The sequence below is a fragment of the Streptomyces sp. SID13666 genome (assembly GCF_010548325.1).
GTDB classification, from domain to species: Bacteria; Actinomycetota; Actinomycetes; order Streptomycetales; family Streptomycetaceae; genus Actinacidiphila; species Actinacidiphila fildesensis.
This window is the reverse complement of the sequence record NZ_JAAGLX010000019.1, coordinates 56886-113855: the sequence shown is the minus strand read 5'-3', so window position 1 is coordinate 113855 and position 56970 is coordinate 56886. Positions and strand designations below refer to the sequence as shown.

Annotated in this window: 53 protein-coding genes (2 of these 53 running past the window's edge); 33 read left to right on the top strand and 20 right to left on the bottom strand. The window is 70.8% G+C overall.

What is annotated here, in order from left to right; genetic code table 11:
* From yvcK to G3I60_RS23850, 7 genes are all read left to right on the top strand, one after another.
* On the top strand, positions 1 to 487 hold the 3' end of the coding sequence (gene yvcK / locus G3I60_RS23880; RefSeq protein ID WP_138356364.1) for a uridine diphosphate-N-acetylglucosamine-binding protein YvcK. The gene continues 500 nt to the left of window position 1, outside the view; the window shows 487 of its 987 coding nt (coding positions 501-987); its start codon lies off the left edge, out of view; its stop codon occupies positions 485 to 487.
* Entirely contained in the window at positions 478 to 1455 is a 978-nt protein-coding gene (gene whiA / locus G3I60_RS23875) for a DNA-binding protein WhiA (protein WP_138356327.1), read from the top strand. The genes yvcK and whiA overlap by 10 nt, the downstream gene beginning before the upstream one ends.
* A gap of 384 nt (positions 1456 to 1839) precedes the next feature.
* Positions 1840 to 2844 (top strand): type I glyceraldehyde-3-phosphate dehydrogenase, encoded by a 1005-nt coding sequence (gene gap, locus G3I60_RS23870; RefSeq protein WP_138356328.1) that lies wholly within the window; start codon positions 1840 to 1842, stop codon positions 2842 to 2844.
* A gap of 101 nt (positions 2845 to 2945) precedes the next feature.
* A complete protein-coding gene (gene pgk, locus G3I60_RS23865; protein WP_138356329.1) occupies positions 2946 to 4160 on the top strand; it encodes a phosphoglycerate kinase in 1215 nt (404 codons plus the stop codon).
* Between the two features lie 6 nt (positions 4161 to 4166).
* Positions 4167 to 4943, top strand: coding sequence for a triose-phosphate isomerase (gene tpiA / locus G3I60_RS23860; RefSeq protein ID WP_138356330.1), 777 nt, complete (start codon positions 4167 to 4169; stop codon positions 4941 to 4943).
* Positions 4944 to 5063: 120 nt separating this feature from the next.
* Complete coding sequence (secG, locus tag G3I60_RS23855; protein ID WP_138356331.1) at positions 5064 to 5300, top strand: preprotein translocase subunit SecG; 237 nt, start codon at positions 5064 to 5066, stop codon at positions 5298 to 5300.
* Positions 5301 to 5471: 171 nt separating this feature from the next.
* Positions 5472 to 5807, top strand: coding sequence for an RNA polymerase-binding protein RbpA (locus tag G3I60_RS23850; protein ID WP_138356332.1), 336 nt, complete (start codon positions 5472 to 5474; stop codon positions 5805 to 5807).
* A 194-nt stretch (positions 5808 to 6001) separates the two neighbouring features.
* On the opposite strand, the gene G3I60_RS23845 is transcribed toward G3I60_RS23850, so the two are convergent.
* Entirely contained in the window at positions 6002 to 6880 is an 879-nt protein-coding gene (locus G3I60_RS23845) for a MurR/RpiR family transcriptional regulator (protein ID WP_138356333.1), read from the bottom strand.
* 61 nt (positions 6881 to 6941) lie between these two features.
* Here G3I60_RS23845 and G3I60_RS23840 point away from each other — a divergent pair, with 61 nt between their 5' ends.
* The 4 genes from G3I60_RS23840 (at position 6942) to pgi (ending at position 11844) form a co-directional block, all read left to right on the top strand.
* A complete protein-coding gene (locus G3I60_RS23840) occupies positions 6942 to 8021 on the top strand; it encodes an N-acetylglucosamine kinase (RefSeq protein WP_164607688.1) in 1080 nt (359 codons plus the stop codon).
* 72 nt (positions 8022 to 8093) lie between these two features.
* Complete coding sequence (locus tag G3I60_RS23835; protein ID WP_164296497.1) at positions 8094 to 8858, top strand: sugar isomerase domain-containing protein; 765 nt, start codon at positions 8094 to 8096, stop codon at positions 8856 to 8858.
* Between the two features lie 88 nt (positions 8859 to 8946).
* Complete coding sequence (locus G3I60_RS23830) at positions 8947 to 10176, top strand: MFS transporter (protein ID WP_239070153.1); 1230 nt, start codon at positions 8947 to 8949, stop codon at positions 10174 to 10176.
* 9 nt (positions 10177 to 10185) lie between these two features.
* The gene (gene pgi / locus G3I60_RS23825) at positions 10186 to 11844 is read left to right on the top strand and encodes a glucose-6-phosphate isomerase (RefSeq protein ID WP_138356336.1); all 1659 of its coding nucleotides are present in this window, start codon (positions 10186 to 10188) and stop codon (positions 11842 to 11844) included.
* Positions 11845 to 11916: 72 nt separating this feature from the next.
* Here the strand turns inward: pgi and pgl are convergent, their stop codons facing one another.
* The 5 genes from pgl to tkt are packed head-to-tail and all read right to left on the bottom strand — an operon-like array spanning position 11917 to position 18553.
* Positions 11917 to 12699: a 6-phosphogluconolactonase gene (gene pgl, locus G3I60_RS23820; RefSeq protein WP_164296495.1), complete on the bottom strand. Its 783-nt coding sequence runs from the start codon at positions 12697 to 12699 to the stop codon at positions 11917 to 11919.
* A complete protein-coding gene (gene opcA, locus G3I60_RS23815) occupies positions 12696 to 13790 on the bottom strand; it encodes a glucose-6-phosphate dehydrogenase assembly protein OpcA (protein ID WP_138356338.1) in 1095 nt (364 codons plus the stop codon). The genes pgl and opcA overlap by 4 nt, the downstream gene beginning before the upstream one ends.
* Positions 13787 to 15310, bottom strand: a complete 1524-nt coding sequence (gene zwf / locus G3I60_RS23810; protein ID WP_138356339.1) for a glucose-6-phosphate dehydrogenase — start codon at positions 15308 to 15310, stop codon at positions 13787 to 13789. The genes opcA and zwf overlap by 4 nt, the downstream gene beginning before the upstream one ends.
* Before the next feature lies 1 nt (position 15311).
* On the bottom strand, positions 15312 to 16430 hold the full coding sequence (gene tal / locus G3I60_RS23805; RefSeq protein WP_164296492.1) for a transaldolase: 1119 nt from the start codon (positions 16428 to 16430) through the stop codon (positions 15312 to 15314).
* Positions 16431 to 16465: 35 nt separating this feature from the next.
* The gene (gene tkt / locus G3I60_RS23800) at positions 16466 to 18553 is read right to left on the bottom strand and encodes a transketolase (protein WP_164296490.1); all 2088 of its coding nucleotides are present in this window, start codon (positions 18551 to 18553) and stop codon (positions 16466 to 16468) included.
* Positions 18554 to 18950: 397 nt separating this feature from the next.
* On the opposite strand from tkt, the gene G3I60_RS23795 reads away from it, so the two are divergent.
* The 3 genes from G3I60_RS23795 to G3I60_RS23785 all read left to right on the top strand — a co-directional run bounded on the left by G3I60_RS23795 (position 18951) and on the right by G3I60_RS23785 (position 21482).
* Positions 18951 to 19895 (top strand): heme o synthase, encoded by a 945-nt coding sequence (locus G3I60_RS23795; RefSeq protein ID WP_138356342.1) that lies wholly within the window; start codon positions 18951 to 18953, stop codon positions 19893 to 19895.
* Between the two features lie 24 nt (positions 19896 to 19919).
* Positions 19920 to 20279, top strand: a complete 360-nt coding sequence (locus tag G3I60_RS23790) for a hypothetical protein (protein ID WP_138356343.1) — start codon at positions 19920 to 19922, stop codon at positions 20277 to 20279.
* Between the two features lie 63 nt (positions 20280 to 20342).
* Positions 20343 to 21482: an amidohydrolase gene (locus G3I60_RS23785; RefSeq protein WP_164296488.1), complete on the top strand. Its 1140-nt coding sequence runs from the start codon at positions 20343 to 20345 to the stop codon at positions 21480 to 21482.
* On the opposite strand, the gene G3I60_RS23780 is transcribed toward G3I60_RS23785, so the two are convergent.
* Positions 21459 to 22448: a COX15/CtaA family protein gene (locus G3I60_RS23780; RefSeq protein WP_164296486.1), complete on the bottom strand. Its 990-nt coding sequence runs from the start codon at positions 22446 to 22448 to the stop codon at positions 21459 to 21461. The two genes, G3I60_RS23785 and G3I60_RS23780, sit on opposite strands and share 24 nt — an antisense overlap.
* A 100-nt stretch (positions 22449 to 22548) precedes the next feature.
* Between G3I60_RS23780 and G3I60_RS23775 the strand changes: the two genes are divergently transcribed.
* Positions 22549 to 23829, top strand: a complete 1281-nt coding sequence (locus tag G3I60_RS23775; RefSeq protein WP_239070152.1) for a glycoside hydrolase family 55 protein — start codon at positions 22549 to 22551, stop codon at positions 23827 to 23829.
* A 21-nt stretch (positions 23830 to 23850) separates the two neighbouring features.
* Here G3I60_RS23775 and G3I60_RS23770 read toward each other — a convergent pair whose 3' ends face one another.
* On the bottom strand, positions 23851 to 24567 hold the full coding sequence (locus G3I60_RS23770; RefSeq protein WP_164296517.1) for an ABC transporter permease: 717 nt from the start codon (positions 24565 to 24567) through the stop codon (positions 23851 to 23853).
* Between the two features lie 86 nt (positions 24568 to 24653).
* On the bottom strand, positions 24654 to 25595 hold the full coding sequence (locus G3I60_RS23765) for an ABC transporter ATP-binding protein (RefSeq protein WP_138356347.1): 942 nt from the start codon (positions 25593 to 25595) through the stop codon (positions 24654 to 24656).
* A gap of 202 nt (positions 25596 to 25797) precedes the next feature.
* On the opposite strand from G3I60_RS23765, the gene G3I60_RS23760 reads away from it, so the two are divergent.
* The 11 genes from G3I60_RS23760 (at position 25798) to G3I60_RS23710 (ending at position 35054) form a co-directional block, all read left to right on the top strand.
* A complete protein-coding gene (locus tag G3I60_RS23760; RefSeq protein ID WP_244809126.1) occupies positions 25798 to 26598 on the top strand; it encodes a metalloregulator ArsR/SmtB family transcription factor in 801 nt (266 codons plus the stop codon).
* Positions 26595 to 28016 (top strand): Fe-S cluster assembly protein SufB, encoded by a 1422-nt coding sequence (sufB, locus tag G3I60_RS23755; protein ID WP_138356348.1) that lies wholly within the window; start codon positions 26595 to 26597, stop codon positions 28014 to 28016. The genes G3I60_RS23760 and sufB overlap by 4 nt, the downstream gene beginning before the upstream one ends.
* A 104-nt stretch (positions 28017 to 28120) precedes the next feature.
* Positions 28121 to 29287, top strand: a complete 1167-nt coding sequence (sufD, locus tag G3I60_RS23750) for a Fe-S cluster assembly protein SufD (RefSeq protein ID WP_138356349.1) — start codon at positions 28121 to 28123, stop codon at positions 29285 to 29287.
* Positions 29287 to 29625 carry a non-heme iron oxygenase ferredoxin subunit gene (locus tag G3I60_RS23745; protein ID WP_138356350.1) on the top strand — a complete coding sequence of 113 codons (339 nt, stop codon included), beginning with the start codon at positions 29287 to 29289 and terminating at the stop codon, positions 29623 to 29625. Before sufD ends, G3I60_RS23745 begins: the two co-directional genes overlap by 1 nt.
* A gap of 7 nt (positions 29626 to 29632) precedes the next feature.
* Complete coding sequence (sufC, locus tag G3I60_RS23740) at positions 29633 to 30400, top strand: Fe-S cluster assembly ATPase SufC (RefSeq protein ID WP_138356351.1); 768 nt, start codon at positions 29633 to 29635, stop codon at positions 30398 to 30400.
* Positions 30397 to 31653 (top strand): cysteine desulfurase, encoded by a 1257-nt coding sequence (locus tag G3I60_RS23735; protein ID WP_138356352.1) that lies wholly within the window; start codon positions 30397 to 30399, stop codon positions 31651 to 31653. The genes sufC and G3I60_RS23735 overlap by 4 nt, the downstream gene beginning before the upstream one ends.
* Before the next feature lie 10 nt (positions 31654 to 31663).
* Positions 31664 to 32119 carry a Fe-S cluster assembly sulfur transfer protein SufU gene (gene sufU / locus G3I60_RS23730; protein WP_138356353.1) on the top strand — a complete coding sequence of 152 codons (456 nt, stop codon included), beginning with the start codon at positions 31664 to 31666 and terminating at the stop codon, positions 32117 to 32119.
* Positions 32116 to 32490, top strand: a complete 375-nt coding sequence (locus G3I60_RS23725; RefSeq protein ID WP_138356354.1) for a metal-sulfur cluster assembly factor — start codon at positions 32116 to 32118, stop codon at positions 32488 to 32490. Before sufU ends, G3I60_RS23725 begins: the two co-directional genes overlap by 4 nt.
* Before the next feature lie 239 nt (positions 32491 to 32729).
* Entirely contained in the window at positions 32730 to 34052 is a 1323-nt protein-coding gene (locus tag G3I60_RS23720) for a hypothetical protein (RefSeq protein WP_164296515.1), read from the top strand.
* A 61-nt stretch (positions 34053 to 34113) separates the two neighbouring features.
* A complete protein-coding gene (locus G3I60_RS23715; RefSeq protein WP_164296484.1) occupies positions 34114 to 34434 on the top strand; it encodes a multidrug efflux SMR transporter in 321 nt (106 codons plus the stop codon).
* Complete coding sequence (locus G3I60_RS23710; RefSeq protein ID WP_164296482.1) at positions 34434 to 35054, top strand: TetR/AcrR family transcriptional regulator; 621 nt, start codon at positions 34434 to 34436, stop codon at positions 35052 to 35054. Before G3I60_RS23715 ends, G3I60_RS23710 begins: the two co-directional genes overlap by 1 nt.
* A 23-nt stretch (positions 35055 to 35077) precedes the next feature.
* Here G3I60_RS23710 and G3I60_RS23705 read toward each other — a convergent pair whose 3' ends face one another.
* The 3 genes from G3I60_RS23705 to G3I60_RS23695 form a co-directional block, all read right to left on the bottom strand.
* A complete protein-coding gene (locus tag G3I60_RS23705; protein ID WP_343241606.1) occupies positions 35078 to 35389 on the bottom strand; it encodes a helix-turn-helix transcriptional regulator in 312 nt (103 codons plus the stop codon).
* Positions 35386 to 35760, bottom strand: coding sequence for a type II toxin-antitoxin system RelE/ParE family toxin (locus G3I60_RS23700; RefSeq protein WP_164296480.1), 375 nt, complete (start codon positions 35758 to 35760; stop codon positions 35386 to 35388). Before G3I60_RS23700 ends, G3I60_RS23705 begins: the two co-directional genes overlap by 4 nt.
* 137 nt (positions 35761 to 35897) lie before the next feature.
* A complete protein-coding gene (locus G3I60_RS23695) occupies positions 35898 to 36788 on the bottom strand; it encodes a winged helix-turn-helix transcriptional regulator (RefSeq protein WP_164296478.1) in 891 nt (296 codons plus the stop codon).
* A 106-nt stretch (positions 36789 to 36894) separates the two neighbouring features.
* On the opposite strand from G3I60_RS23695, the gene G3I60_RS23690 reads away from it, so the two are divergent.
* Both G3I60_RS23690 and dapD read left to right on the top strand, forming a co-directional pair.
* Positions 36895 to 38187 carry an MFS transporter gene (locus G3I60_RS23690; RefSeq protein ID WP_164296476.1) on the top strand — a complete coding sequence of 431 codons (1293 nt, stop codon included), beginning with the start codon at positions 36895 to 36897 and terminating at the stop codon, positions 38185 to 38187.
* A gap of 106 nt (positions 38188 to 38293) precedes the next feature.
* On the top strand, positions 38294 to 39292 hold the full coding sequence (gene dapD, locus G3I60_RS23685) for a 2,3,4,5-tetrahydropyridine-2,6-dicarboxylate N-succinyltransferase (protein WP_138356359.1): 999 nt from the start codon (positions 38294 to 38296) through the stop codon (positions 39290 to 39292).
* Positions 39293 to 39363: 71 nt separating this feature from the next.
* On the opposite strand, the gene G3I60_RS23680 is transcribed toward dapD, so the two are convergent.
* Complete coding sequence (locus G3I60_RS23680) at positions 39364 to 39978, bottom strand: pyridoxamine 5'-phosphate oxidase family protein (RefSeq protein ID WP_164296474.1); 615 nt, start codon at positions 39976 to 39978, stop codon at positions 39364 to 39366.
* 215 nt (positions 39979 to 40193) lie between these two features.
* The gene (locus tag G3I60_RS23675; RefSeq protein ID WP_343241601.1) at positions 40194 to 42026 is read right to left on the bottom strand and encodes an endonuclease/exonuclease/phosphatase family protein; all 1833 of its coding nucleotides are present in this window, start codon (positions 42024 to 42026) and stop codon (positions 40194 to 40196) included.
* 253 nt (positions 42027 to 42279) lie between these two features.
* On the opposite strand from G3I60_RS23675, the gene G3I60_RS23670 reads away from it, so the two are divergent.
* Positions 42280 to 43776 (top strand): hypothetical protein, encoded by a 1497-nt coding sequence (locus G3I60_RS23670; protein ID WP_164296472.1) that lies wholly within the window; start codon positions 42280 to 42282, stop codon positions 43774 to 43776.
* A gap of 353 nt (positions 43777 to 44129) precedes the next feature.
* Positions 44130 to 45590, top strand: coding sequence for an alkaline phosphatase PhoX (locus G3I60_RS23665; RefSeq protein ID WP_164296470.1), 1461 nt, complete (start codon positions 44130 to 44132; stop codon positions 45588 to 45590).
* Between the two features lie 61 nt (positions 45591 to 45651).
* On the opposite strand, the gene G3I60_RS23660 is transcribed toward G3I60_RS23665, so the two are convergent.
* Positions 45652 to 46902: a TerD family protein gene (locus tag G3I60_RS23660; protein ID WP_164296509.1), complete on the bottom strand. Its 1251-nt coding sequence runs from the start codon at positions 46900 to 46902 to the stop codon at positions 45652 to 45654.
* Between the two features lie 97 nt (positions 46903 to 46999).
* Entirely contained in the window at positions 47000 to 47809 is an 810-nt protein-coding gene (locus tag G3I60_RS23655) for an NAD(P)-dependent oxidoreductase (RefSeq protein WP_164607686.1), read from the bottom strand.
* Between the two features lie 186 nt (positions 47810 to 47995).
* Between G3I60_RS23655 and G3I60_RS23650 the strand changes: the two genes are divergently transcribed.
* The 3 genes from G3I60_RS23650 to G3I60_RS23640 all read left to right on the top strand — a co-directional run bounded on the left by G3I60_RS23650 (position 47996) and on the right by G3I60_RS23640 (position 51517).
* Positions 47996 to 48928 (top strand): 5-dehydro-4-deoxyglucarate dehydratase, encoded by a 933-nt coding sequence (locus tag G3I60_RS23650; protein ID WP_138359545.1) that lies wholly within the window; start codon positions 47996 to 47998, stop codon positions 48926 to 48928.
* A gap of 65 nt (positions 48929 to 48993) precedes the next feature.
* Complete coding sequence (locus G3I60_RS23645; RefSeq protein ID WP_164296466.1) at positions 48994 to 50208, top strand: hypothetical protein; 1215 nt, start codon at positions 48994 to 48996, stop codon at positions 50206 to 50208.
* Positions 50209 to 50269: 61 nt separating this feature from the next.
* A complete protein-coding gene (locus G3I60_RS23640; RefSeq protein ID WP_164296464.1) occupies positions 50270 to 51517 on the top strand; it encodes a hypothetical protein in 1248 nt (415 codons plus the stop codon).
* A gap of 16 nt (positions 51518 to 51533) precedes the next feature.
* Here the strand turns inward: G3I60_RS23640 and G3I60_RS23635 are convergent, their stop codons facing one another.
* The 4 genes from G3I60_RS23635 to G3I60_RS23620 all read right to left on the bottom strand — a co-directional run.
* A complete protein-coding gene (locus tag G3I60_RS23635; protein ID WP_164296462.1) occupies positions 51534 to 51977 on the bottom strand; it encodes a hypothetical protein in 444 nt (147 codons plus the stop codon).
* Positions 51978 to 52018: 41 nt separating this feature from the next.
* Complete coding sequence (locus tag G3I60_RS23630; RefSeq protein ID WP_138355032.1) at positions 52019 to 52354, bottom strand: hypothetical protein; 336 nt, start codon at positions 52352 to 52354, stop codon at positions 52019 to 52021.
* 11 nt (positions 52355 to 52365) lie between these two features.
* Complete coding sequence (locus G3I60_RS23625) at positions 52366 to 56835, bottom strand: DUF6531 domain-containing protein (protein ID WP_164296460.1); 4470 nt, start codon at positions 56833 to 56835, stop codon at positions 52366 to 52368.
* Positions 56836 to 56940: 105 nt separating this feature from the next.
* Positions 56941 to 56970, bottom strand: the 3' portion of a protein-coding gene (locus G3I60_RS23620; RefSeq protein ID WP_164296458.1) for an IclR family transcriptional regulator. The gene runs 741 nt beyond the window's last position; only the last 30 of its 771 coding nucleotides appear in the window; the start codon falls outside the window, past its right edge; the stop codon is at positions 56941 to 56943.

Below are 56970 nucleotides of genomic sequence, written 5' to 3'. Positions count from 1 at the left end.
CGCCCTCACCCCCGGTGACGTGCAGGAAGTGTGGTTGCAGCCGGCCGATCCGCCGGCCGTTCCGGAGGCCGTCCAGGCGGTCCTGGACGCCGACTGGGTGGTCCTCGGACCGGGGTCCTGGTTCTCCTCGGTGATCCCGCATCTGCTGGTCCCGGAGCTGGCCGACGCACTGGTGAACACCCGGGCCCGCAAGGTCCTCACACTGAACCTCGCACCCCAGCCGGGGGAAACCGACGGCTTTTCTCCGCAGCGTCACTTGGAGGTTTTGGCCCGACACGCCCCTAAACTCACCATCGACGTGGTGTTGGCCGACGAGGCCGCCGTGCCCGACCGCGACAGCCTGGTCAAGGCTGCCGAAGGGTTGGGCGGCACGGTCGAGCTGGCGCGGATAGCGGCCCCCGACGGGCCGCGGCACGATCCGGAGCTGCTGGCCACCGCGTATGACCGGATTTTTCGTATGCGTGGAAGGATCGGCCCATGGCGATGACGCCAGCGGTGAAGGATGAGATCTCCCGGCTCCCCGTCACCCGGACCTGCTGCCGGAAGGCGGAGGTCTCGTCGATCCTGCGGTTCGCGGGCGGTCTGCACCTGGTGAGCGGCCGCATCGTGATCGAGGCGGAGCTGGACACCGGGATCGCGGCCCGGCGGCTGCGGAAGGACATCCTGGAGATCTTCGGCCACTCCTCGGACCTGGTGGTGATGGCCCCCGGCGGGCTGCGCCGCGGCAGCCGGTACGTGGTCAGGGTGGTCGCCGGCGGTGACCAGCTGGCGCGGCAGACCGGTCTGGTGGATGGCCGCGGCCGTCCCATCCGGGGCCTGCCCCCGCAGGTCGTCTCCGGTGCCACCTGCGACGCCGAGGCGGCCTGGCGCGGCGCCTTCCTGGCCCACGGCTCGCTCACCGAGCCGGGCCGCTCCTCGTCGCTGGAGGTCACCTGCCCCGGCCCCGAGGCGGCGCTGGCCCTGGTCGGCGCGGCCCGCAGGCTGCAGATCCCGGCCAAGGCCCGCGAGGTGCGCAACGTCGACCGGGTCGTCGTACGGGACGGCGACGCGATCGGCGCGCTGCTGACCCGGCTCGGCGCCCATGACTCCGTCCTGGCCTGGGAGGAGCGCCGGATGCGCCGCGAGGTCCGGGCCACCGCGAACCGGCTGGCGAACTTCGACGACGCGAACCTGCGCCGTTCCGCGCGGGCCGCGGTCGCGGCCGGCGCCCGGGTGCAGCGCGCCCTGGAGATCCTCGGCGAGGAGGTCCCCGAGCACCTCGCGGCAGCCGGCCGGCTGCGGATCGAGCACAAGCAGGCGTCGCTGGAGGAGCTGGGCTCGCTCGCCGAGCCGCCGCTGACCAAGGACGCGGTCGCCGGCCGTATCCGCCGGCTGCTGGCCATGGCCGACAAGCGCGCCTCCGACATGGGGATGCCCGGCACCGAGGCGAACCTCACCGAGGAAATGGTCGGCTGACCCCGCCGCTGTTCACCCACCGCACGCCCCGGTGTTCCGCACAGGACACCGGGGCGCGGTGCGTCCGGGTGCGGCCGGCGCCGCGGACCCCACGCGGAGCTCAACCGCCGTGCGGACGTGGCCCGGTGGCGGCGCCGAACGGTTTGTTGAATTGCGGGCCGGGCCGTCTCAGCATCCGGAGCCGCTACGGACGGCTTCCCTGGTGACACTCCGTGACAGGCGGGGTGAACTGGGAAAACGGCCGCTGAGCGGGCGCTCAGAGCCCGTCCGGGCGCTGTCGATGTCACTGGGAACACGTGGGCGAGGTAGGGTCGTGGGTGGTCGGGGACATCCCATATTTCGCAGCCGGAGTGTATTCCGGCACATCAGCGAGGAGATCGGTTCGTGACGATCCGGGTAGGCATCAACGGCTTCGGTCGTATTGGTCGCAACTTCTTCCGTGCCGTGCTTGAGCAGGGCGCGGACATCGAGATCGTCGGTGTCAACGACCTGACCGACAACGCGACCCTGGTGCACCTTCTTAAGTACGACAGCATCCTGGGCCGTCTCAAGGCCGAGGTCACGCACACCGACAACACCATCACCGTCGGCGGCAAGACCTTCAAGACGATGGCGGAGCGGGACCCGGCGAACCTGCCGTGGGCCGAGCTCGGCGCGGACATCGTCATCGAGTCCACGGGCTTCTTCACCAAGCGCGACGACGCCGCCAAGCACCTCGCGGCCGGCGCGAAGAAGGTCCTCATCTCGGCTCCGGCCAAGGACGAGGACATCACCGTGGTCATGGGCGTCAACCACGAGAAGTACGACGCGGCGAAGCACAACATCATCTCCAACGCCTCGTGCACCACGAACTGTGTGGCGCCGATGGCGAAGGTGCTCCTGGAGAACTTCGGCATCGTCAAGGGCATGATGACCACGGTCCACGCCTACACGAACGACCAGAAGATCCTGGACTTCCCGCACAGCGACCTGCGCCGTGCGCGGGCCGCCGCGATCAACATCATCCCGACCTCCACGGGTGCCGCCAAGGCCACCGCGCTGGTCATCCCCGAGCTCAAGGGCAAGCTGGACGGCACCTCGCTGCGCGTCCCGGTCCCGACCGGCTCGATCACCGACCTCGTGGTGACCGTCGAGCGCGACGTCACCAAGGAAGAGGTCAACGCGGCCTTCCAGAAGGCGGCCGAGGGCCAGCTCAAGGGCATCCTCGAGTACACCGAGGACCTCATCGTCTCGACGGACATCGTCAACGAGCCGGCCTCGTGCACGTTCGACTCGCAGATGACCATGGTCCAGGGCGACCAGGTCAAGATCTTCGGCTGGTACGACAACGAGTGGGGCTACTCCAACCGCCTGGTGGACCTGACCACCTTCGTCGGCGGCCAGCTCTGAGTCACGGCCTAGCCACGCAGATGTGAGTGACAGGGCTCGGCCGACGCGATGACGCGTCGGCCGGGCCCTGTCCCTTGTCGACCACGAGGAGCCCACCGGATATGAAGACGATCGACGACCTCCTGAACGAGGGACAGGTCGCGGGCAAGCGGGTGTTCGTCCGCGCCGACCTGAACGTGCCGCTCTCCGGCGCCACCATCACCGACGACGGCCGGATCCGTGCCGCCGTCCCGACCATCACCAAGCTCGTCGCCGCGGGCGCGAAGGTGATCGTCGCCTCACACCTGGGCCGCCCCAAGGGCGAGCCCGACCCGCAGTTCTCGCTCGCACCGGTCGCCGTACGCCTCGGCGAACTGCTCGGCACGGAGGTCGCGTTCGCGGCCGACACCGTCGGGGACAGCGCGCAGGCGGCCGTCGCCGGACTGGCCGACGGCGGCGTGGTGCTGCTGGAGAACCTGCGGTTCAACGCGGGCGAGACCGCGAAGGACGATGCCGAGCGCGGCGCCTTCGCCGACCGCCTGGCATCGCTCGCGGACGTCTACGTCGGTGACGGCTTCGGCGCCGTGCACCGCAAGCACGCCTCCGTGTTCGACCTCCCGGCGCGCCTCCCGCACTTCGCGGGCGGCCTGATCGCCACCGAGGTCGACGTACTGAAGAAGCTCACCTCCGAGGTGAAGCGGCCGTACGCGGTCGTGCTCGGCGGGGCGAAGGTCTCCGACAAGCTCGGTGTCATCGACCACCTGCTGGAGAAGGCCGACCGGATCCTGATCGGCGGCGGCATGGTCTTCACCTTCCTCAAGGCCCAGGGCCACGAGGTGGGCAGGAGCATGCTCCAGGAGGACCAGATCCCGGTCGTCCAGGAGTACCTCAAGCGCGCCGAGGCCAAGGGCGTGGAGTTCGTGCTGCCGGTCGACGTCGTCGCCGCGGGCGCCTTCCCCGACCTCAAGGCGCAGGCGCCGACCAACCCGGTGACCGTCGACGTCGACGCCATCCCGGCCGACGTGATGGGCCTGGACATCGGTCCGAAGTCCGGTGCGCTCTTCGCCTCGAAGCTCGCCGACGCGGCCACCGTGTTCTGGAACGGCCCGATGGGTGTCTTCGAGCACCCGGACTACGCCGAGGGCACCCGCGCGGTCGCCCAGGCCCTGATCGACAGCCCAGCGTTCACCGTGGTCGGCGGCGGTGACTCGGCCGCGGCCGTGCGCATCCTCGGCTTCGACGAGAACGCTTTCGGCCACATCTCGACCGGTGGCGGCGCGAGCCTCGAATACCTCGAGGGCAAGACGCTCCCCGGCCTCGCCGCACTGGAGGACTGACCCAGCATGAGCACCCGTACCCCGCTGATGGCCGGCAACTGGAAGATGAACCTCAACCACCTCGAGGCCATCGCGCACGTCCAGAAGCTCGCCTTCGCGCTCACCGACAAGGACTACGACGCCGTCGAGGTCGCCGTCCTGCCGCCCTACATCGACCTGCGTTCGGTACAGACCCTGGTCGACGGCGACAAGCTGAAGATCAAGTACGGTGCCCAGGACCTCTCCGCGCACGATTCCGGCGCGTACACCGGCGAGATCTCCGGATCGATGCTGGCCAAGCTGAAGTGCACGTTCGTGGCCATCGGTCACAGCGAGCGACGCCAGTACCACGGTGAGGACGAGGAACTCGTCAACGCCAAGATCAAGGCCGCGTACAAGCACGGGCTGACGCCGATCCTGTGCGTCGGTGAGGGACTGGACGTCCGCAAGGCCGGTCAGCAGGTCCCGCACACCCTCGCTCAGCTCGACGGCGCGCTGCAGGACATCCCGGCCGAGCAGGCCGAGACGATCGTCGTCGCGTACGAGCCCGTGTGGGCGATCGGCACCGGCGAGGTCGCCACCCCCGAGGACGCGCAGGAGGTCTGCGGTGCCATCCGCGGCCGCCTCGCCGAGCTGTACAGCCAGGAGCTGGCCGAAAAGGTCCGTATCCAGTACGGCGGCTCGGTCAAGTCCGGAAACGTCGCGGCGATCATGGCGCAGCCGGACGTGGACGGCGCCCTGATCGGTGGCGCGGCGCTCGACGCGGAGGAGTTCGTCAAGATCGTCCGCTTCCGCGACCAGTAGGACCAGCAGGCGGTGGGCCTAGCAGGCCCGCACGAAGTACCCTGTCGGGGCCGGACCGGCGCACTGGCGCCCGGTTCGGCCCTGCGCCGTCCATTTGTAGTCGAGAGAGTTGGTCCAGCCGTGGTAGTCGGGTTCTCCATCGCCCTCATCATCTTCAGCCTGCTGCTTCTGCTGCTGGTGCTGATGCACAAGGGGAAGGGCGGCGGCCTCTCGGACATGTTCGGTGGTGGCATGCAGTCCTCCGTCGGCGGCTCCTCGGTGGCCGAGCGCAACCTCGACCGGATCACCGTGGTGATCGGTCTGTTGTGGTTTACGTGCATTGTCGTACTTGGTCTGGTGCTCAAGTTCCAGAAGTAGCGCCCGCGGCGTACTCCCGTGAGTCCAGGGAGAACTGACGCCTCGTCGCAAACGCGGCTTATCATGGGAGGGCGTCCTACGGGGCCGGGTACACCACCTGCCACTGGACGGCACGTAAGGTCTCCGTAAACTGGGCGACCTCGCAGCACCATCACGCAGGGAGTTACGACCGTGGCAAGTGGCAACGCGATCCGTGGCAGTCGGGTCGGAGCGGGGCCGATGGGAGAGGCCGAGCGCGGCGAGTCCGCGCCACGCCTCCGCATCTCCTTCTGGTGCTCGAACGGGCACGAGACCCAGCCGAGTTTCGCCAGCGACGCGCAGATCCCGGAGTCCTGGGACTGCCCGCGCTGTGGTTTCCCGGCCGGGCAGGACGAGGAGAACCCGCCGGCGCCGCCGCGGACCGAGCCGTACAAGACGCACCTGGCCTATGTGCGGGAGCGGCGCAGCGCGGCCGACGGCGAGGCGATCCTCGCCGAGGCCCTCGCGAAGCTCCGCGGCGAGATCTGAGAGGTCTCCTCGCGTACGGCACGCGGATATCGCCCCTGTTCGCCGGGCGGGCCCGACCGTGGCCTCAGTCGTCGGCCGAGCTGGACCTTTCCAGCTCGGCCGACGACTGAGGCCGGGGGTCACCCGGCGAACGGGGGTATTTTTCTCCCCTCTGCCGGTCCCGGGCGGCCGTCCGTGCCGGTGGACGTGCCGGGTCAGCGGCGGCGGGCGCGGGCGGTGTGGCTGTCGGCGATGTGGGCGGTCAGCGCGACCGCCGCGGTGGCCCGCTCGTAGGTGAGCTGGGCGACCCGGGCCGACAGGCAGTCGATGATCAGCAGGACGGAGTGCCGGGTGCCGTAGCCGCCGCGCCGGAAGCTGGTCTCCGCCGAGGCCGAGGTGAGCCGGATGTCGGCGGCCTGGGCGATCGGCGAGCGCGGATCGCTGGTGACGGCCACCGTCGTCGCGCCGCGCTCCGCGGCCAGCCGCAGCGGGTCCAGGGCCTCGCGCGTCGTGCCGGAGTGCGAGATCGCCACGGCCACGTCGGAGGGCGTCAGCAGTGCCGCGGAGGTCTCCGCCGCGTGCACCTCGGTCCAGCCGCGGGCGGCGCAGCCGATGCCGAACAGCCGGGCCTCGGCCTCCCGCGCGGCGATCCCGGAGCCGCCGACCCCGTACACATCGATCCGGCGGGCCTTGGCGAGCGCCTGGGCGGCCCGTTCCAGGCTCTCCCGGTCCAGCTTGTCGACGGTGTGCCGCAGGGCCCGCAGATCGGCCTGGGCGACCACCGCGACGACATGGTCGAGATCGTCGTCGGGCCCGATGTCCGGGCCCAGCACCGGACTGAGCGGCCCCTCGCCGTCGCCGCCCTGGCTGCGGCCCTGCTCCTGCGCCAGCTCGATCAGCAGATGCTGGTAGGAGTCCAGGCCCAGCGCATGGCAGAAACGCGTGACGGTGGCCTGCGACGTGCCCGTACGGCGGCCCAGTTCGGCCGCGGAGCCACGGGTGGCCGCCACCGGATCCGCCAGCACCAGCTCGCCCACCTTGCGCAAGGAATCGGACATGCGGGGGAGTTCGGAGCGGATCAGGGCGATGACCATGACGACTCGTCTCGGCTGGGGTCTTGTCGGTCAGTGAATCTATCAATCACCATGCGGTGTGATGAATGAAATTCACAACCGAACCCATCGCGGTGACGACGACCGCCGGTCCGCGCCGGCCGGCCGGTCGCTGGTGGTCGGCATCGACGCGGGCGGGACCCGGATCCGCGCCTATCTGGCCGGGGCGACGGCCGGGGCCGGGACGACGGCGGCGGACGAGGCCGGCGTCGTCGGCGGGGTGATCGGCGAGGGCGCCGGCGGTCCCGGCAACGCGATGAGCGTGCCGCGGCCGGAGCTGACCCGGCACCTGGCCGCCGCGCTCGGCGCCGCGGTCCCGGCGGAGCTGCGCGGCTCGGTCGCCGCCGTGCTGGGCGGCTTCGCGGGCGCCGCCCCGGACACCGGTCCCGACACCGGCCACGGCCTCGCGCTGTCCTGCCTCCGGGCGGCGCTCGCCGAGACCGGTATCGACGCCGCGAAGGTGGCGGTCCGCGGCGACATCGAGATCGCCTTCGCCTCCGCGCCGTGCATGCCCGCCGACGGGCTGCTGCTCATCGCGGGGACCGGCGCCGCGTCGGCACGCATCACCGGGCGCCGGCAGGTGCTGACGGTGGACGGTGACGGATGGCTGCTCGGTGACGAGGGCGGCGGCTTCTGGCTGGGCCGGGAGGCCGTCAGGGCGGCGCTGCGGGCGTTGACCGGGCGCGGGCCCTGGACCTCGCTGGTCGGCGCGGTGGCGGCGCACTACCTGGCGTCCGGCGGCGATCCGGCGGGCCTCCCCGGGTCGGTGGAGCAGACGGACCGGCAGCGGCTGGGGGAGCTGCGGGATCTGATCGTGCCCCTGGTGTACGCGCGGCCGCCGGTGCGGCTGGCGGCGCTGAGCCCGCTGGTCGTCGCCGCCGACCGGGCCGGCGACCAGGTCGCCGGGGAACTGCTCGACGCGGCGGCCGCCGAACTCGGCAGGACCGTCGCCGCGTTGCGTCCCGTGGCGGGCGAGCCGCTGGTGGTCACCGGCGGTCTGCTGGCTCCGGCCGGGCCGCTGCTGGGCAGGCTGTCGCGGCGTGCGCTGGCGATGGGGCTGCGGGTCGTCCCGGTGCCGGACGGCGGTGCGGGCGCGGTGGCGCTGGCGAGGCTCTTGACGTGACCACGATAGTCGGTTCATTGTCTCAATCACTCGTCGGAATGATGGTTCATTCAACCAAGGAGGGTGTCGGCCATGGCCGAACCACAGCTCAGCGCCGCCCGGTTCGCCGAGCACGGCCGCGCCGCCGTCGAGCGGGCGATCGGAGCCAACACCGACTCCGTCGCCGCCGCGGCCCGCCTCATCGCCGACAGCGTCGCCGCCAACGGTGTCGTCCACGCCTTCGGCACCGGTCACTCGCAGGCCACCGCGCTGGAGATCGCCGGCCGGGCCGGCGGCCTCGTCCCGACCAGCCGCATCGGCCTTTCCGACCTGGTGCTGCGCGGCGGCGAGGACCGCTCCGTACTCGCCGACCCGCTGCTGGAACGCTCCCCGGGCCTGGCCAAACGGCTCTACGAGCTGGCCACCCCGCAGCCGCAGGACCTCTTCGTGATCATCTCCAACTCCGGCGTCAACAACTCCATCGTCGACATGGCCCTCCAGGTCAAGGAGTCCGGGCACCGGCTGATCGCCCTCACCTCCCTGGAGCACACCCATGCGGTGCCCGCGCTCCACAGCAGCGGAAAGCGGCTCGCCGACCTCGCCGACGCCGTACTCGACAACTGCGCGCCGGCCGGCGACGCCCTGCTGCCGATGCCCGACGGCGGCGCGCTCTGCGGCGTCTCCACCATCACTTCCGCGCTGCTCGTCCAGATGGTCGTCGCCGAGGCGGTCGGCATCCTGACCGCCGAGGGGCACGAACCGCCGGTCTACATCTCGGCCAACCTGCCCGGCGGATTCGAGCGCAACGCCGTCCTGGAGGCCCGCTACGAGGGCCGGCTGCACCGCGGCGGTTTCTGAACCCGGCTTTCCCCCCGGTGCCACGGGCGTTGTCAGTGGCCGCCGCTACGGTGCCAGGACTGATCACATCCTGGCCCGAGGGGGAGCTTTGACCGCGAACGACAGCGATCTGCGGCCGGCCGTGGAGAGCGCCGTGCCGTCCTGGCGCGGCGGCTTCGGCCGGCTGTGGAGCGCCGCGGTGGTCTCGCGGCTGGGGGACGGACTGCGCACCGCCGCACTGCCGTTGCTCGCGGTCGGGCTCACCGACTCCCCGCTGCTCGTCTCGCTGGTCACGGCGGCCGGATTCCTGCCCTGGATCCTGTTCGGCCTGCTCGGTGGCGCGATCGCCGACCGCGTCGACCAGCGGCGCGCCATGTGGGCTGTCGACGCGGTGCGCTGCGCGCTGATGGCCTGCTTCGCGCTCGCCGTGTGGCTGGGCGAGGTGAGCATCGCCCTGCTGCTGGTGCCGGCCTTCGTCCTGACGACGCTGCAGACCCTCTTCGACAACGCCGCGACCGCGCTGCTGCCGACGGTCGTCCCCACCGCCTCCCTCGGCCGCGCCAACGCGCGCCTGATGACCGGGCAGACCATCGCGGGCACCTTTCTCGGCGCACCCCTGGTGCCCCTGCTGATCGGGATCTCCGCCGGACTGCCGTTCGCGGTCGACGCGGCGACGTATCTGCTCGCCGCGGCGCTGGTCGCCTCGATACGCACGGCCCCGCGCGAGCGCGCCCCGCGCCCGCCGGGCCGGACGTTGCGGCAGGACATCGCCGAGGGCATCCGGGTGCTGTGGCGGGACCGGGTCCTGCGGTCGCTCTGCACGGCCAACACCGTCGTCAACATCGGGATGGGCGCGCTCATCGCCACCCTGGTCCTGCACGTCACCGGGTGGCTGCACGCCGGGCACTCCGGGTACGCGGCCGTGCTCACCGCCTACGGCGCCGGCAGCGTGGCCGGCGGTCTGGCCGCCGGCCGGATCTCCGAACTCCTGGGCAGGACCAGAGCGCTGGTGGCCGGATTGGTGCTGCAGAGCTGCGCCCTGATCGTGCTCGGCACCGTACGGTCGCTGCCCGTCGCGGTCGTCGTCCTGGCGCTCTTCGGCGCCATGGGGATGCTGTGGAACGTCAACGAGGTCACCCTCATGCAGGAGCGGACGCCCGCCGCCCTGCTGGGCCGGGTCAGCGCCGCCAACCGCACCCTGTCGACCGCCGGGGCCCCGCTCGGCGCCCTGCTCGGCGGCGCGGTGGCGACGGCGTGGGGACTGAACACCCCGGCGCTGGCCGCCGCCGCGCTCTTCGCCTGCGGGGTGATCGCGCTCCTACCGGCCGTCATCAATTAGTTTGGACCCATGTCCGACACCAATACGCACGGCCGTGCCCGGCTCGACCAGCTGCCCGAATGGCACGCCCTGGGCAAACACCGCGAAGAGCTGGGGGAGGTGCGGCTGCGCGAACTGTTCGACCAGGATCCGCAGCGCGCCGACCGGTACTCCCTGCAGGTCGGTGATCTGCACCTGGACTACTCCAAGCACCTGGTGACCGACGAGACCCTGCGGCTGCTGCGTGAGTTGGCGGCGTCGAGCGGCGTGGCCGAACTGCGCGACGCGATGTTCCGCGGCGAGCGGATCAACGTCACCGAGGACCGCGCGGTGCTGCACACCGCGCTGCGCGCACCGCGCTCCTCCGTCATCCAGGTCGACGGCCATGACGTCGTGCCCGCCGTTCATGCCGTCCTCAGCAAGATGTCCGTCTTCACCGACCGGATCCGCTCCGGCGAGTGGACCGGCCACACCGGCAAGCGCATCACCAACATCGTCAACATCGGCATCGGCGGCTCCGACCTGGGCCCGGCGATGGCGTACGAGGTGCTGCGCCCGTACGCCGACCGCGGGCTGACGCTCCGTTTCGTGTCCAACGTCGACGGCGCGGACCTGCACGAGGCGCTGCGGGACCTGGACCCGGCCGAGACGCTCTTCGTCATCGCCTCGAAGACGTTCACCACCATCGAGACCATCACCAACGCCACCTCCGCCCGCAACTGGCTGCTGACCGGCCTGAACGCCGACACCTCGGCCGTCGCCAAGCACTTCGTCGCGCTGTCCACGAACGCGGAGAAGGTCACCGAGTTCGGCATCGACCCGGCCAACATGTTCGAGTTCTGGGACTGGGTCGGCGGCCGGTACTCCTTCGACTCGGCGATCGGCCTCTCGCTGATGCTCGCCATCGGCCCGGACCACTTCCGCGAGATGCTGGCCGGCTTCCACCTCGTGGACGAGCACTTCCGCTACGCCCCGCCGGAGGAGAACGTCCCGCTGCTGCTCGGCCTGTTGGGCGTCTGGTACGGCGGTTTCCACGACGCGCAGTCGCACGCGGTCCTGCCGTACAGCCACTACCTGTCGCGGTTCACCGCGTATCTGCAGCAGCTGGACATGGAGTCCAACGGCAAGTCCGTGGACCGGCAGGGCAACCCGGTGGCGTGGCAGACCGGGCCGGTGGTCTGGGGCACCCCGGGCACCAACGGCCAGCACGCCTACTACCAGCTGCTGCACCAGGGCACCAAGGTCATCCCGGCGGACTTCATCGGCTTCGCCAATCCCATCGGCGAACTCGGCCCGCTCGCGGACCAGCACGACCTGCTGATGGCCAACTTCTTCGCGCAGACCCAGGCGCTGGCCTTCGGCAAGACACCTGAAGAGGTCGCCGCGGAGGGCGTGCCCGCCGAACTGGTGCCGCACAAGACGTTCCGCGGCAACCACCCGACGACCACCATCCTGGCCACCGAGCTCAGCCCGTCGGTGCTCGGCCAGCTGATCGCGCTCTACGAGCACAAGGTGTTCGTCCAGGGCGCGGTGTGGAACATCGACTCCTTCGACCAGTGGGGAGTCGAGCTGGGCAAGGTGCTCGCCAAGCGGATCGAGCCCGCGCTCAGCGAGGGCGCGACCATTCCCGGCCTGGACGGGTCCACGGAGGCGCTGGTCCGGCGCTACCGGGAACTGCGCGGCCGCTGAACGGCTGCTGAAAGCCGAACGGCCGCCGGCCGGGCTGAATGTCCAGCCCGGCCGGCGGCCGTTCGCTACGCCCTAGGCCGAAGACGGCGGGTACAGCTGCGGTGGCAGCTTCGCCGCCGCGGTCCGGTCCAGCAGCCACAGCGTGCGGCGGCGGCCGCGTGCTCCGGCCGCCGGCGCCTGGATCTCGCCCGCGCCGGACAACGCCATCGCGACCGCGTTGGCCTTGTCCTCGCCCGCCGCGAGCAGCCACACCTCGCGCGCCGAGCGGATCGCCGGAAGGGTCAGCGAGATCCGGGTCGGCGGCGGCTTGGGCGCTCCGTGCACCCCCACCACCGTCCGCTCCGTCTCCCGCACCGCCGGGTGCTCGGGGAAGAGCGACGCGACATGCGTGTCGGGTCCCACCCCCAGCATCAGCACGTCGAACGTCGGCACCGGGCCGTGGTCCTCCGGCCCGGACGCCTTGGCGAGCTCGGCCGCGTAGCCGGCCGCCGCGGCGTCGACGTCACGGCCGTGGGTACCGTCGGACGCGGGCATGGCGTGCACCCGCGCCGGATCGACCGGCACCGAGTCGAGCAGGATCTCCCGGGCCTGGGTGACATTGCGCTCGGGATCACCCTCCCGTTCGAACCGCTCGTCGCCCCACCACAGGTCCAGCCGCGCCCAGTCCACCGCGTCCCGCGCCGGGGACCCGGCCAGGGCGGCGAGCAACGCGTTGCCGTTGCGCCCGCCCGTCAGCACCACCGAGGCGGAGCCGCGGGCGGCCTGGGCGTCCACGATCTTCGTGATCAGCCGGGCCGCCGCGGCCTTCGCCATCAGCTCCTTGTCGCGGTGGACGACGACCTGCGGGGTGCTCATGTGGAGCTCGTCCGCTTGCCCGTCGCCGCCTTCTTCGCCGGCGCGGCCTTCTTGGCGGGAGCCTTGGCCGCCGACTTGGCCGCGGCGGTCCCGGCCGGCTTGGCGTCCTTGGCCGGGGTGATCACCTCGATCGTCCCGACGGGCTCCTCCGAGTCCTGTGGACCGGAGTCGGTCAGCCGGCCGACCCCGAACTTCACCGTCGACCGGTAGATGTCGTCCGGGTCCAGCCGCCGCAGCTCCTCGGCGATCAGTTCCGAGGTCTCGCGCCGCTTGAGCGCCACATGACGGTCCGGCTGCCCCGGCATGGCCAGCTCGGCCAGCAGGCCGTCGGCCCGGTCCAGCCGGATCTCGCCGTCGGCGGTGACCAGCTGGACCCCGGTGATACCGGGTCCGTCGGAGACCTTGCGCTCCACCGAGATCTTCAGCCGGTCGGCGAGCCACAGCGCGAGCAGTTCGGTGCTCGGGTTGTAGGCCTCGCCCTCCACGGTCGCGGAGGCGATCCTGGAGTGCTTCTGGTCCAGAGCCGCGGCCAGCATGCTGCGCCACGGCGTGATCCGGGTCCACGCCAGGTCGGTGTCGCCGGGCGCGTACGCCGCGGCGCGCTCGCCGAGCGCGATCACCGGGTCCTCGGCCGCCGCGGCGTCCGTGATCCGGCGCTGCGCGAGCCGTCCCAGCGGGTCCTCGGCGGGCTTGTCCGGCGACTCCTCCGGCCACCACACCACCACCGGGGCGTCCGGCAGCAGCAGCGGCAGCACCACGGACTCGGCGTGGTTGGCGAGCTCGCCGTGCATGCGCAGCACGACGGTCTCACCGGTGCCCGAGTCGGAGCCGACCAGCACCTCGGCGTCCAGCCGCGCCATCGCGCGGTCGCGCGGTGAACGGCCGGGCCGCTTGATGACGGCCAGGATCCGGGACGGGTGCTCCCGCGATGCGTCACTGGCCGCCTTGAGGGCGTCGTAGGCGCTGCCCTCGTCGGTGACGATGACCAGGGTGAGCACCATGCCGACGGCCGGGGTGCCGATGGCGCGGCGGGCCTCGATGAGCCCGGCGTTGATTCGGGACGACGTGGTGTCCGTCAGATCGATCCTCATGGCCGGCGCCAGCTCCTACCGTCTCGTGCGAGCATCTCGTCCGCCTCCGCCGGTCCCCAGGTGCCCGAGGCGTACTGGGCGGGCTTGCCGTGCGTGTCCCAGTACTTCTCGATCGGGTCGAGGATGTTCCAGGACAGCTCGACCTCCTGGTGGCGGGGGAAGAGGTTGGCATCGCCGAGCAGCACATCGAGGATGAGCCGCTCGTACGCCTCGGGGCTGGACTCGGTGAAGGACTCGCCGTAGGCGAAGTCCATCGTCACGTCCCGGACCTCCATCGAGGTGCCGGGCACCTTCGAGCCGAAGCGCACCGTCACGCCCTCGTCCGGCTGCACCCGGATGACCAGGGCGTTCTGCCCCAGCTCCTCGGTGGATCCGGCTTCGAAGGGCAGATACGGGGCCCGCTTGAAGACCACCGCGATCTCGGTGACCCGGCGGCCGAGCCGCTTGCCGGTGCGCAGGTAGAAGGGGACCCCGGCCCAGCGGCGGTTGTTGATCTCCAGCTTGACCGCCGCGAAGGTGTCGGTCTTCGACCTGGGGTCGATGCCGTCTTCCTCCAGGTACCCCACGACCTCCTCGCCGCCCTGCCAGGCGTGCGCGTACTGGCCGCGTACCGTGTGCGCGCCCAGGTCCTTGGGCAGCTCCACGGCGCCGAGCACCTTGAGCTTCTCGGCGACCAGGGCCTTCGGGTGGAAGGAGCCGGGCTCCTCCATCGCCGTCAGCGCGAGCAGCTGCAGCAGGTGGTTCTGGATGACGTCACGGGCCGCGCCGATGCCGTCGTAGTACCCGGCCCGGCCGCCGATGCCGATGTCCTCGGCCATCGTGATCTGGACATGGTCGACGTACGACCGGTTCCAGATCGGCTCGAACATCGTGTTGGCGAAGCGCAGCGCCAGGATGTTCTGGACGGTCTCCTTGCCCAGGTAGTGGTCGATCCTGAAGACCTCGTTGGGCGGGAAGACGTCGTGCACCAGCTGGTTGAGCTCCTGCGCGCTCTCCAGGTTGTGGCCGAACGGCTTCTCGATGACCGCGCGCCGCCAGGACTCGCCCTGCCCCTCGGACAGGCCGTGCTTCTTGAGCTGCTGCACGACGTTGGGGAAGAACTTCGGCGGTACGGAGAGGTAGAAGGCGAAGTTGCCGCCGGTGCCGCGCGCCTTGTCGAGCTCGTCGATCGTCGACTTCAGCTTCTCGAAGGCGGTGTCGTCGTCGAACTCGCCCTGCACGAAGCGGCAGCCTTCGGCGAGCTGCTGCCAGACCTCCTCGCGGAAGGGGGTGCGGGCGTGCTCCTTTACCGCGTCGTGGACCTCCTGGGCGAAGTCCTCGTCCTCCCAGCTCCGGCGGGCGAAGCCGATGAGCGCGAAGCCCGGTGGCAGCAGACCGCGGTTGGCGAGGTCGTACACGGCAGGCATCAACTTTTTACGGGACAAATCGCCCGTGACGCCGAAAATGACCAGGCCGGACGGCCCCGCGATACGCGGGAGCCGCCGGTCCTGTGCGTCACGCAGCGGATTGCTGCTGGTCAACTCATGCCTCCACGGGCGTCAGACGCTTGAGTACCGCCGAGGTGGAGTCCAGCAGCTCGTTCCAGGAGGCCTCGAACTTCTCGACGCCCTCGTCCTCGAGCAACTGCACCACGTCGTCGTACGAGATACCGAGAGCCGCCAGCGCGTCGAGCTCGGCCTGGGCCTGCTCGTACGTGCCGCGGATGGTGTCGCCGGTGACCTCGCCGTGGTCGGCGGTGGCCTCCATGGTGGCTTCCGGCATGGTGTTGACGGTGTTCGGGGCGACCAGCTCGGTCACGTAGAGCGTGTCCGGGTAGGCCGGGTCCTTGACACCGGTCGAGGCCCACAGCGGACGCTGCTTGTTCGCGCCCGACTTCTCCAGCGCGTTCCAGCGGTCCGAGGTGAAGACCTCCTCGTACGCCTGGTAGGCGAGCCGGGCGTTGGCCAGCGCGGCCTTGCCCTTGAGCGCCTTCGCCTGGTCGCTGCCGAGCTTGTCGAGGCGCTTGTCGATCTCGGAGTCGACCCGGGAGACGAAGAAGGACGCGACCGAGTGGATCTTCGCGAGCTCCAGGCCGGCGGCCTTGGCCTTCTCCAGCCCCGCCAGGTAGGCGTCCATGACCTCGCGGTAGCGGGCCAGCGAGAAGATCAGCGTCACGTTCACGCTGATGCCCCGGCCGATGACCTCGGTGATCGCCGGCAGGCCGGCCTTGGTCGCCGGGATCTTGATGAGGGTGTTCGGCCGGTCGACGAGCCAGGCGAGCTGCTTGGCCTCGGCGATGGTGGCCGCGGTGCTGTGCGCCAGGCGTGGGTCCACCTCGATGGAGACCCGGCCGTCCTGGCCCTCGGTGCGGTCGAAGACCGGCCGCAGGATGTCGGCGGCGTCGCGGACGTCCGCCGTGGTGATCATGCGGATGGCCTCTTCGACCGTGACCTTGCGGACCGCGAGGTCGGTGAGCTGGCTCTCGTAGCCCTCGCCGCCGACGATCGCCTTCTGGAAGATCGACGGGTTGGTGGTGACGCCCACGACGTGCTGCTGGTCGATCAGCTCGGCCAGGTTCCCGGACGTGATCCGCTTGCGGGACAGGTCGTCCAGCCAGATCGCGACGCCTTCGTCGGAGAGGCGCTTGAGTGCGTCTGTCATGGAAATTACATCTCCTACTGGTCGGGTGCGGGGCGTCAGCGGGTTGCCTTGTCGACGGCGTCGAGGGATTCCCGGGCGGCATTGGCGACGGCTTCGGCGGTGAAGCCGAACTCACGGAAGAGGACCTTGGCATCGGCCGAGGCACCGAAGTGCTCCAGGCTGATGATCCGGCCCTGGGCGCCGATGTAGCGGTGCCACGTCAGGCCGATACCGGCCTCGACGGCGACCCGGGCGTGGACGTCCGGGAGCAGCACGCTGTCGCGGTACGCCATGTCCTGCTCCTCGAACCACTCGACGGACGGCATCGAGACGACCCGCGTCGGGATCCCGTCGGCCTGCAGCGCGTCGCGGGCCTCGACGGCCAGCTGCACCTCGGAGCCGGTGGCGATGAGGATGACCTGCGGACGGCCGCCCTCGGAGTCGAACAGCACGTAGCCGCCCTTGGCCGCGTGCTCGTTCGGCGCGTACGTGGGCACACCCTGGCGGGTGAGCGCCAGGCCGTGCGGAGCGGGCTTGGAGTCGTGGCGCTTGAGGATCTCGCGCCAGACGACCGCCGTCTCGTTGGCGTCGGCCGGACGGACGATGTTCAGGCCCGGGATCGCGCGCAGCACGGCCAGGTGCTCGACCGGCTGGTGCGTCGGGCCGTCCTCGCCGAGGCCGACGGAGTCGTGCGTCCACACGTACGTGACGGGCAGCTGCATGAGCGCGGCCAGTCGCACGGCGGGGCGCATGTAGTCGGAGAACACCAGGAAGGTGCCGCCGTAGATGCGGGTGTTGCCGTGCAGCGCGATGCCGTTCATCGTCGAGCCCATGGCGTGCTCGCGGATGCCGTAGTGCACCGTGCGGCCGTACGGGTCGGCGCCCGGCAGCGGGTTGCCCACCGGCAGGAAGGACGAGCCGCTGTCGATCGTGGTGTTGTTGGAGCCCGCGAGGTCGGCCGAGCCGCCCCACAGCTCCGGTACGACCGCGCCGAGCGCCTGCAGGACCTTGCCGGAGGCGGCACGGGTCGCGAGGCTCTTGCCGGTCTCGAAGGACGGCAGTGCCTTCTCCCAGCCGTCGGGCAGCTCGCCCGCGGCGATCCGGTCGAAGTCGGCCGAGCGCTCCGGGTTGGCGTCGCGCCACTCCTGGAACTGCTTGTTCCAGACGGCGTGCGCCTCGCGGCCGCGGTCGGCCACCTCACGGGCGTGCGACAGCACCGCGTCGTCGACCTCGAAGGTCTTCGCCGGGTCGAAGCCCAGCACCTTCTTGGTCGCGGCGACCTCCGCGTCACCCAGCGCCGAGCCGTGCGCGGCCTCGGTGTTCTGCGCGTGCGGGGCCGGCCAGGCGATGATCGAGCGGGCCGCGATGAACGAAGGCCGCGAGGTCTCGGCCTGGGCCGCCTTCAGCGCCTTGTACAGGGCCTTCGGGTCCAGGTCGCCGTCGGGCAGCTGCTCGACGCGCTGGACGTGCCAGCCGTACGCCTCGTAGCGCTTGAGGGTGTCCTCGCTGACGGCCGTCTCGGTGTCGCCCTCGATGGAGATGTGGTTGTCGTCCCACAGCAGCACGAGGTTGCCGAGCTTCTGGTGCCCGGCGAGCGAGGACGCCTCGGCGGAGACACCCTCCTGCAGGCAGCCGTCGCCGGCGATGACCCAGATGGTGTGGTCGAACGGGGAGGTGCCCGCCGCCGCGTCCGGGTCGAACAGGCCGCGCTCGTAGCGGGCCGCCATGGCCATGCCGACGCCGTTGGCGATGCCCTGGCCGAGCGGACCGGTCGTGGTCTCCACGCCGACCGTGTGGCCGTGCTCCGGGTGGCCGGGGGTCTTGCTGCCCCAGGTGCGGAACGCCTTCAGATCGTCCAGTTCCAGGCCGTACCCGGAAAGGTAGAGCTGGGTGTAGAGCGTCAGGCTGGAGTGCCCGGCCGAGAGGACGAAGCGGTCACGGCCGGTCCAGTCGGGATCCGACGGATCGTGCCGCATCAGCTTCTGGAACAACAGGTACGCGGCGGGCGCGAGGCTCATGGCCGTGCCGGGATGGCCGTTGCCGACCTTCTGCACGGAATCCATGGCCAGGACACGAGCGGTATCAACGGCCCGCTTGTCCAGATCGGTCCACTCAAGGTCTGTGGTGGTCGGCTTGCTGCTCACCCTGGTTCAGGGCTCCTCTCCACATGTCGAAATGCCGGTGACGTGGCGCCTACCCGGCGTTGTCGAGCCTACCGCCGCAGGCGCGTGCACCTTTTCGAGCGTTCGACCCTCGGGACGACACCCGGAGCGCGGCTCCGGGCAGCGTTCCCGGCGGCACTCCGGGCAACCAGGACCGTGGCTGGGCCATTCCCGGCATGCCGGGATACTGACAGCCTGCCCCGGCCCGGCCGCGTTCGCCTCCTGAACACCTGGCGAAGGACGGGCGGCAACACGGGTCACCCCCCGGGGCAGGCGGAGTATTCCGTACGTCTACAGTGGCGTGGTACGCGCAAGGACTTACCGGACCTTCACGTCTGGGACCGGGACTTGCTGGACTTAATCCTCTCCAGGGGTGTTTGTGACGGCCGTCGAATCCCGACCCGCAGGGGTCATCGGGACGAGCACCGGACAGCGGCCGTTCGCGGCTCGTGTCATGGCGTTCGTGGCGCTGACCAAGCCACGCATTATCGAACTGCTGCTCATCACGACCGTTCCGGTGATGTTCCTGGCGGCGGGTGGCGTCCCCGATCTGTGGCTGGTGCTGACGACCGTCGTGGGCGGCTATCTGTCGGCGGGCGGTGCCAACGCGCTCAACATGTACATCGACCGCGACATCGACGCGCTGATGCACCGCACCGAGCAGCGTCCGCTGGTCACCGGCATGGTGTCGCCGCGCGAGGGGCTGATCTTCGGCATCACGCTCTCGGTGGTCTCCACCGTCTGGTTCGCGGTCCTGGTCAACACGCTCTCGGCGGCGCTGTCGCTGACGGCCATCCTCTTCTATGTCTTCGTGTACACGCTCGGCCTCAAGCGCCGCACCGCGCAGAACATCGTGTGGGGCGGCATCGCGGGCTGCATGCCGGTGTTCATCGGCTGGTCCGCGGTCACGAACTCCGTCTCGTGGGCCGCTCTGGTCCTCTTCCTGGTGATCTTCCTGTGGACGCCGCCGCACTACTGGCCGCTGTCGATGAAGGTCAAGGACGACTACGAGCGGGTGGGCGTGCCGATGCTGCCGGTCGTGGCCGGCAACCTGGTGGTCGCGCGGCAGATCGTCATCTACAGCTGGGCCATGGTGATCGTCTCGCTGGCCCTGTGGTGGCCGCTGGGCGAGACCTCCTGGCTGTACCCGGTGGCCGCGGTGCTGCTCGGCGCGATGTGGCTCAAGGAGGCGCACGGCCTCCACAGCCGGGCGAAGGCCGGGGTCAGCGGCGCGAAGCTCAAGGAGATGCGGCTGTTCCACTGGTCCATCACCTATCTGTCGCTGCTCTTCGTCGTCGTGGCCGTGGATCCTTTCCTTCACTGATTACCGACGGGTAGCATCTGCCTCATGGCTGAGACCGCGCAGAACACCGTGGAAGAGACTCCGAAGGCGGACCCGCGCGCCGAGCGCCGCACCGCCAGGCTGGCGAAGCAGATCGGTGCCTTCGCCAAGAGCCACGGCGGCGGCGCCGAGGCGAACATCGCCTACATCGGTGAGATCGGCGCCCGGATCGTCCTCGTCGGCGAGAACGGCGAATGGGGCGACCTGGTGGCCCCGACGTACGCCATGGCCGTCGCGGCCGTCGAGCGCGCCGGAGTCACCGTCCACGAGGACTTCGACGGCGAATTCGCCGCCAAGGTGCGCACCGGCCCGTACGAATGGTCGCGAATGGCCGGAATCCAGATCGGCGGTCCCAGCAACACCTGACGCCCCGCCCGCCCGTTAGGGACCATGGGAAACGGTCCCGGCCGGCGGTGCGAGGAGTCAGTGATGCTGGAGCTGCCACCTTGGGTGGACGCGCACTGCCACGGGGTCGTCCCCGGGGAGCTGGGCCTCGGCTCGTTCGAGGCGCTCCTCACGGGGGCCGCCGCGCCCGGCACCACGCTCTTCGACAGTCCCGCCGGCTTCGCCGTGCGCCGCTGGTGCCCGCCCCTCCTCGGACTGGAACCGCACTGCACCCCCGCGCACTACCTGGCAGGACGCCGGGAGCTGGGCGCGTACGAGGCCACCCGGCTGCTGTTGCGGGGCACCGGGATCGGCGCCCATCTGGTGGACGCCGCCGTGGGAGCCGGGGCCTGGGACGGCGCCGCCGGTCCGATGCCCGCCGCACAGGCCCCCGACCTCACCTCGCCCAAGGAACTGGGCGCGGCCGCGGCCGCCGCGGCGTACGAGATCGTCCGGCTGGAACCGCTGGCGCAGCAGGTCGCCGACACCTCGGGGACCACGGGTGCGTTCCTCACCAATGCCGCCGAGGCGGTGCACGGAGCGGCCCGGACGGCCGTCGCGTTCTCGGTGGCCGACACCTGTCCGCCCGGTTTCCCGGCCGGGCCGCCCGACGCCCGCCTGGTACGGCGCGCGGCCGGCGCCTGGCTGGCGGGTCGTACGGCCGGCGAACGGCTCGACGACCCGGTGCTGCTGCGCCATCTGGTGTGGAACGCCGTCGCGACCGGTCTGCCGTTGCAGATCCGCGGCCCCGCGGGCGCCGACCCACTGCGGCTCACCGGCTTTCTGCGCGCCACCGCGGGTCTCGGCACCGACGTGGTGCTCTTACGGGGATTCCCGAACCACCGGCCGGTCGCCCGGCTGGCGGCCGCGTTCGCGCATGTCTACACGGACATCGGCTCCGCGCCGGCGGCCCCGGCGCTGGCCGGGACGCTGGAACTGGCGCCCTTCGGCAAGGTGCTCTTCTCGACCGGGGCGTACGCGCTGCCCGAGCTGTACGTGACCGGGGTCCGGTTCTTCCGCGAGGCGCTGGAGCGGCTGCTCACCGACCGGGTGGCCGACGGTGCCTGGACGCCGTCCGACGCGCGGCGCGTCGCGGGCATGATCGTCGCGGGGAACGCGCGGCGGGTCTACGGGCTGGAGCGGCGCGCGGACCGCGCCGGGTCAGGCCGTGGACGCGAGCGCTGAGCCGGACTGCGCCGGGCCCGGGATGCCGGGCTGCGCCGACGGGCGCTCGCGCATCGACATTGCGACCCGCAGCACCCCGATCCAGATCAGCGCCGAGCCGAGCATGTGCAGCCCGACCAGCACCTCCGGCAGGTGCGTGAAGTACTGCACATAGCCGATGACGCCCTGCGCCAGCAGGACGAGGAACAGGTCCCGGATACGGGCCTTCGGCCCGGCCGGCGCGTCCACGGCGCGCAGCACGAACCACAGCGCGAGCGTGAGGGCCACCACGACCCAGGCGAGGTCGGCGTGCAGCTGCGCGACGGTCTTCCAGTCGATGGGGATGCGGTGCACCTCGGTGGAGTCGCCCGCGTGCGGCCCGGCGCCGGTCACGACGGTGCCCACCGCGATCAGCAGCGCGCAGCCGACGGTCAGTACCCAGGCCAGCTGCTGCACCGGCCGGCCCACCAGCGGGCGCGCCGCCCCGTCGCCCTCGCGGGCCCGCTGCCAGGTCACCACGGCGACCGTGATCAGCGCGCTGGAGAGCAGGAAGTGCCCCGAGACGACATAGGGGTTGAGGCCGGTCAGCACCGTGATGCCGCCGAGTACCGCGTTGCCCATGACCACCCAGAACTGGGCCCAGCCGAGCCGGGTCAGGCTGCGCCGCCACGGCTTCTGCGAGCGCACCGCGATGATCGCCCAGCCGACCGCCGCGCACAGCACGTACGTCAGCATCCGGTTGGTGAACTCGATGGCGCCGTGGAAGCCCATCTCGCTGGTGGCCGTCAGGCTCTGGTCGGTGCACTTGGGCCAGGTCGGGCAGCCGAGCCCCGAGCTGGTCAGCCGCACCGCGCCGCCGGTCACCACGATGACCACGGCCATCGCGAGGGCGGCCGCGCAGGCCCGCTGGACCGTCACCGGGGACGGGGTCCAGCGGCGGGCGATGCGGGCGAGCGGATTACGGGCGACTTCGGGCAACTTCGGCACGCGCCCATCGTAAGCGGCAGCTTGTGCAACTTTTCACGAGGGGGTCAGGAGGCGCCCGGCACACTTAACATCGAGCGGAGAAACCGCGACTGGGGGAAATATGACAACCGACAAGAGCGGTTCGGTCAACCGGCGGAGAATGCTCTACGGGGGCGCCGCGGTGGTCGCGGGGGCGGGCATCGCGGGATACGCGAGCGGGGAGTGGAACGCGCCCGCGGCGGCGTCGGGGAACGCCGACCGTCCCGGTGTGGCGGACGTCATGGCGGACTTCGGGGCCAAGGGCGACGGAAAGACGGACGACAGCGCGGCCTTCGCCGCCGCGTACGCGTACGCCGAGTCGCGGATCTCGGGCGGTGTGGGGCACACCGTGATCGACGTGCCGCCGGGGGTGTACCTGGTCACGAAGCCGGGCGCGCTGCTCGCCGGCGACAAGGCGGACAAGCGCGCGAGCGGCCTGCGGTTCCGGGGCGCCGGGATGCGGATCAGCGAGATCGTCTTCGCGCCGAAGTCGGCCAAGGACGCCTACCTGTGCCGCAACAACAACATGTGGAGCAACATCTCGTTCGAGGGGCTGCGCTTCACCTCGGGCACGCCCGGCGCCTCGTTCTTCTCCTCGTACTCCACCGGCTGGGCCCAGAACTACCGCTTCTCCGAGTGCGAGTGGATGGGGGAGTGGGAGTACGGCCTCGCCCTGGACGGCAGCAACAACAACTCGGAGATGCGCTGGGAGGCCTGCCGGGTGGGCGGCGCCTACCGCAAGGCGTTCCTGTACTCCGGGCTCTCCAAGCGGTCGGAGAAGCGCGAGCAGCAGGACCAGTTCCTCAACTACTGGTTCACCGACATGACGGTCACCTACGACTGGGGCAACTTCCTGGAGTTCCCCTACGGCGGCTCGATCACCTGCCGCAGCGGCAGCTACATCATCACCGGCCGCCGCCCCACGCCCCATCCGGAGTACGGGTTCGAGAGCGCCTTCTTCCGTTTCCCGCGCGCCTCGCACTTCGACTCCGTTCAGCGCTTCCACGCCGAGGACATCCGCTTCGAGATACGCGACCCCGCGGTCGTGGTCATCGACTGCGAGTGGAACAGCGGCACGGTCCACTTCAACGACTGCGACGACACGTCCCAGTCGTACAAGCAGTACTCGGACGGCCTCACCGCGCACCGCTACAACATCGGTGCGAGCGGCCCGCTGGTGCGGTACGACATGTGCCAGCTCTCCGGGGCCCACCAGTACCGGCCCACGGCCGGTGCGCAGCTGCCGACCAGCGTCCGCTACGACATGTGCCGGATCGTGGACCACACCGCGGACGCGTTCGTCGCGGCGGGCTCGCACGACAAGAAGTTCGCCCGCTTCGTCGACTGCATCATGCCGGGCTGAGGAGCCCTTCCGGCGGGCCCGTCACTCCCACTTGAAGAAGCGCGCCGCCGCGCCGAGCCCCACGACCGCCCACACCAACAGGATCGCGAGATTGCCCCAGGGCATGCCCGCGCCGTCCCGCAGCACGTCGCGCAGGCCGTCGGACAGGGCGGAGACCGGCAGCAGCCGCAGCACGTCCTGCGCCGCGCCCGGGAACCTGTCCAGCGGCACGATGATCCCGCCGCCGACCAGCAGCAGCAGGAAGACGAGGTTCGCGGCGGCGAGCGTCGCCTCCGCCTTGAGGGTGCCGGCCATCAGCAGGCCGAGCCCGGAGAAGGCGGCGGTGCCCAGCACGAGCAGCAGCACCACGAAGAGCGGGTTTCCGTGCGGCGACCAGCCCAGCGCGAACGCGATCGCCGTCAGCAGCACGATCTGCAGCACCTCGGTGACCAGCACCGAGCCGGTCTTCGCGGTCATCAGCGCCCAGCGCGGCAGCGGCGAGGCGCCGAGCCGCTTCAGCACGCCGTAACGCCGCTCGAAGCCGGTCGCGATGGCCTGGCCGGTGAACGCGGTGGACATCACGGCGAGCGCCAGGACGCCGGGGGCCAGGAAGTCGACGGCCTTGCCGGAACCTGTGTCGACGATCGGGACGGCGCTGAACAGGACGAGCAGCAGTGCCGGGATCACGACGGTCAGCAGCAGCTGCTCACCGTTGCGCAGCAGCATCTTCGTCTCGAACGCCGTCTGCGCGCCGATCATGCGGGACAGCGGCGCCGCGCCCGGGTCGGGAACGAATGTTCCGCCGGCCCCGGATGCGGTGTCCGCCGCCGTGTTCTCTGCCGTCGTCACGCGCGCAGCTCCTTGCCGGTCAGGTCCAGGAAAACGTCCTCAAGGGTGCGGCGCTCGACCGCCAGCCGGTCCGGCATGACGCCGTGCTGCGCGCACCAGGAGGTGACGGTGGCGAGCAGCTGGGGATCGACGGCGCCCTCGATCCGGTAGCTGCCCTGCGTCAGCTCGGCCGCCGCGGTGCCGTCCGGCAGCGCCTTGAGCAGCGAGACGAGGTCGAGGCCGGGGCGGCCGGTGAAGCGCAGGGTGTTCTCGGCGCCGCCCCGGCACAGCTCCTCGGGGGTGCCGTGGGCGATGGACCGGCCGTGGTCGATGATCACGACCTGGTCGGCGAGCTGTTCCGCCTCGTCCATGAAGTGGGTGGTGAGGACGACGGTGACCCCGTCGGCGCGCAGCTCCCGTACGAGATCCCAGGTGGCGCGGCGGGCTTGCGGGTCGAGCCCGGCGGTGGGCTCGTCGAGGAAGACCAATTCCGGCCGGCCGACGACGGCCATGGCGAGCGCGAGCCGCTGCTGCTGGCCGCCGGACAGCCGGCGGTACGGGGTGCGGCCGCAGGACTCCAGGCCGAGCCGCTCGATGAGCAGCGCGGGATCCACCGGGCGGGCGTGCAGCGCGGCGGTGTGCCGCAGCATCTCCTCGGCGCGCGCCCCCGGGTACACGCCCCCGGACTGCAGCATCACTCCGATGCGCGGCCGCAGGGCGGCACCCTCGGTGGCCGGGTCGAGGCCCAGCACCCGGACGCTCCCGGCGTCGGCGCGCCGGTAGCCCTCACAGGTTTCGACGGTGGTGGTCTTGCCCGCGCCGTTCGGCCCGAGCACGGCGGTCACCGAACCGGCCGCCACCGTCAGGTCCAGACCGTCCACCGCGGACTTGTCGCCGTACCGCTTGACCAGGCCGGCGATCTCGACCGCCGGTGACTGACTGGTGCTGCCGCTTCGCATGCCTGTGAGTCTAAGGAGCGCCGGTCGGTGCCCTGAACCCGCCCGGGGCGGGACGCCCGGCGGCCGGACGGAATGCGCGGGGAAAAGATCTTGATTCAGTAATTCCGCAGGTCAACTTAGGTTTGCCTAAGTGACGAACTCCACCGGGAGTGGAATCCGGCATGGGTTGCCGGGGCCCGATGAATTACGCAACAATGAAGTTGTGAAAAACGTCGGCGCGGCCCAGGAGGAGCAGACGACCGGGGAGCGGAGTACCCGCAACCGGGTCGCCCGGTCGATCCTGGACCACGGTCCTTCGACCACCGCCGACCTGGCGGAGCGGCTGGGCCTCACCCAGGCCGCCGTCCGCCGCCACCTGGACCATCTCGTCGCGGAGAACATCGTCGAGCCGCGTGAGCAGCGGGTCTACGGGGCACGCACCCGAGGACGCCCCGCCAAGGTCTTCTCGCTCACCGACTGCGGGCGCGACGCCTTCGACCAGGCCTACGACCAGATCGCGGCCGACGCGCTGCGCTGGATCGCGCAGTCCGCCGGCGGCGGGGAGACGGGCGATGCCGCGGTCACCGCGTTCGCCCGGGCCCGGGTCGCCAAGCAGGCGGACCGCTACCGTGCCGCCGTCGAGGCGGCGGACCCCGCCCAGCGCACCCAGGCGCTCGCCAAGGCCTTGAGTGAGGACGGGTACGCTGCTACCACCCGCAGTGCGTCGGCCGTCTCCGGCGCGCGGGAGCCCGCCGGCGAGCAGCTGTGCCAGCACCACTGCCCGGTGGCGCACATCGCCGAGGAGTTCCCGCAGCTGTGCGAGGCGGAGGCCGAGGTCTTCTCCCACGTGCTGGGAACCCACGTCCAGCGGTTGGCCACCATCGCCCACGGCGACGGCGTCTGCACGACGTACATCCCGCAGCACCCGCAACACCAGCAAAAACAGCAGGCCGGTACCGCAGTGAATACCAATACCGCAGTGAATAACGCATCCGCCAGTACGGCCGGGAGGAACCCCGCATGACTGCTCCCACGGAGACCACGCACCCGGAACTCGATGGGCTGGGCACGTACGAGTTCGGCTGGTCCGACTCGGACGCCGCCGGTACCAACGCCCGGCGTGGAATCAACGAGGATGTCGTGCGCGACATCTCCGCGAAGAAATCCGAGCCGGAGTGGATGCTGAAGCTGCGGCTCAAGGGTCTGAAACTGTTCGGCAAGAAGCCCATGCCGACCTGGGGCTCGGACCTCAGCGGCATTGATTTCGACAACATCAAGTATTTCGTGCGCTCCACCGAGAAGCAGGCCGCTTCCTGGGAGGACCTGCCCGAGGACATCAAGAACACCTATGACCGGCTGGGCATCCCGGAGGCCGAGAAGCAGCGTCTCGTCGCCGGTGTCGCCGCCCAGTACGAGTCCGAGGTCGTCTACCACCAGATCCGTGAGGACCTGGAGGAGCAGGGCGTCATCTTCCTCGACACCGACACCGCGCTGAAGCAGTACCCGGAGATGTTCCAGGAGTACTTCGGCACCGTCATCCCGGTGGGCGACAACAAGTTCGCCTCGCTGAACTCGGCCGTGTGGTCCGGCGGATCGTTCATCTACGTCCCCAAGGGCGTGCATGTCGACATTCCGCTGCAGGCCTACTTCCGTATCAACACGGAGAACATGGGCCAGTTCGAGCGGACGCTGATCATCGTCGACGAGGACGCCTACGTCCACTACGTCGAGGGCTGCACCGCGCCGATCTACTCCTCGGACTCGCTGCACAGCGCCGTGGTCGAGATCATCGTGAAGAAGGGCGGCCGCTGCCGCTACACGACCATCCAGAACTGGTCGAACAACGTCTACAACCTGGTCACCAAGCGCGCGGTCGCCTACGAGGGCGCCACGATGGAGTGGGTCGACGGCAACATCGGCTCCAAGGTGACCATGAAGTACCCGGCCGTCTACCTGATGGGCGAGCACGCCAAGGGCGAGACCCTGTCCATCGCCTTCGCGGGCGAGGGCCAGCACCAGGACGCCGGCGCGAAGATGGTGCACATGGCGCCGAACACGTCGTCCAACATCGTCTCCAAGTCCGTGGCGCGTGGCGGCGGCCGTACCTCCTACCGCGGTCTCATCGAGATCGGCGAGGGCGCGGCCGGAGCCAAGTCCAACGTGCTCTGTGACGCCCTGCTCGTCGACACGATCTCCCGCTCGGACACGTACCCGTACGTGGACGTCCGTGAGGACGATGTCTCCATGGGCCACGAGGCGACGGTCTCCAAGGTCTCCGACGACCAGCTCTTCTACCTGATGAGCCGCGGTATGACGGAGTTCGAGGCGATGGCGATGATCGTGCGCGGCTTCGTTGAGCCGATCGCGCGTGAGCTGCCGATGGAGTACGCGCTGGAGCTGAACCGCCTGATCGAGCTGCAGATGGAAGGCTCCGTCGGCTAGTACGACGTCACCGTACGGGTGCGCGAGCGCACCCGTACGGTCCGACGGCCTGTCCACCAGCGACGCGACGACGTTCATCCAGAAAGAGAGCAGTACGACAAGCCATGGCTGACAACATCCCTGCCGGCAGCACCACCGAAGGTGCCATCACGGTGGGTCACCCCGCCGATGCCCGGGTCAGCGCCGCGCCGTCCTACGACGTGGCCGACTTCCCGGTGCCGCACGGTCGCGAGGAGGAGTGGCGTTTCACTCCCCTGGAGCGGCTGCGCGGCCTGCACGACGGCACCGCGAAGGCGAACGGCGGCCTCCGGGTCGACGTGACCGCCCCCGAGGGCGTCACCGTCGAGACGGTGGACCGCACCGACGCCCGCGTCGGCAAGGCCGGCAAGCCCGCGGACCGGGTCGTGGCCCAGGCGTTCAGCTCCTTCGAGAAGGCCTCGGTCGTCTCGATCCCCAAGGACCTCGTGCTCACCGAGCCGGTCCGGATCGCTGTGCACGGCGAGGGCGGCACCGCCTACGGCCACCAGGTCATCGAGATCGGTGCCTTCGCCGAGGCGGTCGTGGTCATCGACCACACCGGTGACGCCACGCTCGCCGCCAACGTCGAGTACCTGATCGGCGACGGCGCCAAGCTCACCGTCGTCTCGGTCCAGGACTGGGACGACAGTGCGGTGCACGTCGCCCAGCACACCGCGCTGGTCGGCCGCGACGCCCGCTTCAAGTCCGTGATCGTCACCTTCGGCGGCGACCTGGTCCGGCTGCACCCGCGGGTCATCTACGGTGCCCCGGGCGGCGACGCCGAACTGTTCGGCCTGTACTTCACCGACGAGGGCCAGCACCAGGAGCACCGGCTCTTCATCGACCACGACACGCCGCACTGCCGCAGCAACGTCACGTACAAGGGCGCGCTGCAGGGCAAGGACGCGCACGCGATCTGGATCGGCGACGTCCTCATCCGCGCCGCCGCCGAGGGCACCGACACCTACGAGCTCAACCGCAACCTGATCCTCACGGACGGCGCGCGGGTCGACTCGGTCCCGAACCTGGAGATCGAGACCGGCGAGATCGCCGGTGCCGGCCACGCCTCGGCGACCGGCCGCTTCGACGACGAGCAGCTCTTCTACCTCATGTCCCGCGGCATCCCGACCATCGAGGCCCGCCGGCTGGTCGTGCGCGGCTTCTTCGGCGAGCTCGTCCAGCAGATCGGTCTGCCCGACCTCGAAGAGCGCCTGATGGCGAAGATCGACGCGGAGCTGGAGGCGTCCGTCTGATGGCCACGGCCCAGGATGCCCAAGGTTTCGTCATCGCCTGCTCGCTGAGCGAGCTGGAGGACGACACGCCCAAGCGCGTCGAGATCGGCAGTACGCCGGTGTCCGTGGTGCGCACCGAGGGCGAGGTGTTCGCGATCAACGACATCTGCTCGCACGCGAACGTCTCCCTCTCGGAGGGCGAGGTCGAGGACTGCCAGATCGAGTGCTGGCTGCACGGCTCCAGCTTCGACCTGCGTACCGGCAAGCCGTCCGGGCTGCCCGCGACGCGACCCGTACCCGTATACCCCGTAAAGATCATCGGCGACGACGTGCTCGTCTCCGTCACCCAGGAGTCCTGAGGCACCCATGGCAACGCTTGAGATCCACGACCTGCACGTCTCCGTCGAGGCCGAGAACGGCCCCCGCGAGATCCTCCGCGGCGTCGACCTGACCGTGAAGCAGGGCGAGACGCACGCCATCATGGGCCCCAACGGCTCCGGCAAGTCCACCCTGGCCTACTCGGTGGCCGGCCACCCGAAGTACACGATCACCAGTGGCACCGTCACGCTCGACGGCGAGGACATCCTCGCGATGACCGTCGACGAGCGCGCCCGCGCCGGCCTGTTCCTCGCCATGCAGTACCCGGTCGAGGTCCCCGGAGTCTCGGTCTCCAACTTCCTGCGCACCTCGGCCACCGCGATCCGCGGCGAAGCTCCCAAGCTCCGCACCTGGGTCAAGGAGGTCAAGTCCGCGATGGAGCAGCTCCAGATGGACCCGGCCTTCGCCGAGCGCAACGTCAACGAGGGCTTCTCCGGCGGTGAGAAGAAGCGCCACGAGATCCTCCAGCTGGAGCTTCTCAAGCCGAAGATCGCGATCCTGGACGAGACGGACTCCGGTCTGGACGTCGACGCGCTGCGCCAGGTCTCCGAGGGCGTCAACCGCGTCCGCGAGACCGGTGAGGTCGGCACGCTGCTGATCACCCACTACACCCGCATCCTGCGCTACATCAAGCCCGACTTCGTTCACGTCTTCTCGAACGGCCGCATCGCCGAGTCCGGCGGCGCCGAGCTGGCCGACAAGCTGGAGAACGAGGGCTACGAGGCATACAGCACGAAGGGCGGCGCTTCCGCGTGACACCACTGCATGGCCTCCTCGACACCGAGGCGATCCGCAAGGACTTCCCGATCCTGGACCGCATGGTCCACGACGGCAAGAAGATCGTGTACCTGGACAACGCTGCGACCTCGCAGAAGCCGCGCCAGGTGCTCGACGCGCTGAACGCGTACTACGAGCAGCACAACGCCAACGTCCACCGTGGCGTGCATGTGCTCGCCGAGGAGGCCACGGCGCTCTACGAGGGCGCGCGCGACAAGGTCGCCGCGTTCATCAACGCGCCGAGCCGTGACGAGGTGATCTTCACCAAGAACGCCTCGGAGTCACTCAACCTCGTCGCGAACATGCTGGGGTGGGCCGACGAGCCCTACCGGGTGGACCGCGAGACCGAGATAGTGATCACGGAGATGGAGCACCACTCCAACATCGTTCCGTGGCAGCTGCTCTCGCAGCGCACCGGCGCGAAGTTGAAGTGGTTCGGGCTGACCGACGACGGCCGGCTCGACCTCTCCGACATCGACCAGGTGATCACCGAGAAGACGAAGATCGTCTCGTTCACCCTGGTCTCCAACATCATGGGCACCATCAATCCGGTCGACGCGATCGTCCGGCGTGCCCAGGACGTCGGCGCGCTGGTCCTCATCGACGCCTCGCAGGCCGCGCCGCACATGCCGCTCGACGTGCAGGCGCTCGGCGCCGACTTCGTGGCCTTCACCGGCCACAAGATGTGCGGCCCGACCGGCATCGGCGTGCTGTGGGGCCGCCAGGAGCTGCTCGAGGACCTGCCGCCGTTCCTCGGCGGCGGCGAGATGATCGAAACGGTCTCGATGCACTCCTCGACGTACGCCCCGGCGCCGCACAAGTTCGAGGCCGGCACCCCGCCGATCGCGCAGGCGGTCGGGCTGGGCGCGGCCGTGGACTATCTGACCGCGATCGGTATGGACAAGATCGAGGCCCATGAGCACGCCATCACCGAATACGCGGTGAAGCGCCTGCTGGAGGTCCCGGACCTGCGGATCATCGGCCCGACGACGGCCGAGGACCGGGGCGCGGCGATCTCGTTCGTGCTGGGTGACATCCACCCGCACGATGTGGGCCAGGTACTGGACGAACAGGGCATCGCGGTCCGCGTCGGACACCACTGCGCACGCCCGGTCTGCCTGCGCTACGGAATTCCCGCGACCACGCGGGCGTCGTTCTATCTGTACTCCACCCCCGCGGAGGTAGACGCCCTCGTCGAGGGACTGGAGCACGTACGGAACTTCTTCGGGTGAGGGCTGACTGGTGAAGCTGGATTCGATGTACCAGGAAGTGATCCTGGACCACTACAAGCACCCGCACGGGCGTGGCCTGCGCGACGGTGACGCCGAGGTGCACCACGTCAATCCGACGTGCGGCGACGAGATCACGCTGCGGGTCAAGCTCGACGGCTCGAAGATCGTGGACGTCTCCTACGAGGGCCAGGGCTGCTCGATCAGCCAGGCCAGCGCCTCGGTGATGAACGAGCTGGTGGTCGGGCGCGAGCTGGACGAGGCGATGAAGGTCCAGGAGGTCTTCCTGGAGCTGATGCAGTCCAAGGGCAAGCTGGAGCCGGACGACGCGATGGAAGAGGTGCTGGAGGACGCTGTCGCGTTCGCCGGTGTCTCCAAGTACCCGGCGCGCGTGAAGTGCGCCCTGCTGAGCTGGATGGCGTGGAAGGACGCGACCGCACAGGCGCTGTCCGAAAGGGAGTCCGCATGACCGACAACGCAGAAGTGGCCGAGGTCGAGGCCGAGGCCGTGTCCGCAGTCACCACCAAGCCGGCTTCCGAGGAGGAGGTCCGCGAGGCGCTGTACGACGTCGTCGACCCCGAGCTGGGCATCGACGTCGTCAACCTGGGCCTGATCTACGGCATCCACGTCGACGACTCGAACGTCGCGACGCTGGACATGACGCTCACCTCGGCGGCCTGCCCGCTGACCGACGTCATCGAGGACCAGGCGCGTTCGGCGACCGACGGACTGGTCGCCGACCTCAAGATCAACTGGGTCTGGATGCCGCCGTGGGGCCCGGACAAGATCAGCGACGACGGTCGCGAGCAGCTGCGGGCGCTCGGCTTCAACATCGGCTGAGCACGCACCGCTCCCCTCGCACCACCGGTACCACCGGACGGCCCGCACGCCTCGCGCGTGCGGGCCGTCCGCCGTTGTTCGCCGGATGTATGCCCTGCGGGGGTCCCTCGTTGTCGGCTGTGCCCGAGGGTTTGCCACGACATCAGCGACGTCGAAGGGCACTCCTCGTGCAGCCTTACGTTTCCCCGTCCGTCCGCAGGGCCGGTCTGGCCGCGGGTGCGGCTCTCGCCCTGGGCGCCATGGGCCTCGCCGCTCCCGCCCCCGCGCACGCCGCGAGCTACGGCACGCCGGTCATCACGCTGTCCGCCGCGTACCTGTCGGGTGCCGTCGGCGCGACCGGCGACCCGGTGGTCACCGCGACGGTCTCGCAGAGCGGCGCCGACGCCTCGGCGCTCACGGTGGCCGCCTCGGCCAGCTCGAAGTCCGCCGTCGCGGGCACGGGCGACGTCACGGTGACGGGGACCGGCGGGGCCCGCCGGGTCGCGGTGGCCGCGCACGGCTCCGGCTACACCGATCTGACGCTGAAGGTCACCGGTCTCGGCGGCAAGACCGCGACCAAGACGCTGCACTACGCGGCCTCGCCGGCGGTCCAGTTCGCGGCGGACACCCGCTACTTCACCGGTTCGAGTGACGCCTCGGCCGCGGTGGACGTCGGCGGCGGCTACGCCGTCGTGGCCGACGACGAGTCCAACACGCTGCGGCTGTACGACCGCGCCGCGTCCGGCGCGCCGGTGCGCACCTGGGACTTCAGCTCCTCGCTCGGCGTCTCCAAGGAGATCGACATCGAGGCGGCGGCCCGGGTCGGCAACACGATCTACTGGACCGGCTCGCTGGGCAACAACAAGGACGGCGAGATCAAGCCCGACCGCGCCACCCTGTTCACCACGACGGTGACCGGCTCGGGCGCGAGCACCCAGCTCGCGCTGGGCGGCAAGTACAAGGACCTGCGCGCCGACCTGATCGCCTGGGACAAGGCCAACGGCGACCACTACGGCTTCGCGGCCGGCGCCGCCTCGGGCGAAGTGCCCAAGCAGATCGACGGGTTCAACGTCGAGGGCCTGGAGTTCGCGCCCGGCAGCACCACCACCGCGTACATCGGCTTCCGCGCCCCGCTGGCCCCGCACGTGCCGGGCGGCAAGGCGCTGATCGTGCCGGTCACCAACATCGACAAGGTGATCACCGGCACCAAGGCCGTCTTCGGCGCCCCGATCGAGCTCGACCTGGGCGGCCTCAGCATCCGCGACATCCGCAAGAACGCCGCCGACCAGTATCTGATCGTGGCCGGCTCCTGGGCCGCCGACGACAACAGCGACCCGTACGCGCTGTACTCGTGGGACGGCGTCCCGGGCCACGCCCCGGTCCAGCGCGTCCAGTTGCCGACCACCGACGCGGGCGGCTGGGAGGCCGTCGTGGACGTCCCGGACCTGACCGTGCCGGGCGCCCGCGCGCAGCTCGTCACCGACGACGGTTCGGCCGACCTGTACGGCGACGGCACCGACGCGAAGGACCTCACGCACGCGGAGTGGAAGAAGTCCCGCGCGACCTGGTTCACGGTGAGCTGACCCGGCCGCCGGTTCCGACTCATGTGTACGGGCGTACGCATCGTTGCGTACGCTGGTACACATGGGGTACATCATGCTGGGCGGCGCCATCATCGCCGAGATACTCGGAACCACCGCGATGAAGTACAGCGACGGCTTCAGCAGGCTGTGGCCGTCGGCGATCACGGTCACCGGCTACGTCATCGCCTTCGCGCTGCTCGCGCAGACGTTGAAGACGGTCGAGGTCGGGACCGCGTACGCGATCTGGGCGGGCGTCGGCACCGCGGCCATCGCCGCGATCGGGATGGTCTTCCTGGGGGAGGCGGCGAACGCCGCGAAGGTCCTCGGGGTGCTGCTGGTGATCGCCGGCGTCATCGTGCTCAACCTCGGCGGGTCGCACTGATGGCCCGCCGCTACGACCCCGACCGGCGCCGCCGCATCATCGACGCCGCGATCCGGGTGGTCGGCGAACGCGGCATCGCCGGGCTCAGCCACCGCTCGGTCGCCGCCGAGGCGGACGTCCCCCTCGGCTCGACCACGTACCACTTCGCGACCCTCGACGACCTGCTCGTCGCCGCCCTCCGCCAGGCCAACGAGGGCTTCGCCCAGTCCATCAAGGACAGCCCGCTCTTCGCGGATCCGAGTTCCGGGCCGGGCTCAGAGCAGGGCTCAGGGCCGGTAGCCGGGCCGGGGGACGGGCTGGAATCCCGGGTCGAACCGGCCACGTCGGCCGCTGTCGCGGACGAGCTGTCCCGGCTGCTGGAGGTGTGGCTCTCCGGCGACCGGACCCTGATCGAGCTGGACTACGACCTCTACCTCGCGGCCCTGCGCCGCGAGGCGGTCCGCCCCATCGCGGCGGAATGGGTCGACCAGGCCACCACCCTCCTCGCCACCCGCACCGACCCGGCCACCGCCCGTGCCCTGATCGCCCTCATCGACGGCATCTGCCTCCAGGTCCTCCTGACCGGAGGCACCTACGACCGCGCCTACGCCCGCGAAATGTTCGGCCGCCTGCTCGGCTGACCGGCGGGCCGGCGTGTTGTGCCCTAAGCGGCGTGCGGGGCGAAGGTGACGTGCGTCGCGGCCGGCTCGATCGTCAGATCCATCGTGGCGTCGAGTGCCGTCGCCAGCGTCCTGAGCAGTTCGAGTGTCGGTACCACCGCACCACCCTCGACCCGCTCCAGATCGGATTCGGTCAGGCCTGCGCGCTGGGCCAGTCCCGCCTGGGACAGGCCCAGCGCGGTACGCCGGTCATGGACGGCCTGACCGAGTGCGATGGCGGCACCGGCCTCGACATAGGCGGAGTCGGCCCGGTGCTCGTCCGGGATCTTCCACGATGAGTGGTAGCCCCTGCTCACAGCAGCTCCTCGAAAGTGCGGTGATAGATCGTACGGGCCGCGGGGTGCCCGGACTCGCATTCCTTCTGCGCCCACAGGGCGCCCTGAACCTGGGCTTCTTCCCGCATCCGGGTCTTCCGAAAGACCGTGAGCAACACGATACGACGGTCCGGGGCCAACCAGTAGGTAAGACGGACCGCTCCGGTGCCCAGAAAGAAGCGCAGCTCCCGTAAGGAGCCGTCGAGGTGCCGGGAGTACGGCTCGCCCAACGTGGTGGGCTGCTCGGTGAGGCGGTCCGCATGGCGTTCCACCGTTCTGTACTGCGCACGTGGCAGGACATCCAGCCATTCCCGCACCTCGGGTTCGAGTTCGATCTCCCAGTCGTCGGGCATGCAGGGAAGCTACGGCCCGGACCCTCGCTACCAGGCAGGTTGGGGCTCGTGCCGCTGAAAAGCGTGAACCGCTGTCGAACCGGTGGCCGATATCGGGTCGGCGTCAGGACATGCGTACGGGGTCGTGCGGCGGCGCGCTACGCGCGGCTGTGGGTCAGGACCGTGGTCAGGGCGGTGTCGATGCTCTGGGTGATGTCGGTGATCGGGTAGATCACTTCGCGGATGACGCGGTCGGCGTCGATGACCAGGGTGAGGCGTTTGAGGCGGGTGGTGCCGCCGGCGCGGAAGGTGGGGAGGCGGAGGGCGGCGGTGAGGGTGAGGTCCGCGTCCGAGAGGAGCGGGAAGCGCAGGCGCTCCTTGGCGGCGAAGGCGCGCTGCTCGTCCGGGCGCTGGCCGCTGACGCCGTGCACCGCGGCCCCCGCCGCGGTGAAATCGGCGAGGCGGTCGCGGTAGGTGCACGATTCGAGGGTGCAGCCCGTCGCGCCCGGGATGCCGGCCCACCCCGGAGGGTAGGACTCGGGGCGGGCGTACGCGCCGGGAAAGCAGTACAGGACGGTGAACGCGGCGTCCGCGACCGGGTCGTGGGCCATGCCGTCCGCCCCGGGCAGGGTCAGTCGCGGCACCCGGGTGCCGATCAGGTCGTGGACGCGTCCGGCCTCGCGGGAGCCCTCGGCCGCGGTGGCGGTGGTGACGGGGGGCTCTCCGTCCCCGAGGATCCAGGCGTCGCCCCAGTCCTGGAGGGCGACCAGCACGGGCAGCAGCGCCCGGCCGCGCGGCGTCAGCCGGTACTCGTGGCGGACCGGCCGCTCCTGATAGGGCTCGCGGGCCAGCACCCCGGCGTCGACCAGCAGTTTCAGCCGTTCGGCGAGCACCTTGCGGGACATGCCGAGTTCGCGCTGCAACTCGTCGAAGCGGTGCACGCCGCGGGCGCAGTCCCGGACGACCAGCAGCGTCCACCAGTCGCCGACCACGTCCAGAGCCTGGGCGATGGCACAGTTCGCGTCCCCGAGGTCGGTTCGCCGGGCCATGCGACACCCCCTGTCCTCCGGTCCGTTCCGGATACGCCGTTGACCGTGGCGTCCCATCCTGCCATGGTCAGTTCCCATAAGGAACTCATTCGGGTGGGGAGACGGCATGGCGAGCGGGGCGCGGGGCGGCGGCGGGATACGGGGCGGCGCGATACGGGACGTACCGAAGGTCGTGTGGCTGCTGGCCGCGGGGACGTTCGTCAACATGCTCGTCAGCTTCACCTTCGTGTACCTCTTCGTGTACCTGACCGGTCAGCGCGGGCTCGGCGTGCCGCAGGCCGGGCTCATCGCGGGCGCGGGCGGTATCGGTCTGGTCGCAGGCAACTTCACCGGCGGCTGGTTCGGGGACCACTACGGCCACCGCCGCACCATGCTCGCCGGAGCGTTCGTCTCCGGCCTCGGACTCGTCGCGCTGCCCGTCCTGCCGACGCCCGCCCTGATCCTGGTGCTGCCGCTGTGCCAGTACGCGAGCGGCACCGTCCGCGCCGCGAACGCCGCGCTCGTCGCGGTCTCCGTACCCGAGGGGGCGCGGCGGCAGGGCTTCGCCGTCCACCGTTTCGCGGCCAACGCCGGCTTCACCGTGGGTCCGCCGCTCGGCGCGCTGCTCGCCGCGCACTTCTCGTACGGCTGGCTCTTCGTGGCCGACGGCCTCGGCACCCTGGCCTTCGCCGGCTACGCGGCCCGCGTCCTGCCGGCGCACGTCGCACGCCGCCACCGGGCCTCCGTGCCGGCGGACGCCCCCGGGCTGTGGACGGCGCTGCGCGCCCGTCCCGCCGTCCTCGTCCTGCTCGCCGCGATCGTCGTCGTCGACACCGTCTACCGGCAGCAGTACTCGACCCTGCCGGTCTTCCTCGCCGACCACGGCATCGGCACCGGCGTCTACGGCTGGCTGCTCGCCCTCAACGGCGGTCTGATCCTCTGCCTGGAACTGCCGGCCGCCGTCGGGCTGCGCAAGCGCGCGCCCCTGAAGATCATCGGCGCCGGGCTGGTCCTCGTCGGAGCCGGCTTCGGCGGCCTCGCCGCCGGCGCGTACATCGCGACCGCCGTGCTCATGATGCTGCTGGTCACCGGCGGCGAGATCCTCTACAAGACCCCCGCCTCGGCCTATGTCGCCGACAGCTCGCCCGCGCACCTCCAGGGCCGCTTCCAGAGCCTGTACGCCGGCGCCTCGATCAGCGGCGCCGTCCTGGGCCCACCGCTCGGCGGCGCGCTGTACTCGGCGGCGCCGGGGCTGCTCTGGCCGGTGTGCGGCGCGCTCGCCGCGCTGGCCGGGGCGGCGGTGCTGGCGGCGGGGGCGCGGGAGCGGCGGTCCATGGACAAGGCACTCGTGTCGTCGCCGTCCCCTTCGCCGTCCTCGTCACCGTCCCCGTCGCCGGTCCCGAGCGAGATCCAGACCTGACCGCCTTCCTCCCGGCACCTTCGGCCACGACGCCTCCGGCGGAAACCCCGTTCCGCATGCCGGGCCGGTTGGGCATCGGGCGTGACCAGCGGCTAGCGTGCGAGGCATGACTGACACGACCGCTTCGACCGTTAACCGCTCCACCGGCGCCGTTGCCGCCGGCCTTGCCACCATCGCCGATGACGGCACGGTCCTGGACACCTGGTACCCCGCCCCCGAGCTCGTCGCCGACCCCGGTCCGGCCGGCACCGAGCGGCTGACCGCCGAGCGCGCCGCCGAGCTGCTGGGCGCCGCCGCGCCGAAGGCGCTCGGGCCGGACCCGCGCCGCGGGGTGGAGGTCGTCGCCGTACGTACCGTCATCGCCTCGACCGACGACAAGCCGCTCGACGCGCACGACGCCTACCTGCGCCTGCACCTGCTCAGCCACCGTCTGGTGCGCCCCAACGGGCAGAACCTGGAAGGCCTGTTCGGGCTGCTCGCCAATGTCGCCTGGACCTCCATCGGCCCGGTACCGATCGCCGGGATCGAGGCCGCGCGCCTCGCCGCCCGCGGTGAGGGCCTGCACCTCTCCGTCTACGGCGTCGACAAGTTCCCGCGTATGACGGACTACGTCACCCCCGCCGGCGTCCGTATCGCCGACGCCGACCGTGTCCGCCTCGGCGCCCACCTCGCCGCGGGCACCACCGTCATGCACGAGGGCTTCTGCAACTTCAACGCCGGAACGCTCGGCACCTCCATGGTCGAGGGCCGGATCTCGCAGGGCGTCGTCATCGGCAACGGTTCCGACATCGGCGGCGGCGCGTCGATCATGGGCACCCTCTCCGGCGGCGGCAAGGAGGTCGTCTCCATCGGCGAGCGCTGCCTACTCGGCGCCGAGTCCGGCATCGGCATCGCGCTCGGTGACGACTGCATCGTCGAGGCCGGCCTGTACGTCACCGCCGGCACCCGCGTGACGCTCCCGGACGGCCGGATCGTCAAGGCCCTGGAGCTCTCCGGAGCCGACAACATCCTCTTCCGCCGCAACTCCACCACCGGCACGGTCGAGGTCCTGCAGCGCACCGGCTCGTGGGGCGGCCTCAACGAGCTGCTGCACAGCCACAACTGACGCACCGGAACAGCGGACAGCGCGACGGCCGGCCCCTTCACCACCGGGGGCCGGCCGTTCCGCATGCGGTATCAGCGGTAGATGTTGTCGGCGTAGCGGGGGCCGTAGTAGACCTCCAGGTCCGCCAGCTCCTCGTCCTTGCGTTCCAGGCTCTTCGCGATCCGGGCCCGGGACGGCGCCGCGTCCGGGTTCCAGGCCTCGTGCTTCCAGAGCGCGGAGCGCAGCAGCGACTTCGAGCAGTGGTAGAAGACCTCCTCGATGTCGACGACGAGCGCGAACCGCGGGCGGTGGCCCTTCACGATCATGTCGTCGAAGAACGCGGCGTCACGGACCAGCCGGGCGCGGCCGTTGATGCGGAGCGTGTCGCAGCGTCCCGGGATCAGATAGACCAGGCCGACGTGCGGGTTGGCCAGGATGTTGTGGAAGCCGTCGGCCCTGCGGTTCCCCGACCGCTCCGGGAGGGCGATCGTGGTGTCGTCGAGGACCAGCGTGAACCCGGCGGGGTCGCCCTTGGGGGAGACATCGCAGTTGCCGTCCGCGTCCGAGGTGGCGACCAGGCAGAAGGGCGAGGCGGCCAGCCACGCCTTGTCGTGCTCGTGCAGACTCGGCCGCTCCTTCGTCGCGTCCCGCCGCGACGGCTCCCCGAGCAGCTCCCGCAGTTCCGCCGCCGACGTGATCTCCCGCATCTCCAACGCCCCCTGTGAGTTCCACCGAGGAACCCACACGCTACCGGAGCCCTCCTCGACGAGGAGGGCGCGGGGCGGCCGCCGAAACCGGCGGGCGCCCCGGACCTCACGCTGCTACGGACCTCACGCTGCCCCGGACCTCACGCTGCCCCGGACCTCACGCTGCTACGGACCTCATGCCGCAACGGAGCTCATACCGCTACCGGCGCGCGCCGCTACGGGCGGACGCGGACGACCTGCGGGTCGTGGTCGCTCGCCTGGTCGGCGAACTCGGAGTTGATGTGGACGACGTCGTAGTCGGGCGAGCCGAGGGAGGGGCTGACGAGGATGTGGTCCAGCACCTGCGAGTTGCCCTGGAAGACGTACGAGTAGCGCTCGCTGGGACGCAGCGTCAGGACGAGGTCCTTGAGCGCGCGGCCCTCGGTGAGGCGCAGGCCGGCGGCGGAGAACTCGTAGTCGTTGATGTCGCCGAGGACGACGACCCGGGCGTCCTTCTGGACCGCCTGGATCTGCCGCACGAAGGTGTTGACCTGGACGGACTGCTGCAGGCGCTTCGTCTCGGAGCTGCGCACCACCGGCTGGGTGCGGCTGGTCAGCGGGCTGTCGCCGCCCTTGGAGGCGAAGTGGTTGGCGATGACGATGACGGGCTTGCCGCGGAAGGTGAACTCACCGGCGAGCGGCTTGCGGCTGTCGGCCCAGGCGCTGTCGCCGGGGGAGATCCGGCCGGGGGAGACGCTGAGCGCGGCCTTGCCGTGGTTGCTGGAGACCCAGACGGGGGTGGTGGCGTTGCCACCGGGGCGGTCGGTGAAGGAGACCCGCGCCGGGTTGTAGAGGAACGCCTGGCGGATGTTGCCGCCGGGCTCGCCGCCGTCGGTCCCGTTCGTCGGGTCGATGGAGCGCCACTGGTAGCGCGGGCCGCCGGCGGCGACGATCGCGTCGATGAACTTGTTCACCGTCTGGTCGGCGGCGACCGTACCGTCGTTGACGGCGCCGTTGTTGTCCTGGATCTCCTCCAGGGCGACGATGTCGGGCGAGGCGAGGTGCGTGACGACGCCGACGGCGAGCCGGTCGAACTTGGTCTGCGGGTCGGACGGGTCCAGGTTCTCGACGTTGTACGTCGCGACCGCCAGCTCGTCCTTCTTCTGCTTGCGCGTCGTCTCCGGCTGCAGACCGCCGGAGGTGACCGTGCCGATGGTGCGCGCGGTGAGGGTGTAGCCGCCGAACTGGTTGAAGTCCAGCGGGCCCTCGGTGGTGCCGGTGAGCACATCGCCGACGTTCGCGGTCGGGAAGGGCTGCTGGGCGGTCGGGATCAGGGACTGGATCTGCAGCCGGCCGGAGTTCTGGTTCGCGTAGGCGCCGTAGACGGTGCCGCCGCGCGGGGTCGGGTTCTCCTTGGGTCTGACCGTCACCCACAGCTCGGAGTACGGGTCGGTGGCGCCGACCACGCGGGTGTCGGCGACCTGGACGTTCATCCCTTCCAGGGATTCGTACAGGTCCAGTGCGTACGTCGCGGGCCGCAGCGGCAGCGCCTCGATGCTGTTGGCGGCCGCCGCGTCGCCGGTCGGGGCGTACGCGGCGGGGACGGCGGCGCTGTTCAGCACCACCGGGGCGGGCAGCGCGTTGCCGGAGGAGACGACGGTCACCACCGGCTTGGTGATCTCGGTGACGGACTGGTCGCCGATGGTCTTGCCGCCCGGGTAGTACTCGCTGACCGTGCCGGAGACCGTCACCGAGTCACCGACCGCCACCGTGGGGTTGGAGCTGGTGAAGACGAAGACGCCTTCGCTGGTCGCCGGGTCCGCGTCCGGTGTCGGGTCCTGCATCCAGAAGCCCTTGGAGGAGCCGTAGGCGCGGACACCGGTGACGATGCCGGGCACCGCGGTCACGGCCTGGCCGGACAGCGGGGACAGCCGGGTGGCGCCCTGGAGGTCGTGAATGCGCACGCCGTCGGCGGCGGTCGTGTTCGCGGTCGCGGACTGCGGCATGGCCAGCAGTCCGGCCGCGAGCGCGGCGGTGGCTATGGCGCCGATGGAGCGAGGGGTGGTCAACGTGGCCTCCGTGAGGGATACGGGCGAGCGCGTCACTGATGTGCGATCAACGGTCTCCGGTACAAGTTCTACGCGCGTCAATTTCCTTGTACGGCATGTGTGTTGTCAAGAGCCGGACAACGGACGAAAAGGGAACGAACCTTGACCGGAAGGTGAACCGGACGTGCCGCGTGCCGACGCGTCTAGGCTGGGTTCGCGCTGCCCCACCGGCGCGGCGCTGTCACCCCCCACCGCTGTTGAGGAGAACCCCGCCATGGCCGCTGACCGCCTCGCCCTGCCGCCGGTGCGGCTGCTTCCCGAGGACGAGCTGGCTCGGCTCGCGCTCGCCGTACCGCTGCTCGAGCGTGCGGTCCGGCTGGCCCGCTGGGCCGGTCCCGACACCCGGGTCGACGTCATGGGCGAGCTGACGGAGGACGACCGGCTGCGCGCGGCGGCCGAACTCGGCCTCACCGCCGACCAGGACGGCCTGGCCGAGACCTCGCAGGCCTGGGGCATCGCCCTCGACACCGGCATGGTCGAGCTGGAGATCGACGAGGCCGCAGGTGAGGCCACGGAGCCCGGCGACCCCGCGGGCACCGCACTGCCCGGCGAGGCGCTCTCGCAACTGACCGCCGGTGAGCCGCAGGACGTCCTGGAGGTCTGGCTCGCCACCGCGGAGGCCGCCCTCGCCGAGGCCGCCTCACCGGACTTCGAGGGGCTGCGCGCCGCCATCGGCGGCGACCAGGACGACGACGGGGTCCTGGACCTCGACGCGCTGGACTGGGACCCGGAGGAGGAGGCCGAGTTCCTCGACACGGCGCTCGCCAACCTGTACGCGTACAGCGCGATGGAGGAGGCCGGGTACGAGTCCGTGCCGCTGCCCGTCCTGGCGGCCTCGCTCGTCGTCCCCGAGGACATGGACGAGCCGACGGACGCCGTCCTCGAGGAGGTCACCGAGGTCATGATGCGGCTGGACGACCACTTCCGGCTGCTCGCCCCCACCGGCCTGATCGAGTACCGGCCGGTCGACGACGCGCTCATCGAGGAGACCGACGAGGACGGGAGCGCGGGCGACGAGGCCCTGCTGGCCGAACTCGACCCGGAGGAGATCTCCCGCTACGGCCTGGTCCGGCTCACCCCGCTCGGGGTGTTCGGCGTCCGCGCCCGGCTGCTCGACGCGGGCGCCCACGCCCCCGCCACCGGCGACCTCGCCGACCGGACCGCGGCCGTGCTCCTGGACGCGATGACCGACTACCCGGACCAGGCGGCCCGCGCCGAGGCCGAACTGTGGCTCGACGGCCGCAAGCCCGACGAAGCGGCGCGCGACCTGCTCATCGCGTCCACCGGCGACGACCTGGGCGCGCCCGGCCGCCGGCTGATGTGCCAGCAGACCCTCGGCCTGCTCGGCCCGGACGCCGAACCCGCGCTGCGCGAGGTGCTCGACGACCGCCGGCTCGGCGGGCTGGCCCGGGTGTGGCTCACCGAGCGCGGAGCGCAGGACGTGCCGGCGCCGGACGAGGCGATGGTGTTCTGGCTGACCGTCGACACCCTGGCCGCGCAGCTCGACTCGGACCACGGCCCCGAGCTGCTCGCCGAACTCGTGACCGGCCTCGTCGCCCAGCACGACGGCTTCTTCGACGCGGTGTGGCGCGTCGACCACCCGGCCACGTCGGACGTCCTGGAGGCGATGGGACGGCTGCACCCCGACAAGGCGGTCGCCAAGACCGCCCGCAAGGCCGCGTTCAAGGCCCGCTCCAAGGCGAGTGGCTGAGACGACAGATGCCGCACGGCGCCGCACCAGGTGGTGCGGCGCCCGTTGGACCGAGCAGCGCCGTTGTACCGAGGGGCGGAGTGCCGTGGTTCCGCGCGGTGAGGCGCCGTTGCGCCGAGGGGCGGACCGCTGGGCCACCGCACGGCGAGGCGCCGTTGTCCTGAGGGGCGGGCGCCGCTATACCGGGGGTGGGGCGCCGTCGCGCCTGGTGTCCGCCGGGCCGGAGGAAGCCGGTCCGATCACGTTGTCGAGCTCATCCGTACGTCGCCCGCCCGTGGCCGGACGCAGTTCACACGGCGTTCTTGTCGGGGCAGGAGCGTAACCGCCGCAGCCCGCGACAGAAGGAGCCCAGAGTGCCGCTCACCCGAAGAGACTTCGTTCAGCGCACGGCGATCACCGGTGCCGGTGTAGCCCTGGCCGGTGCCGTCGACGTACTCGCCACCGCCCCGGGCGCGCTCGCCGCGGACACCCCGGCCACGACCGCCGCCAAGGCGGCGGCCGCCGGGCACCACGCGCCCGAGCTCGGCTACGGCCCGATCGTCGAGGACCCGCAGGGCCTGCTCGGGCTGCCGGCGGGCTTTTCGTACCGGGTCATCACCCGCACCGGCGTCACCACGCTGGAGACCGGTGAGTCCACCCCGTCGAACCACGACGGCACGGCCACCTTCGAGGGCGTGCGCGGTGCGACGCTGCTCGTCAACAACCATGAGCTGCGCGGCAAGCGGGCCGACTGGCCGCACCCGGTGCCGCTCATCGAGGGCCTGGTCTACGACCCGGCGGCGGCCGGCGGCTGCACCGTCGTCGAGGTCGCCAAGCACGGCGACCACGTGGCCGAGTGGGTCGGCATCGCCGGTACCTCCACCAACTGCGCGGGTGGCGCGACTCCCTGGGGCACCTGGCTGACCTGTGAGGAGACCGAGGACAAGGCCGGCTCCAACGGCATGACCAAGGACCACGGCTACGTCTTCGAGGTCGACCCGTACCACCGCAAGGCCAACCTCGACCCGAAGCCGATCAAGGCGCTGGGCCGGTACGCGCACGAGGCGGTCGTCGTCGACCCCAAGCGCGGCCACCTGTACCTCACCGAGGACGCCTCCGGCCCGAACGGGCTGCTCTACCGCTGGACGCCGCCGGCCGGCTTCCACCACGGCCGCGGCCACCTGGACACGCTCGGCGACACCGCCGGCGTGCTGCAGGCGTTCAAGTGCTTCGACTCCGGTGGCAAGTTCGTCGACGACCTGTCGCGGGCGACGAAGACCGGCACGGTCTACGGCGTGGACTGGGTCGACGTCCCGGACCGCGACGCGAAGACCGTCTCGGTGCGCAAGCAGTTCGCGGCCGGTGAGGTCACCCGGGCCCGCAAGCTGGAGGGCATGTGGTGGGGCGACGGCGGCACCTACATCGTCTCGTCCTTCGCCCGTGACGAGAGCCCCGTGCAGCACGACGGCGCGGTCTGGTTCTACGACCCGAAGCGCCGCACGCTGACCCTCAAGGTGCTGCTCGGCGTCAACCCCGACCCGGGCGCCGACGGCCCGTTCGACGGCCCGGACAACATCACCGTCTCGCCCTACGGCGGCCTCGTCATCGCCGAGGACGGCGAAGGCATCCAGCACCTCTTCGGCGCTCTGGACGACGGCCGGACCTACCCGATCGCCCGCAACGAGCTGAACATCGGCACCGACCTGGAGCCGGCGTACAGCGAGTTCACCGGGGTGACCTTCTCGCCCGACGGACACACGCTGTTCGCCAACATCCAGGAGCCGGGGATCATGCTCGCGATCACCGGCCCCTGGCGTCGGCAGAAGCACTGCTGACCGGCCGCACCTGCTGACCGGCCGACGCTGCTGATCAGGTGACCAGCCGGCCGCCGTGGCGCTACAGCGCCGCAGCGGCCGGCTTCACCATGCCCTTGGCGCTGCGGGAGTCGATGAAGTCGCCCAGGGCGGTCATCTCCCACTCGCCGGAGAACTGCTTGACCATCTTGCACATCAGGACCCCGGTGCGGGCCTCGCCGTTCGTCAGGTCGAAGCGCACCAGCTCCTCGCCGGTGGCGCCGTCCAGGAGCCGGCAGTACGCCTTGGCGACCTTGTTGAACTTCTGCCCGGAGTAGGAGTTGACGGTGAAGACGAGGCCGGTGACCTCGGGCGGCAGGCCGCCGAGGTGGACGGTGATCGTCTCGTCGTCCCCCGCGCCCGCGCCGGTGAGGTTGTCGCCGGAGTGCTGGATGGCGCCGTTGATGATGCTGAGCCGGCCGAAGTAGCAGGTCTCGATGTGGTTGCGGGTCGGGCCGTACGCGATGACCGAGGCGTCCAGGTCGATGGCCCGGCCGCCGAAGGCCGGCTCCCAGCCGAGGCCCAGCCGCACCGAGGACATCAGCGGCTTGCCGCCCTTGACCAGCGAGACGGACTGGTTCTTCGTGAGGCTGACCCGGCCCTTGTCCAGGTTGATCTTCGCCGGAGCGGCGGGCGCGGCCGGCGGCTGCGGCGGGGGCGAGCTCGGCATGACGGGCGGCGGGCCGAAGCCCTGCGGGGCGGCGGGCGGGGCCTGGGGGGCCTGCGGGGCCGCGGGTGCCTGGGGAGCCGGGGGTGCCTGCGGGGCGGCTGCCTGCGGGGCGGCCGGGGCGGCGGTCGCGGGCTCCTCCACGCTCACCCCGAAGTCGGTGGCGATCCCGGACAGCCCGTTGGAGTACCCCTGGCCGACCGCGCGCACCTTCCACGCGCCACCGCGCCGGTAGACCTCGGCGACCACGAGCGCGGTCTCCGAGCCCAGCCGGGGCGGGGTGAACGTCGCGATGACGCTGCCGCTGTCGGCGTCCCGGACGGTGGCCGTCGGTTCGGTGCCGGCGAAGGTGGCACCCGCCGCGTCCAGGCTCGCCGTCACGACGATCTTCTCGATGCCGTCGGGCACGGCGCCGGTGTCCACGGTGATCGAGTCGGGTCCGGTGCCGCGGCCCGACCGGTGGGTCACGCCCGGGCCGTTCGGCTGGTTGTAGAAGACGAAGTCGTCGTCCGAGCGCACCTTGCCGTCGGCGGTGAGCAGCAGGCCCGATACGTCGAGCCGCACGGGTGCGGTGACGTCCACCGCTACGCGCGGTACGGAGAGCGGGACATTCGAGCCGGGTGTCATTGCGGTCATGCCCGGGTAACGATCGACCCGGCTTTGCGGTTCCATTACCTTGCGTCATCCGTGGAGAACGCGCCGGGCGCACGGTCCGCCTCCGCCGTCAGTACGGCCAGATGGGCGGATCGGTGCAGAAGGGCCCGCCCAGGTGGGCGTGGTCGGGGTTGGCCGGGTCGAGCTCGCCCTGCTCGGCGACGAGGGCGGCGGCGTAGGGCTCGGAATCGTCCTGCGGCTCGTAACCGAGTGCGCGGGCCGTCGTCAGATCCCACCAGAGGCGGGTGTTCGCCGAGCTGCCGTAGGCGACGGTGTGCCGGACGTCCTCGGCGGTGAGCGCGGCGTGCAGCAGCCGGGCGCAGTCGGCCGGGCTCATCCAGACCGAGAGCATCCGTACGGAGGTCGGCGCCGGGAAGCACGAGCCGATCCGCAGCGAGACGGTCTCCAGGCCGTGCAGGTCCCAGTAGAGGGAGGCGAGGTCTTCGCCGAAGCACTTGGACAGCCCGTAGAAGGTGTCCGGGCGGTGCGGGGTGCCGATGGGGATCAGCGGGTCGTCTCCGGCGGGGCGCGGGGTGAAGCCGACCGCGTGGTTGCTGGAGGCGAACACGACGCGCCGTACGCCTTCCTCGCGCGCCGCCTCGTAGAGGTGGTAAGTCCCTTCGATGTTGGACCGCAGGATCTTTTCGAAGGGTGCTTCCAGCGAGATGCCCGCGAGGTGGATGATCGCGTCGACGCCCCGGACCGCCTCGCGCAGCGCGCCGGCGTCCGTGAGATCGGCCGTGACGGCGTCCGGTGCCCCTTCGACGGGCCGGACGTCCATCAGGCGGAGCTCGTAGCCGTACGCGGGCAGCAGGTCGCGCATCAGGGTGCCCACGCCGCCCGCGGCGCCGGTGAGCAGGATGGTGCGGGGAGCAGGCATCGTTCTCCTCCGTGGACATCATTCATATCTATGGACAGGCTAAAGAGCGCCCCTGGCACCGTCAAGGCATGCCCGTTCGCTTGACCGGCGCGGCTGAACTCGCTTAGCGTGGCAGCGTTCACGAATATGGACGTGAATCAGAAGAGCGCACAGCCAGAAGAGCGCACAGAACTTCAAGGGGATCCGATGACCTCAGCCTCACTTGCCGAGCGCCTCGACGGCCTGCTGTTCTTCCCCGTCACCGCCTACGGCCCGGACGGCGAGCTGGATCTCGACATGTTCCGCGCGCACGTGCGCGAAGGCATCGAGGCGGGCGCGGCCGCGGTCTTCGCGTGCTGCGGCACCGGCGAGTTCCACGCGCTGACCCCCGAGGAGTTCCGGGCCTGTGTCGCCGCGGCCGTCGAGGTGTCGGCCGGCCGGGTGCCGGTGGTCGCGGGCGCCGGATACGGGACCGCCCTCGCCGTGCAGTTCGCGCGGCTGGCGGAGGACGCGGGCGCGGACGGACTGCTCGCCATGCCGCCCTACCTCGTCGTCCCCGACCAGGCCGGTCTGCTGCGGCACTACTCGGGCCTCGCCGCCGGCACCGGGCTCGACATCATCGTCTACCAGCGCGACAACGCCGTCTTCGAATCCGAGACCGTCGTCGAACTGGCCAGGATCCCCAACATCATCGGCCTCAAGGACGGGCTCGGCGACCTCGACCTGATGCAGCGGATCGTCAGCGCCGTGCGCACCGAGCTGCCCGAGCGCGACTTCCTCTACTTCAACGGCCTGCCCACCGCCGAACTCACCGGCCTCGCCTACCGCGGCATCGGCGTGCTGCTGTACTCGTCGGCCGTCTTCTGCTTCGCGCCCGAGATCGCCCTCGCCTTCCACAAGGCGCTGAACTCCGGCGACGACAAGACCGTCAACCGGCTCATCGACGGCTTCTACCGGCCGCTGGTCTCACTGCGCAACCAGGGCCGCGGCTATGCGGTCTCGCTGGTCAAGGCGGGCGTCCGGTTGCGCGGTCTGGACGTCGGCGAGGTGCGGTCGCCACTGGTCGAACCGTCGCCCGCGCATGTCAAGGAGCTTGCCGAACTGATCGAGCGCGGCATGGCGCTGCTGAGCGACAGCTGACGAACGGGCGCCCGGTGCGGCAGCATCGGGCACGCGTGTGCCGACCCGCTGCTTGAGGAGCCAAGTTGAGAGCCTCCGCCTTCGTCTACCCGTGGGACGTCGTCGGTGACCCGGACGCCCCGCGCCGGATCGCCGACCTCGGCGTCCAGCAGGTCACGCTCGCCTCCGCCTACCACTCCACCCGTGCCCTGACCCCCCGCCATCCGCGGCAGCGCATCGTCACTGCCCGGCACGCGGCGGTGCTCTACCCGCCGGACCCCAAGCGCTGGAGCGGGCGCTCGCTGCGCCCGTACCCGCAGGCGTGGGTGCCGGCGACGGACGCCTACGGGGAGGCGGCGGCCGCGCTGTCGGCCGCCGGGCTGTCCGTCCACTCGTGGGTGGTGCTCGCGCACAACTCCCGGCTGGGCGAGGAGTTCCCGCGCACCTCGGTGCGCAACGCCTACGGCGACCGCTACCCCTGGGCGCCGTGCATCGCCCAGCCGGAAGTACGGGCCTACGCCGTCGATCTCGCGGTGGAGGCGGCGGTCCGGCCGGGGACCGACGGGACCGAACTGGAGTCCTGCGGCTGGTACGGCGTCGGCCATCTGCACGCGCACGACAAGATCGGCGGAGTGCCGCTGGGCGGGGCCGCCCAGTACCTGATGTCGCTGTGCTTCTGCCGCACCTGCCGGGACGGCTACGCGGGGCTCGGGCAGGACCCCGACACCCTGCAGAGCGCCGTGCGGACCGCGCTGGTGCCGGTGTGGTCCGGCGAGCGGGAGCCGGGGCCCGCCGACCGCGCGGCCGAGTGGGCCGAGGTCGAGAAGCTGCTCGGCGTGGACCTGGCCGGTGCGACGCTGTGCTGGCGCGCCATGGTGGCGCGCCACTTCCAGCGGGAGATGGTGTCCGCGGTACGCGCCGGGGCCGGCTCCGGCTTCCGGATCCTGCTGCACGCCGACCCCGGCCCGCACCGGACGGGCGCGAACGTCGGCGTCGACGCGGAGGACGTGCTCTCGCACGCCGACGGCCTGGTGCTGCCCTGCGCCGGCGGCGCGGCCGAACGGGCCGCCGTGCTGAGCCCGTTCGCGCCCCACCGGCGCCCGGACACCGTCCTCGCCGCCAACTTCCCCGTCGTGGCCGGCATGGGCGGCAGCCCGCGCACGCTGGCCGCCGACGTGGCCCACGCGGCGGGCCTCGGCGCCACCGAGGTACGGCTCTACCACGCGGGCCTGGCATCCGACGCGGACCTCGAAGCGGTCCGCTCGGCCCTCGGCGCCCTGCGCTCCAGAACCGACTTGTAGGGTTTGCGGCCGGCCTGTAGAACTGCCCTCACGTGCTGAAACAGCCTGTGGGGGGCCTAGCGTGACCACTGAACCACCCGCTTCCGGGGACGAGTCCGCCATACCGGACGACGTCTGGGAGAAATTCGTCCAGGACAGCGAGCAGGACATCCGGGCGCAGGCTCCGAAGGAGCCGTCGGCACGCGCCCGGATGGTCACCGAACGGCTCCGGCGCGAGGCCGAGCTGGCCGAGCAGCAGCAGAAGAAGAACAAGCGGTGGGGGCGCGCACCGAAGGCGAAGCCGGGCGAGCCCGCCGGCTGGCGCACCGGCCCCGCCTGGCAGGACAGAGAAGGCCGGGCGACCCGGCGGCGGCTGCGCGGAGCGCTGGGTGTGCTGCTGACCGTCGGGGTCCTCCTGGCGGTGCTCTACCCGTCCACCGCGGTGGCCTGGCTGCACGGTGACTTCGGCAACGCCGCGGACTCCACCGATTCCACGGGCCACCGCTCGGACGGCTCCGGCCGGCCCACCGCCGGCCAGACCACCCTCCCCCCGGAGACGGCGCCGCCCACCGCCGCCCCGTCCGTCGACCCCCTGGCGGACACCCCGACGCTCGCCGAGCCCTTCCGTGGCTCGCCGGCCGCCCAGTACGCGGACGGCGCCGCCGGAATCGTGCTGCCCACGGCCCGGCCGGTCGGCCGGATGACGCGCAAGCAGGTGGAGTCCGCGCTGAGCAGGACCAAGGAGTTCCTGGTCGACACGAACCTCAACCCGGCGACGCTGCGCGGGGAGCGCCCGCAGCTCGCGATGGGCCTGGTCGACCCCCTGCAGACGGAGATCACCTCGCGCTGGGACGCCTCCTTCCGCAAGCCCGACAAGGAGCACGACCCGCTGCTGGTGGCCAGCCGGTTCAACCCGGCGGAGGTGAAGACGGTCGGCAGCGTGATCAAGACGCGCGGCCTGATCACCTTCAAGGAGGGCAGCTCCGGCTCGGTCACCGTGCACGCCGACGTCACCTTCGTCTATCCGGTGACCGCCGCCGGCGGCTCGACGGCCGTCTCCCGCACCATCGTGCGGCGGGTGCTGGACTTCGACGTCGCCGACCCCCGGATCGAGCAGGTGACCGCGGGCAGGCTCTGGGTGTCCGGGTACCGGCAGGACATCGGCAACACGGCCTGCGACATCTACGACGGCTTCCTGCACCCGAGCATCGGCCCGGACAAGAACGCCTCCGCCACCCCGGGCCCCTCCGCGTCCCAGATCGACCCGTACGACCGCAGCAGGCCCCTCGACGACGCGAAGAAGGACTGCGGCGAGGTCACCCGCGTCTGACCCGCTCCCGCCCCGGTCATCCGGGACGCGCGACCAGCGGCGCGAAGCCGGCCAGTGACATCTCGAGATCCTGCCGGCCGGCGTCGTCCGCCGGCAGGAGGGGTAGCTGAACGTCGGCGAACTCCTTCGCCGCCGCCCACACCGCGGTGACGACGGCCCGTACGTCGGACCGGTCGACCGGCGTCCCGGGGGCCCGGGTGGTGATCGTCCCGTCCTTCGTCAGGGAGAACTTCAACGAGAAGGACGAGTCGGCCGCGCCGAACGCATGGCCGCCGCGGCTGGCTTCGACGAGCGAGCGGAGCCCGTCGAGAAGCAGGGAGACGGAAACGTGGATCATCATCGCCTGGTCCGGCGTACGGCCGCGCGATGAGTACGAACCCAGGTTCCCCGTCACCACCATGTGCCCGAGGTCGAACCCGGAGGGCGGCGGCAGATCGTCGACGGAGAACGCGAATCGCACCGACGCGACGGAAGGCTGGGGCGAGTCCACGCGGTCCGACCTCAGTCGATGACGGTGAACCAGCAGATGTCGCCCGAGTCGGGAAGTCCGGGCATGGCCCGGACCTCCGCGGCGATCCTGGCCAGTACCTCGGCCGGGTTCCCCTCCCACGCGGCGAACGGGGTCTCGTCGGACGCTGTGAGATCCCCCGCTCGCGCACCCGCGCTCAGCAGGTCACCGACGATGCGGAGGGCCAGCTCCTGCTGCCGGTCCATCGTCGCCCCCCGGCCGAGCAGGCCGCCGACCGTCCCACTGATGACGGAGAAGCCCACCCAGTCGTCGTGGGCGTATCGGACGAGATAGTCCAGCTCGTTCGCGTACTGCTCTGCGGAGAACATCGTCCTCGGTCTCAGGGATGGGGGGCGTGGAAGCGCTTCATGTCGAGTTTATCCACGTCGTTGTAGTCGATCGTGGGCCCGCCCATCAGGCCCTTCTTCTGGGAGGCGCTGAAGGGCCGGTACGTCACCGTGGCCTTCGGATCGTCGGAGAGCCGCCACAACTCGATGTCTCCCTTGGGGGTCGTTTTGACCTCGGGGGGCCCGAGCTTCGCGTGCAGATCGGCCCGGACGTCCTGGAGTTTCTGCGCGTCGATGATCCTGACCCCGGTGGCGTCCTCGACGCCCAGCATGTTCCCGTGCTCGTCCACAGCGGTCGAGCGTGCCGCGTCGTGCCGGGCCTGGTCGGCGGCGTCCAGGCACTTCAGGCCCAGCGGGTCCGTCCAGGTGAACGGGTTGGGCACGTAGGCGTGGTGGTTCGGCGCGGCTTCCAGGCCCAGCGGGTCGGGGGACGCGAACCGGGCGGCCGCGGGATCGTAGTAGCGCTGGAAGTTGTAGTGCAGGCCCGTCTCGTCGTCCAGGTACTGCCCGGGGAAGCGCAGCGGGCAGTCCGCCGGTTGCGTGCTCCCGCCTCCGGGGACCGTGCCGCCCCAGAGGGTGGTCTGCAGGTGCCAGGCGATGTCGCCGTCAGGACCGACGAGTTCGGTGGGTGTGCCGGTGAGGTCGGTGACGATGGCGTAGAAGCGGCGGTCGACCTCGGCCTGGCCGGTGCTCTGGGAGACCGGACGGTGGGTGCCCGGAGCGTAGTCCCAGGTGGTGGCGGTCCCGTCCGCGGTGACCTGCTCGGCGAGCCGGGTGCCGTCCCATGTGAAGAGGGTTGTCCCGGCCACGCTGCCGTCCCCGGCCAGCCGCTCCTTCGCGGTACGCCGGCCGAGCGGGTCATAGCGGTAACGCCACGTGGTGTCGTCCGGGGTGACCACTTCCACCAGCCGGTCCTCGGAGTTCCACGTGTACGTCCAGGTGCGGGTCTGGCCGTTGAGCAGCCGGCGGGTGCTGCGTACCAGCCGGCCCTCGCCGTCGTGCTCGTGGAGCGTACGGCCCGCGTGCCGGAGCAGGGTGCCGGTGAACGTCCGCTCGCCTCCCTCGGCGCCGGCGCCGGGTGAGTCCGCCAGCGTGAGGTTGCCCACCGCGTCATAGGCGTACGACTCGGTCCAGTCCCGCCCGTGCACGCCGGTGATCCGGCCCGCCGCGTCCAGGTCGAAACGCCGTATGCCGCTCACGCTGTCGGTGATTCCGGCGAGCAGTCCGTCCTCCCGGTAGGCGTACGACCGTTGCCGGACGATACGCGATTCGGGTCCTGTCGAGAGCAGTTGTCCGGTCAGCCGGGACAGCGGGTCCCACTGCTGGGAGAGTGTCGCGCTGCCGCCCAGGTGTCGTTCGGTCTCCCGGCCCGCGCCGTCGTAGGCGAAGGTGATCGTGGTGTCCTGGGCGGTGAGGGCGGCCGGACGGCCCACCCCGTCGTACTCCCAACGGGAGACCGCGCCGGACGGTGCGCGCCGCTCGACGGTCCGGCCCGCACCGTCGTACGCGAGCGTCATGGTGCGGCCGTTCACGGTCTCGGCCAGAATCCTTCCGGCGGCGTCGCGTTCGATGACGACGTCGGCGTCCGCGTTGGACATGCCGGCGAGCTGCCCGTCCAGCGTGTAGGCGAAAGCGGTGACGGCTCCGTCGCCTGCCTGCTGCCGGACCGCACGGCCCAAGGTGTCGCGGGTGTAGGTGAGGCTCTCGCCCGAACCGTTGATCCTGGTCGCGAGACGGCCGGCGGCGTCGTGCTCATAGCTCAGGGTGCGGCCGTTGAAGTCGGTCTCCGCGACGACGCGGCCCGCCGCGTCATAGGCATAGGTCCAGGTGCGGCCCAACGGATCGGTGACGGCCGTCAGCCGCCGCTCGGTGTCATGGGTGAAGTCGTAGGTCGTCCCGTCCGGAGCGGTACGCGACCGCGGCAGATCGAACGCGGTCCACGACCGGCGGGTGGTGCGACCGGTCTGGTCCGTGTGTTCGACCAGATTGCCTTCGGCGTCCCAGGTCCAGACCTCGCTCGCGCCGTCCGCACCCGTGTAGCGGGCGAGCCTCCCCTCGGCGGTCCAGTGGTAACTCGCGCCATGACCCAGCGGATCGGTCACCCGGAGGACGCGTCCGAACGGATCGCGCACGCTCCTCCGGGTGCTGCCGAGGGCATCGGTCACCGCGACGGGCAGCCCGGCGGGGTCGTTCTCCACCAGCTGGGTGTGGCCGAGCGGACCCGTGATCGAGGTGCGGTGACCCCGCTCGTCGTAGGTGAAGCGGGTCTCGGCGCCGGTGGGGTCCACGATGGCGACGGGGTTGCCCCGCTCGTCGTAGGCGCGCGTCCACCGGGCGCCGCCCGGTTCCACGACCTCGACGGGCAGTCCCATCCCGTTGTAACGGGCTCGGGCGGCGGAACCATCCGGACGCAGGACCGTGGTCAGGTTGCCGTCCGCGTCGTAGGTGTAGCGGACGGTACGGCCCAGCGGATCGGTGCGCGACAGCAACCGGTCCCGCCGGTCCCACTGGGAGAGCGTCGTATGACCGAGTTCGTCGGTCACGGCCACGACCTGGTAGGCCTCGTCCATGCGGTAGGTCTTGCTGTGTCCGTGGGAGTCGGTCACCACCGTGGTCCGGTTCTCGTCGTCGTAGGAGAACACGGCGTCGAGGATGCCGCCCGATCCGGCGGTGGCTGTGCAGCGTCCTTCGGTGTCGTAGGTGTAGCGGTACCAGAAGCCGTTGCGGTCCTCCCAGCCGGTGATGCGCCGTTCCGCGTCGTATTCGAGCGTGAACGGCGTCGGGGAGGAGTTGTAGATCTGCGTGAGGTTGCCGGCGGTGTCATAGCCGAACCGCTGCAGGACCGGGCGGTCCTCGTGGCTGAGGAGGCGCAGCGCGGTGATCCGCTGGTCCTCGGTCTCGATACCTATCCGGTAACCGCCGCTGTGCCGTACTTCGGCGGGGACACCGTCGTCGGTGTACGTGATCTCGATGCGGACGCCGTTGCGGTCGGTGATCGCGGCCAGTGGAAGGCGGGCCGACTCGCCCGCGGCGGGTGGCTGTTCGAGGACGAAGTGTGATGTGCGCCCGGTGGCGGGGTCGGTGACGGACATGCTGCCGCCCGCCGTGCCGTCCCAGGCCAGCGGCCGGGTCGTCCCCACGACCGGCAGTACCGGCAGGCCGGGCTGGGGTCGCGGGTAGCACAGGCTCATGCCGTCGGCGGTCCGGAACACCACACCCTGGTCGTCGACCTCCAGGTGCTGGTCCAGGGTCGACGCCCAGGACGGGCCGAACCAGCGTCCGGCGCGGTAGGACGACACATGTGTCCGTTCCAGGACCAGCGGTAGGGCGCCCGGCAGATGGACATCGGTCTGGGGCATGATCATTTCGCCCGAGGCCACGTCTATCGGGTCCTTCTCGCAGACGCGCTCGCTCAGTTCCTTCGCGTCCTTGCGCAGCGCGGGCAGTCCCTTGCGCAGGGCACCGGCGACGTCCCCGAGGTGGCTGCCCATGCCCTTCATCAGCTTGGGCAGGTTCTTGGCCATCTTGAGCAGGCCGCCGGCGGTGGTGAGGCCCTTGAACATGGGGATGCAGTCGAGCGCGGCGAAGGCCACGTCCCACAGCGATGCTTTGCCTTGCGCGTATTTGATGAGCGTGTCGGCAAGGACGACCAGCGCCGCGGCGAGCACGATCCAGGCCAGCGGTCCGCCGATGATCATCACGATGATGCCGAGGACCGCGACGATGACCTTGCAGACGGCGACGATGTCGTCCCAGTGGTCGGCGACCCAGTCGACCGCCTTTTCCCACCAGTGCTTGTTCTTGATCCCCGCGTCCGACGCCTCATGCAGGGCGTGTTCGGCGGTCGAGGCGGCGGTGTCCCGCAAGTGGGCGGCCTGTGCGGCCAACTCCTTTGCCGCGTCGAGGCGCTGCTGCGCGTCGTGGACGGCGGTGTTCGCGGACTTCTGCGCGTTCGAGGCGTCCAGCGCGTTGCGGGTGGCGGTACGGACCTCGTCCGCGGACGGCGGTTCCACGCCCGGCTTCGGATCGGCCTGGTACTCCTTGGACTTGTCGCCCGCCCGCTTCACCCAGTCGTTCGCGTTGCCTTGCGTGGTCTTGGCCGCGTCCAGGTCCTGGCGGGCCGTACGACCCTGCGCCAGCGCCCGGTCGGCGTCCGCCTGCGCCGTCTCCAGCTTCGGCCAGTACGTCTCCAGCGCCCCCGACGCCAGCCGGTAGGACTTCTCCAACTTGCCCAGCTCGCCCGGCAGATCCCCGAACTGCTCCCGGTACGCGTCCGCCGCCAGCCCGGCCCAGTCCTGCACGGCGTTGTTGCCGCTCAGCCCGCGCACCGAGCGCAGCGCCGAGGACACGTCGTCGGCGAAGTCGCCCAGTTTGCGGGCGAGTTCCTTCACCTCGTACGGGTCCCCGGGGACCGGATCCCGGTCCAGGTCCAGCACATGCCAATCCGTCGGACGATTCGCCACGTTGTTCCCCCGTGTGTGATCAACTCCGCGTCGATTCTTGCATTCCGGGAGCGGGGGCAACGAGGTGAGGGGCAGGTCGTCGACGTTCTGTGACGATGCGAAAGGTCACAGCCGGCGGGTGGCCAGGGTCAGGTG

Coding starts and splice junctions, on each gene's coding strand:
- whiA (WP_138356327.1), top strand. CDS start 478: ATGGCGATGACGCCAGCGGTGAAGGATGAGATCTCCCGGCTCCCCGTC.
- pgk (WP_138356329.1), top strand. CDS start 2,946: ATGAAGACGATCGACGACCTCCTGAACGAGGGACAGGTCGCGGGCAAG.
- tpiA (WP_138356330.1), top strand. CDS start 4,167: ATGAGCACCCGTACCCCGCTGATGGCCGGCAACTGGAAGATGAACCTC.
- G3I60_RS23845 (WP_138356333.1), bottom strand. CDS start 6,880: ATGGTCATCGCCCTGATCCGCTCCGAACTCCCCCGCATGTCCGATTCC.
- G3I60_RS23840 (WP_164607688.1), top strand. CDS start 6,942: ATGAATGAAATTCACAACCGAACCCATCGCGGTGACGACGACCGCCGG.
- G3I60_RS23835 (WP_164296497.1), top strand. CDS start 8,094: ATGGCCGAACCACAGCTCAGCGCCGCCCGGTTCGCCGAGCACGGCCGC.
- pgi (WP_138356336.1), top strand. CDS start 10,186: ATGTCCGACACCAATACGCACGGCCGTGCCCGGCTCGACCAGCTGCCC.
- pgl (WP_164296495.1), bottom strand. CDS start 12,699: ATGAGCACCCCGCAGGTCGTCGTCCACCGCGACAAGGAGCTGATGGCG.
- opcA (WP_138356338.1), bottom strand. CDS start 13,790: ATGAGGATCGATCTGACGGACACCACGTCGTCCCGAATCAACGCCGGG.
- tal (WP_164296492.1), bottom strand. CDS start 16,430: ATGACAGACGCACTCAAGCGCCTCTCCGACGAAGGCGTCGCGATCTGG.
- G3I60_RS23790 (WP_138356343.1), top strand. CDS start 19,920: ATGGCTGAGACCGCGCAGAACACCGTGGAAGAGACTCCGAAGGCGGAC.
- G3I60_RS23785 (WP_164296488.1), top strand. CDS start 20,343: ATGCTGGAGCTGCCACCTTGGGTGGACGCGCACTGCCACGGGGTCGTC.
- G3I60_RS23775 (WP_239070152.1), top strand. CDS start 22,549: ATGACAACCGACAAGAGCGGTTCGGTCAACCGGCGGAGAATGCTCTAC.
- G3I60_RS23770 (WP_164296517.1), bottom strand. CDS start 24,567: ATGATCGGCGCGCAGACGGCGTTCGAGACGAAGATGCTGCTGCGCAAC.
- G3I60_RS23765 (WP_138356347.1), bottom strand. CDS start 25,595: ATGCGAAGCGGCAGCACCAGTCAGTCACCGGCGGTCGAGATCGCCGGC.
- sufB (WP_138356348.1), top strand. CDS start 26,595: ATGACTGCTCCCACGGAGACCACGCACCCGGAACTCGATGGGCTGGGC.
- sufD (WP_138356349.1), top strand. CDS start 28,121: ATGGCTGACAACATCCCTGCCGGCAGCACCACCGAAGGTGCCATCACG.
- G3I60_RS23745 (WP_138356350.1), top strand. CDS start 29,287: ATGGCCACGGCCCAGGATGCCCAAGGTTTCGTCATCGCCTGCTCGCTG.
- sufC (WP_138356351.1), top strand. CDS start 29,633: ATGGCAACGCTTGAGATCCACGACCTGCACGTCTCCGTCGAGGCCGAG.
- G3I60_RS23725 (WP_138356354.1), top strand. CDS start 32,116: ATGACCGACAACGCAGAAGTGGCCGAGGTCGAGGCCGAGGCCGTGTCC.
- G3I60_RS23720 (WP_164296515.1), top strand. CDS start 32,730: ATGGGCCTCGCCGCTCCCGCCCCCGCGCACGCCGCGAGCTACGGCACG.
- G3I60_RS23715 (WP_164296484.1), top strand. CDS start 34,114: ATGGGGTACATCATGCTGGGCGGCGCCATCATCGCCGAGATACTCGGA.
- G3I60_RS23710 (WP_164296482.1), top strand. CDS start 34,434: ATGGCCCGCCGCTACGACCCCGACCGGCGCCGCCGCATCATCGACGCC.
- G3I60_RS23700 (WP_164296480.1), bottom strand. CDS start 35,760: ATGCCCGACGACTGGGAGATCGAACTCGAACCCGAGGTGCGGGAATGG.
- G3I60_RS23695 (WP_164296478.1), bottom strand. CDS start 36,788: ATGGCCCGGCGAACCGACCTCGGGGACGCGAACTGTGCCATCGCCCAG.
- G3I60_RS23690 (WP_164296476.1), top strand. CDS start 36,895: ATGGCGAGCGGGGCGCGGGGCGGCGGCGGGATACGGGGCGGCGCGATA.
- dapD (WP_138356359.1), top strand. CDS start 38,294: ATGACTGACACGACCGCTTCGACCGTTAACCGCTCCACCGGCGCCGTT.
- G3I60_RS23680 (WP_164296474.1), bottom strand. CDS start 39,978: ATGCGGGAGATCACGTCGGCGGCGGAACTGCGGGAGCTGCTCGGGGAG.
- G3I60_RS23670 (WP_164296472.1), top strand. CDS start 42,280: ATGGCCGCTGACCGCCTCGCCCTGCCGCCGGTGCGGCTGCTTCCCGAG.
- G3I60_RS23660 (WP_164296509.1), bottom strand. CDS start 46,902: ATGACACCCGGCTCGAATGTCCCGCTCTCCGTACCGCGCGTAGCGGTG.
- G3I60_RS23655 (WP_164607686.1), bottom strand. CDS start 47,809: ATGCCTGCTCCCCGCACCATCCTGCTCACCGGCGCCGCGGGCGGCGTG.
- G3I60_RS23650 (WP_138359545.1), top strand. CDS start 47,996: ATGACCTCAGCCTCACTTGCCGAGCGCCTCGACGGCCTGCTGTTCTTC.
- G3I60_RS23630 (WP_138355032.1), bottom strand. CDS start 52,354: ATGTTCTCCGCAGAGCAGTACGCGAACGAGCTGGACTATCTCGTCCGA.